At 60.9% G+C, this 55,573-nt stretch carries 58 protein-coding genes (2 of these 58 running past the window's edge); 30 read left to right on the top strand and 28 right to left on the bottom strand.

The window, feature by feature from the left end; all coding sequences use genetic code 11:
- On the top strand, nt 1-565 hold the 3' portion of the coding sequence (locus tag CFU_RS14170) for a cation:proton antiporter (protein WP_014006727.1). 734 nt of this gene lie to the left of the window's left edge; 565 of the gene's 1,299 nt are visible here — the last part of the coding sequence; its start codon lies off the left edge, out of view; its stop codon occupies nt 563-565.
- A gap of 1 nt (nt 566) precedes the next feature.
- Here the strand turns inward: CFU_RS14170 and CFU_RS14175 are convergent, their stop codons facing one another.
- From CFU_RS14175 to CFU_RS14195, 5 genes are all read right to left on the bottom strand, one after another.
- Nucleotides 567-1,940 (bottom strand): LLM class flavin-dependent oxidoreductase, encoded by a 1,374-nt coding sequence (locus tag CFU_RS14175; protein WP_014006728.1) that lies wholly within the window; start codon nt 1,938-1,940, stop codon nt 567-569.
- An 8-nt stretch (nt 1,941-1,948) separates the two neighbouring features.
- Complete coding sequence (locus CFU_RS14180; RefSeq protein WP_041742079.1) at nt 1,949-3,157, bottom strand: SfnB family sulfur acquisition oxidoreductase; 1,209 nt, start codon at nt 3,155-3,157, stop codon at nt 1,949-1,951.
- 4 nt (nt 3,158-3,161) lie between these two features.
- On the bottom strand, nt 3,162-4,406 hold the full coding sequence (locus CFU_RS14185; protein WP_014006730.1) for an SfnB family sulfur acquisition oxidoreductase: 1,245 nt from the start codon (nt 4,404-4,406) through the stop codon (nt 3,162-3,164).
- Nucleotides 4,407-4,710: 304 nt separating this feature from the next.
- Complete coding sequence (locus tag CFU_RS14190; protein WP_038487829.1) at nt 4,711-5,049, bottom strand: P-II family nitrogen regulator; 339 nt, start codon at nt 5,047-5,049, stop codon at nt 4,711-4,713.
- A gap of 195 nt (nt 5,050-5,244) precedes the next feature.
- Nucleotides 5,245-7,302 (bottom strand): NAD(+) synthase, encoded by a 2,058-nt coding sequence (locus CFU_RS14195; protein ID WP_041742080.1) that lies wholly within the window; start codon nt 7,300-7,302, stop codon nt 5,245-5,247.
- Between CFU_RS14195 and CFU_RS14200 the strand changes: the two genes are divergently transcribed.
- Nucleotides 7,289-8,641: a GNAT family N-acetyltransferase gene (locus CFU_RS14200; RefSeq protein WP_014006733.1), complete on the top strand. Its 1,353-nt coding sequence runs from the start codon at nt 7,289-7,291 to the stop codon at nt 8,639-8,641. The genes CFU_RS14195 and CFU_RS14200 overlap by 14 nt on opposite strands.
- 26 nt (nt 8,642-8,667) lie before the next feature.
- Here the strand turns inward: CFU_RS14200 and CFU_RS14205 are convergent, their stop codons facing one another.
- On the bottom strand, nt 8,668-9,924 hold the full coding sequence (locus tag CFU_RS14205) for an MFS transporter (protein ID WP_238531470.1): 1,257 nt from the start codon (nt 9,922-9,924) through the stop codon (nt 8,668-8,670).
- A 478-nt stretch (nt 9,925-10,402) separates the two neighbouring features.
- Here CFU_RS14205 and CFU_RS14210 point away from each other — a divergent pair, with 478 nt between their 5' ends.
- Nucleotides 10,403-11,284, top strand: a complete 882-nt coding sequence (locus CFU_RS14210; RefSeq protein ID WP_014006735.1) for an O-acetylserine/cysteine exporter — start codon at nt 10,403-10,405, stop codon at nt 11,282-11,284.
- A gap of 6 nt (nt 11,285-11,290) precedes the next feature.
- On the opposite strand, the gene CFU_RS14215 is transcribed toward CFU_RS14210, so the two are convergent.
- Nucleotides 11,291-12,196 (bottom strand): LysR family transcriptional regulator, encoded by a 906-nt coding sequence (locus CFU_RS14215; RefSeq protein ID WP_014006736.1) that lies wholly within the window; start codon nt 12,194-12,196, stop codon nt 11,291-11,293.
- Between the two features lie 97 nt (nt 12,197-12,293).
- Here CFU_RS14215 and CFU_RS14220 point away from each other — a divergent pair, with 97 nt between their 5' ends.
- The 3 genes from CFU_RS14220 to CFU_RS14230 all read left to right on the top strand — a co-directional run bounded on the left by CFU_RS14220 (nt 12,294) and on the right by CFU_RS14230 (nt 15,133).
- On the top strand, nt 12,294-13,178 hold the full coding sequence (locus tag CFU_RS14220) for an EamA family transporter (protein ID WP_041742081.1): 885 nt from the start codon (nt 12,294-12,296) through the stop codon (nt 13,176-13,178).
- Nucleotides 13,179-13,370: 192 nt separating this feature from the next.
- A complete protein-coding gene (locus tag CFU_RS14225) occupies nt 13,371-14,078 on the top strand; it encodes a DUF6088 family protein (protein ID WP_041742082.1) in 708 nt (235 codons plus the stop codon).
- Entirely contained in the window at nt 14,075-15,133 is a 1,059-nt protein-coding gene (locus CFU_RS14230; RefSeq protein WP_014006738.1) for a nucleotidyl transferase AbiEii/AbiGii toxin family protein, read from the top strand. The genes CFU_RS14225 and CFU_RS14230 overlap by 4 nt, the downstream gene beginning before the upstream one ends.
- Before the next feature lie 93 nt (nt 15,134-15,226).
- Here CFU_RS14230 and ppa read toward each other — a convergent pair whose 3' ends face one another.
- Nucleotides 15,227-15,766 carry an inorganic diphosphatase gene (gene ppa, locus CFU_RS14235; protein WP_014006739.1) on the bottom strand — a complete coding sequence of 180 codons (540 nt, stop codon included), beginning with the start codon at nt 15,764-15,766 and terminating at the stop codon, nt 15,227-15,229.
- Between the two features lie 221 nt (nt 15,767-15,987).
- Between ppa and CFU_RS14240 the strand changes: the two genes are divergently transcribed.
- From CFU_RS14240 to CFU_RS14265, 6 genes are read left to right on the top strand one after another with little or no spacing between them, the layout of a single operon-like run.
- Nucleotides 15,988-16,635 carry a GbsR/MarR family transcriptional regulator gene (locus CFU_RS14240; RefSeq protein WP_014006740.1) on the top strand — a complete coding sequence of 216 codons (648 nt, stop codon included), beginning with the start codon at nt 15,988-15,990 and terminating at the stop codon, nt 16,633-16,635.
- A gap of 4 nt (nt 16,636-16,639) precedes the next feature.
- Entirely contained in the window at nt 16,640-16,882 is a 243-nt protein-coding gene (gene cydP / locus CFU_RS14245) for a cytochrome oxidase putative small subunit CydP (RefSeq protein WP_014006741.1), read from the top strand.
- Nucleotides 16,879-18,465, top strand: coding sequence for a cytochrome ubiquinol oxidase subunit I (locus CFU_RS14250; RefSeq protein WP_014006742.1), 1,587 nt, complete (start codon nt 16,879-16,881; stop codon nt 18,463-18,465). The genes cydP and CFU_RS14250 overlap by 4 nt, the downstream gene beginning before the upstream one ends.
- A 12-nt stretch (nt 18,466-18,477) precedes the next feature.
- Nucleotides 18,478-19,617, top strand: coding sequence for a cytochrome d ubiquinol oxidase subunit II (cydB, locus tag CFU_RS14255; RefSeq protein WP_014006743.1), 1,140 nt, complete (start codon nt 18,478-18,480; stop codon nt 19,615-19,617).
- Nucleotides 19,618-19,636: 19 nt separating this feature from the next.
- On the top strand, nt 19,637-19,807 hold the full coding sequence (gene cydX, locus CFU_RS23925; protein WP_041742083.1) for a cytochrome bd-I oxidase subunit CydX: 171 nt from the start codon (nt 19,637-19,639) through the stop codon (nt 19,805-19,807).
- Nucleotides 19,804-20,301, top strand: a complete 498-nt coding sequence (locus CFU_RS14265) for a DUF2867 domain-containing protein (RefSeq protein WP_041742084.1) — start codon at nt 19,804-19,806, stop codon at nt 20,299-20,301. Before cydX ends, CFU_RS14265 begins: the two co-directional genes overlap by 4 nt.
- Here the strand turns inward: CFU_RS14265 and CFU_RS14270 are convergent.
- Complete coding sequence (locus CFU_RS14270; RefSeq protein ID WP_014006745.1) at nt 20,294-20,530, bottom strand: hypothetical protein; 237 nt, start codon at nt 20,528-20,530, stop codon at nt 20,294-20,296. The genes CFU_RS14265 and CFU_RS14270 overlap by 8 nt on opposite strands.
- Nucleotides 20,531-20,644: 114 nt before the next feature.
- Between CFU_RS14270 and earP the strand changes: the two genes are divergently transcribed.
- Both earP and CFU_RS14280 read left to right on the top strand, forming a co-directional pair.
- Nucleotides 20,645-21,799 carry an elongation factor P maturation arginine rhamnosyltransferase EarP gene (gene earP / locus CFU_RS14275; RefSeq protein WP_014006746.1) on the top strand — a complete coding sequence of 385 codons (1,155 nt, stop codon included), beginning with the start codon at nt 20,645-20,647 and terminating at the stop codon, nt 21,797-21,799.
- Nucleotides 21,800-21,938: 139 nt separating this feature from the next.
- Nucleotides 21,939-22,508 (top strand): elongation factor P, encoded by a 570-nt coding sequence (locus CFU_RS14280; RefSeq protein WP_014006747.1) that lies wholly within the window; start codon nt 21,939-21,941, stop codon nt 22,506-22,508.
- 80 nt (nt 22,509-22,588) lie between these two features.
- Here the strand turns inward: CFU_RS14280 and CFU_RS14285 are convergent, their stop codons facing one another.
- The 5 genes from CFU_RS14285 to CFU_RS14305 form a co-directional block, all read right to left on the bottom strand.
- Complete coding sequence (locus CFU_RS14285; protein ID WP_050808597.1) at nt 22,589-23,839, bottom strand: MFS transporter; 1,251 nt, start codon at nt 23,837-23,839, stop codon at nt 22,589-22,591.
- Between the two features lie 257 nt (nt 23,840-24,096).
- Nucleotides 24,097-24,531, bottom strand: coding sequence for an Rrf2 family transcriptional regulator (locus CFU_RS14290; RefSeq protein ID WP_014006749.1), 435 nt, complete (start codon nt 24,529-24,531; stop codon nt 24,097-24,099).
- A 146-nt stretch (nt 24,532-24,677) separates the two neighbouring features.
- A complete protein-coding gene (mmsB, locus tag CFU_RS14295) occupies nt 24,678-25,571 on the bottom strand; it encodes a 3-hydroxyisobutyrate dehydrogenase (RefSeq protein WP_041742086.1) in 894 nt (297 codons plus the stop codon).
- Between the two features lie 36 nt (nt 25,572-25,607).
- Entirely contained in the window at nt 25,608-27,113 is a 1,506-nt protein-coding gene (locus CFU_RS14300) for a CoA-acylating methylmalonate-semialdehyde dehydrogenase (RefSeq protein WP_041743518.1), read from the bottom strand.
- A 67-nt stretch (nt 27,114-27,180) separates the two neighbouring features.
- On the bottom strand, nt 27,181-28,395 hold the full coding sequence (locus CFU_RS14305) for an ABC transporter substrate-binding protein (RefSeq protein ID WP_041742087.1): 1,215 nt from the start codon (nt 28,393-28,395) through the stop codon (nt 27,181-27,183).
- Nucleotides 28,396-28,604: 209 nt separating this feature from the next.
- On the opposite strand from CFU_RS14305, the gene CFU_RS14310 reads away from it, so the two are divergent.
- Together CFU_RS14310 and CFU_RS14315 are read left to right on the top strand one after the other, a co-directional pair.
- On the top strand, nt 28,605-29,537 hold the full coding sequence (locus CFU_RS14310; protein WP_041743519.1) for a LysR family transcriptional regulator: 933 nt from the start codon (nt 28,605-28,607) through the stop codon (nt 29,535-29,537).
- Between the two features lie 32 nt (nt 29,538-29,569).
- Nucleotides 29,570-30,403, top strand: a complete 834-nt coding sequence (locus CFU_RS14315) for a GNAT family N-acetyltransferase (RefSeq protein ID WP_014006754.1) — start codon at nt 29,570-29,572, stop codon at nt 30,401-30,403.
- 2 nt (nt 30,404-30,405) lie between these two features.
- Here the strand turns inward: CFU_RS14315 and CFU_RS14320 are convergent, their stop codons facing one another.
- The 4 genes from CFU_RS14320 to CFU_RS14335 form a co-directional block, all read right to left on the bottom strand.
- On the bottom strand, nt 30,406-30,975 hold the full coding sequence (locus CFU_RS14320; RefSeq protein ID WP_050808599.1) for a DUF1439 domain-containing protein: 570 nt from the start codon (nt 30,973-30,975) through the stop codon (nt 30,406-30,408).
- 34 nt (nt 30,976-31,009) lie between these two features.
- Nucleotides 31,010-31,225 (bottom strand): hypothetical protein, encoded by a 216-nt coding sequence (locus tag CFU_RS25550; RefSeq protein ID WP_014006756.1) that lies wholly within the window; start codon nt 31,223-31,225, stop codon nt 31,010-31,012.
- A 67-nt stretch (nt 31,226-31,292) separates the two neighbouring features.
- Nucleotides 31,293-31,673: a VOC family protein gene (locus tag CFU_RS14330; protein ID WP_041743520.1), complete on the bottom strand. Its 381-nt coding sequence runs from the start codon at nt 31,671-31,673 to the stop codon at nt 31,293-31,295.
- 8 nt (nt 31,674-31,681) lie between these two features.
- On the bottom strand, nt 31,682-32,575 hold the full coding sequence (locus CFU_RS14335) for an alpha/beta hydrolase (RefSeq protein WP_041742090.1): 894 nt from the start codon (nt 32,573-32,575) through the stop codon (nt 31,682-31,684).
- A 475-nt stretch (nt 32,576-33,050) separates the two neighbouring features.
- On the opposite strand from CFU_RS14335, the gene CFU_RS14340 reads away from it, so the two are divergent.
- From CFU_RS14340 to CFU_RS14365, 7 genes are all read left to right on the top strand, one after another.
- Nucleotides 33,051-34,490: a DHA2 family efflux MFS transporter permease subunit gene (locus CFU_RS14340; RefSeq protein WP_014006759.1), complete on the top strand. Its 1,440-nt coding sequence runs from the start codon at nt 33,051-33,053 to the stop codon at nt 34,488-34,490.
- 72 nt (nt 34,491-34,562) lie between these two features.
- On the top strand, nt 34,563-34,733 hold the full coding sequence (locus CFU_RS24900; RefSeq protein ID WP_190275160.1) for a hypothetical protein: 171 nt from the start codon (nt 34,563-34,565) through the stop codon (nt 34,731-34,733).
- Nucleotides 34,734-34,796: 63 nt separating this feature from the next.
- Nucleotides 34,797-35,723: an ABC transporter ATP-binding protein gene (locus CFU_RS14345; RefSeq protein WP_014006761.1), complete on the top strand. Its 927-nt coding sequence runs from the start codon at nt 34,797-34,799 to the stop codon at nt 35,721-35,723.
- Entirely contained in the window at nt 35,720-36,481 is a 762-nt protein-coding gene (locus tag CFU_RS14350; RefSeq protein WP_014006762.1) for an ABC transporter permease, read from the top strand. The genes CFU_RS14345 and CFU_RS14350 overlap by 4 nt, the downstream gene beginning before the upstream one ends.
- Nucleotides 36,482-36,496: 15 nt before the next feature.
- Complete coding sequence (locus CFU_RS14355) at nt 36,497-37,063, top strand: GNAT family N-acetyltransferase (protein WP_014006763.1); 567 nt, start codon at nt 36,497-36,499, stop codon at nt 37,061-37,063.
- Nucleotides 37,064-37,417 (top strand): hypothetical protein, encoded by a 354-nt coding sequence (locus tag CFU_RS14360; protein ID WP_014006764.1) that lies wholly within the window; start codon nt 37,064-37,066, stop codon nt 37,415-37,417. It abuts the gene before it with no gap.
- 195 nt (nt 37,418-37,612) lie between these two features.
- Nucleotides 37,613-38,671, top strand: a complete 1,059-nt coding sequence (locus CFU_RS14365) for a permease (RefSeq protein ID WP_041742091.1) — start codon at nt 37,613-37,615, stop codon at nt 38,669-38,671.
- A 1-nt stretch (nt 38,672) separates the two neighbouring features.
- On the opposite strand, the gene CFU_RS14370 is transcribed toward CFU_RS14365, so the two are convergent.
- Nucleotides 38,673-39,119, bottom strand: coding sequence for a GlcG/HbpS family heme-binding protein (locus CFU_RS14370; RefSeq protein WP_014006766.1), 447 nt, complete (start codon nt 39,117-39,119; stop codon nt 38,673-38,675).
- Nucleotides 39,120-39,204: 85 nt separating this feature from the next.
- Between CFU_RS14370 and CFU_RS14375 the strand changes: the two genes are divergently transcribed.
- Nucleotides 39,205-40,089, top strand: coding sequence for a LysR family transcriptional regulator (locus tag CFU_RS14375; protein ID WP_041742092.1), 885 nt, complete (start codon nt 39,205-39,207; stop codon nt 40,087-40,089).
- Nucleotides 40,090-40,092: 3 nt separating this feature from the next.
- Here the strand turns inward: CFU_RS14375 and CFU_RS14380 are convergent, their stop codons facing one another.
- Nucleotides 40,093-41,196, bottom strand: coding sequence for an alpha/beta fold hydrolase (locus CFU_RS14380; RefSeq protein WP_014006768.1), 1,104 nt, complete (start codon nt 41,194-41,196; stop codon nt 40,093-40,095).
- Nucleotides 41,197-41,336: 140 nt separating this feature from the next.
- Here CFU_RS14380 and CFU_RS14385 point away from each other — a divergent pair, with 140 nt between their 5' ends.
- From CFU_RS14385 to CFU_RS14395, 3 genes are all read left to right on the top strand, one after another.
- Nucleotides 41,337-42,245, top strand: a complete 909-nt coding sequence (locus tag CFU_RS14385) for a LysR family transcriptional regulator (protein ID WP_041742093.1) — start codon at nt 41,337-41,339, stop codon at nt 42,243-42,245.
- A 68-nt stretch (nt 42,246-42,313) separates the two neighbouring features.
- Nucleotides 42,314-42,658: a zinc ribbon domain-containing protein YjdM gene (locus CFU_RS14390; protein ID WP_014006770.1), complete on the top strand. Its 345-nt coding sequence runs from the start codon at nt 42,314-42,316 to the stop codon at nt 42,656-42,658.
- Between the two features lie 121 nt (nt 42,659-42,779).
- On the top strand, nt 42,780-44,078 hold the full coding sequence (locus CFU_RS14395; RefSeq protein WP_041742094.1) for a TAXI family TRAP transporter solute-binding subunit: 1,299 nt from the start codon (nt 42,780-42,782) through the stop codon (nt 44,076-44,078).
- A 130-nt stretch (nt 44,079-44,208) separates the two neighbouring features.
- On the opposite strand, the gene katG is transcribed toward CFU_RS14395, so the two are convergent.
- The 3 genes from katG to CFU_RS14410 form a co-directional block, all read right to left on the bottom strand.
- Nucleotides 44,209-46,353, bottom strand: coding sequence for a catalase/peroxidase HPI (gene katG, locus CFU_RS14400; protein WP_014006772.1), 2,145 nt, complete (start codon nt 46,351-46,353; stop codon nt 44,209-44,211).
- A gap of 530 nt (nt 46,354-46,883) precedes the next feature.
- Complete coding sequence (locus CFU_RS14405) at nt 46,884-47,396, bottom strand: GNAT family N-acetyltransferase (protein WP_041742095.1); 513 nt, start codon at nt 47,394-47,396, stop codon at nt 46,884-46,886.
- 21 nt (nt 47,397-47,417) lie between these two features.
- Complete coding sequence (locus CFU_RS14410) at nt 47,418-47,969, bottom strand: TetR/AcrR family transcriptional regulator (RefSeq protein ID WP_041742096.1); 552 nt, start codon at nt 47,967-47,969, stop codon at nt 47,418-47,420.
- Between the two features lie 158 nt (nt 47,970-48,127).
- On the opposite strand from CFU_RS14410, the gene CFU_RS14415 reads away from it, so the two are divergent.
- The 3 genes from CFU_RS14415 (at nt 48,128) to CFU_RS14425 (ending at nt 50,691) form a co-directional block, all read left to right on the top strand.
- Entirely contained in the window at nt 48,128-48,880 is a 753-nt protein-coding gene (locus CFU_RS14415) for an SDR family NAD(P)-dependent oxidoreductase (protein WP_014006773.1), read from the top strand.
- Nucleotides 48,881-49,052: 172 nt separating this feature from the next.
- A complete protein-coding gene (locus CFU_RS14420; RefSeq protein WP_041742097.1) occupies nt 49,053-49,685 on the top strand; it encodes a class I SAM-dependent methyltransferase in 633 nt (210 codons plus the stop codon).
- A gap of 145 nt (nt 49,686-49,830) precedes the next feature.
- Entirely contained in the window at nt 49,831-50,691 is an 861-nt protein-coding gene (locus tag CFU_RS14425; RefSeq protein WP_041742098.1) for a class I SAM-dependent methyltransferase, read from the top strand.
- Nucleotides 50,692-50,754: 63 nt separating this feature from the next.
- Here CFU_RS14425 and CFU_RS14430 read toward each other — a convergent pair whose 3' ends face one another.
- The 5 genes from CFU_RS14430 to CFU_RS14450 form a co-directional block, all read right to left on the bottom strand.
- Complete coding sequence (locus CFU_RS14430; RefSeq protein ID WP_014006776.1) at nt 50,755-51,084, bottom strand: DHCW motif cupin fold protein; 330 nt, start codon at nt 51,082-51,084, stop codon at nt 50,755-50,757.
- A 19-nt stretch (nt 51,085-51,103) separates the two neighbouring features.
- The gene (locus tag CFU_RS14435) at nt 51,104-52,105 is read right to left on the bottom strand and encodes an XdhC family protein (RefSeq protein WP_014006777.1); all 1,002 of its coding nucleotides are present in this window, start codon (nt 52,103-52,105) and stop codon (nt 51,104-51,106) included.
- A 91-nt stretch (nt 52,106-52,196) separates the two neighbouring features.
- Nucleotides 52,197-53,474, bottom strand: coding sequence for a cytochrome c (locus tag CFU_RS14440; protein ID WP_041742099.1), 1,278 nt, complete (start codon nt 53,472-53,474; stop codon nt 52,197-52,199).
- Complete coding sequence (locus tag CFU_RS14445; RefSeq protein WP_014006779.1) at nt 53,474-54,025, bottom strand: (2Fe-2S)-binding protein; 552 nt, start codon at nt 54,023-54,025, stop codon at nt 53,474-53,476. The genes CFU_RS14440 and CFU_RS14445 overlap by 1 nt, the downstream gene beginning before the upstream one ends.
- Nucleotides 54,022-55,573 carry the 3' portion of a xanthine dehydrogenase family protein molybdopterin-binding subunit gene (locus CFU_RS14450; RefSeq protein ID WP_041742100.1) on the bottom strand. 1,277 nt of this gene lie beyond the right edge of the window, so only the last 1,552 of its 2,829 coding nucleotides appear in the window; the start codon falls outside the window, past its right edge; it ends in the stop codon at nt 54,022-54,024. Before CFU_RS14450 ends, CFU_RS14445 begins: the two co-directional genes overlap by 4 nt.

Raw genomic sequence — 55,573 nt, forward strand, 5'->3', positions numbered from 1 at the left:
CGCCGCCGGCGTGGCGATGCGCCGCATCGAATCGACCAACAGCGGCCAGCAAGGGGTCGATCCTAATCAACCCCCGACCGTGTCGCACATGCCCCAGGCGGCCGACAAGGAAGAAGTGGCGACTCATCCGGCCAAGGCCTCCGCCTACATGACGGAAACGGTGCTCGGCTTTAACATGCAGCTGGAACAGTTTGCCGAATTCCTGATGGTGACCCTGACCGGCATCCTGCTGTCGCATATCGGCTTTTCGGCGGCAGGGGCGCTGCTTGCCCTGCTGCTGTTTTTCGTGATCCGGCCGCTTTCGGTGGCGCTGGCCCTGGTGGGCGCCGATGTCACGCCTCTGCAGCGGCGCCTGATGGCATGGTTCGGCATCAAGGGCATAGGCTCCCTGTATTACCTGGTGTTCGCACTGCAATACCACTGGACCGCGCCCGACGGCTACCGCTCTGCCGCGCTGGCGCCGCACATCAGCTCGATGGTGTTGACGGTGGTGGCGATGTCGATCGTCATGCATGGCATTTCGTCGACGCCGCTGATGGACATGTACCAGCGCCGCCGGCGCTGAATCAGGCTTGGCCGGCTTGGCGGTAGTTTGCGGCCGGATGCCTGGCGGGCAAGGTCGGCTGTCCGGCCTCGAACAGTTTCTCGCGCAGCGTGCCTTCTTCGTACTCCAGCTTGTAACAGCCGCGCGCCTGCAACTCGGGGATCACCAGGTTGACGAAATCTTCGAAACTCTCCGGCGCCACCGTGCGCGTCAGGTTGAAACCGTCGATATCGGTATCCCTGACCCATGCCTCCAGCTGGTCCGCCACCTGCTGCGGCGAACCTACAATGGTGACATAACGGCCGCCCAGCGCCAGCTGGTCCAACAGCTTGCGCACCGTCCAGCCGGCGTCGGCCGCCGTCACCGCCTTGGCGGAAGACTGGATGGCGTTGCTGCTGGCCGGCTTGATGGCTTCGTCGATGCCGTAAGCCGAAAAATCAAAGCCGGTGCCGCTGGCAAAATGCGCCAGGCCCGCTTCCGGGTTGGCATGGCGGCAGTATTCGGCATATTTCTCGCGCGCCTCGGCAGCGGTCGGCGCAACGACCACGGAGATGCCCATGAAGATTTTCAGGTCTTCCCGGCGGCGGCCCGCCAGCTGCGCCTGGTCGCGCAAATCGCTGACCAGCTTGCGCGCCGCTTCCGGCTTCTGGCTAGAGATGAATACGCATTCGGCATGGGCCGCCGCGAACTGCTGGCCGCGATCCGAAGCGCCGGCCTGGTACAGCACCGGCGTACGCTGCGGCGACGGCTCGCTCAGATGATAGCCGTCCACCTGGTAATGCTCTCCGCGATGACTGATGCGGTGTACCTTGGCAGGATCGGCATATACCCGGCGCTGACGGTCGCGCAACACGGCGCCGTCTTCCCAGCTGCCTTCCCACAATTTGTACAGCACTTGCATGAATTCTTCGGCGCGCTCGTAACGCGCATCGTGCTCCGGCTGCTGGCTCAGGCCCATGGCGCGCGCTGCGCTGTCGAGGTAGCCGGTGACGATATTCCAGCCTATCCTGCCGCGCGTCAGGTGATCCAGGGTCGACATGCGGCGCGCGAACAGGTACGGCGCTTCGTAGGTCAGGTTGACGGTGACGCCGAAACCGAGGTGTTTGGTGACTGCGGCCATCGCCGACACCAGCAGCAGCGGATCGTTGACCGGCAGCTGTATCGATTCGCGCAAGGTGAGGTCGGCCGAGCCCTGATAGACGTCGTAGACGCCGACGATGTCGGCCAGGAACAGGCCGTCGAACTTGCCGCGCTCCAGCAGCCTGGCCTGTTCGGTCCAGTATTCGATGCTGGTGTAGTCGCTCGAGCGGTCGCGCGGATGGGTCCACAGGCCATGGTTGATATGCCCCACGCAGTTCATGTTGAAGGCGTTGAGGCGGATTTGTTTCTTCGGCATGCTAGGACCTAGATGGCGCCGTGACGCGGCGGATTTTTATTGTTCAGGTAATAGTTGCCGACAGCGTGATATTTCCAGCGCACCGGATCGTGCAAGGTGTGAGTGCGCGCATTGCGCCAGTGACGGTCGAGGTTATGCTCGGACAAGGTCGCCTGCGTGCCGGCCAGTTCGAACAGCTTGCTGCCCGCCGCCAGCGATATTTCGGTGGTCAGCACGCGCGCTTCGGCCACCGCGATCGAGGCGGCGGCGACGCTGTCAATATCGGGCGCCGCTGCGGCACGGTCCACCGCTTCCCCCGCCAGTTCAAGCAAAGCTTCGGCGCCGGCCAGGCGCACCGCCAAGTCGCCGAATTCCCGCACGGTCAACGGATCGTCTATCGCACGCTCGACCTTGCTGTCGATCCATGCGCGCGAACGCGTGCGCACGAATATCGCCGCATCATGCAACGCAGCGCGGGCGATGCCGACATCGATTGCCGCATGCAGCAATTGCGCCACGGGCCCCAGCGACGTCGGACGTTCAAAGGCGCTCTGGAACGGCAGCACCTCCTCCGCCTCAACCCACACGTTGTCCAGCACCACCGAACCGCTGCCGGTAGTGCGCTGGCCGAAACCGGACCAGTCGTCAATCACGTTGACGCCGGCCGCATCGCGTTTGACGATCGCCAGCTGCTGCACGCCGTCGTCGTCGATCACCGACACCGGGATGCGATGCGCATACAGCGCGCCGGTCGCATAAAATTTGCGGCCGTTGATGCGGAAACCGTCGCCTTCCTTGCTAAGGCGGGTGCGCCGTTCCTGCGAAGTACGGGTGCCGAGTTCCGCCAGCGCATTGCCGAAACGCTCGCCGGCCAGGATCCGCTCGAAATAAAAACGCTTTTGCGTTTCACTGCCGTTGACGCGCAGGATCTCGACGGCATAAAAATGATTCTGCGGAATCTGTCCCAGCGAACCGTCGGCTGCGGCAATAGTGGCGATCACTTCAGCCAGCGTGGCAAACGAGACGCCGGCGCCGCCGTAGGCGCGCGGTACGGAAATGCCCCACAGGCCGGAGCGGGAAAACTGTTCCAGTTCATTCAGCGGCAGCTGCCGTTGGCGGTCGCGCAGGCTGGCTTCCTTGCTGAACGAGGCTGCCAGCGCGCGGGCCGCGGCCAGCGCCTGGATATCGTCGAGGATACGCACCACCGGGCCTTCGGCGGCTTTGATAGGGTTGGTCATGATGTCAGTTCCAGGAGTGGCGTGCCGGCGCAATGCCGTTCAGCACATAGTTGCCGATGGCGTGCAGCTTCCAGCGCACCGGATCGTGCAAGGTATGGGTGCGCGCGTTGCGCCAGTGGCGATCCAGGTTATGTTCAGCCAGGGTGGCGGCGGAACCGGCCAGTTCAAACAGTTTTTCGCTGGCGTGCAAGGCGATCTCGGTGGTCAGCACCTTGGCCTTGGCGACGGCAATCGAAGCGCGCGCCGAGGCTTCGGCGTCGATCGTCACGGCGGAGATCTGGTCGAGCACGCCGGCGGCCTTGGCCAGCAGCGCGTTAGCCGCATGCAGCCGGATCTTCAGGTCGCCGATATCGCGGATGATGTAAGGATCGTCGCTGGCGCGCTCCACCCCGCTGTCGGCCCAGGGGCGGGACCGGGTGCGCACAAAGCTGATGGCGTCGTCCACCGCGGCTTCGGCAATGCCGGCGTCGATTGCCGCCTGGATCAGTTGCGACACCGGGCCCTGGATGCTGGCCTGCTCGGCCAGCTTGTGCAGCGATATGACATTTTCCGCCGCCACCGGCAGGTTATCCAGCAGCACTGTGCCGCTGGCGGTGGTGCGCTGGCCGAAACCGGACCAGTCGTCGACGACGGTCAGGCCTTGCGTACCGCGCTTGACGAACACCAGCACCACGCGCCCCTGTTCATCGAGCGCCTTGACCGGCACCCAATGCGCAAACAAGGCGCCGGTGGAATAGAATTTCTTGCCGTTGAGGCGATAGCCGCTGGGCGTTTCCAGCAAGCGCGCTTTCATCTCGAGAATGTTCTTGGTGCCGCGTTCCGGGCCGGCGTTGCCGATCCGCTGGCCGGCCAGCACGTCGGCGTAGATGCGCGCCTTCTGCGCGGCGTCGGCGTTCTGCGCGACTACGCCGAGGATGCCGAAATGGTTTTGCGGGATCTGTCCCAGTGCAGGATCGGCCGAGCACAGCACGCGAAATACTTCGGCCAGCGTGCGATAGGAAACCTCGGCGCCGCCGAATGCGCGCGGCACGCTGATGCCGCCCAGGCCGCTGGCCGAGAATTTTTCGATTTCCGCCCACGGCAGGCGCCGTTCGCGGTCGCGCTCGCTGGCGCCGGTGCGGAATTCGGCGGCCAGCGCACGTGCTATGTCCAATGCCTCGTGGTCGCTGCCGATGCGGTGCGCCGGAACGACCCGGGGTAACAGGTCGGCCTGGTTTTCTTCAATTGCGATTGTCGCGGTAGACGACATGAATCACCTCTTCTGTGGCGCGCTTAAGCACAACTCGTGATTGCGCTTTATTGCGGAAGAGGAAACGATAGCTTGCGGGCGCAACTTGCGTCCAATAAGAAAAACGCAGGAGGGTATGCGAAAAACGTTTTACCGGTTTTTCACGCGATGCAGTTCAGATCAGGTAGATACAACAAGGAATACAGCAAGGCAGGCCTGGAGCCGCGGTCAATCATCCATTACATCGAAGGACCGCGGCCAAGATAGAGAATGGCAGGAAGGGAAGGCAGCAACGATCAGTGCATTAAAAAACCAAACTGCGGAATCAGACTGCGTCCGGACCGGTTTCGCCGGTGCGGATGCGGATCACCTGCTCGATATTGCGCACGAAGATCTTGCCGTCACCGATCTTGCCGGTGCGCGCAGCCTTGATGATGGCGTCCACTGCGCGCTCGGTCAGCGCATCGTCGATCACCAGTTCGACTTTCACCTTGGGCAGGAAATCGACCACGTATTCGGCGCCGCGGTACAGCTCGGTATGGCCTTTCTGGCGGCCGAAGCCTTTGACTTCCGTCACGGTCAGGCCGGTGACGCCAACTTCGGCGAGGGCTTCGCGCACCTCGTCCAGCTTGAAGGGTTTGATAACGGCGGTAATTTGCTTCATGACAACTCCTTTAGGCATTAAAACATAAATCTTTGCAGCGAACGCAGCCCGGACGGCGCTCAGCTCAGTTCAGCTCAAGTGCGGGCGCAAGCTAGAAGAGTATATGAAAAACCCGGTTTGTCTATACGCTCAAATCAATAAGTGTATTTAAAAGACAGTCCATCGGGTCCTTCACCGTTCCAGGCAGACCTGCCGTCAGCCGGGAATATTGTCGAGGTCGTCCAGCCAGACCGTCGCTTCCGAATCGCTCGGGGCACGCCAGTCGCCGCGCGGCGACAGCGAACCGCCGCTGCCCACTTTAGGTGCATTCGGCACGCAGGAGCGCTTGAACTGGCTGGTCCGGAAAAAGCGATCGAGGAAAATCGCCAGGTTGCGCTTGATCGCCGCCAGGTCGTACTGGTTGCGCACCACTTTGGCGTCGTTGGGCCAGTTGCCGGCGGTCTTGTCGTGCCAGGCCGAGAGCGCCAGGAACGCGACTTTCGATGGCGCGAAGCCATACCGCAGGATGTAGTACAGGTTAAAGTCCTGCAATTCATACGGGCCGATGACGTTTTCCGTGATCTGTTCCGGCTTGCTGCCGGCCCCGGCCTTGCCGGGCACCAGTTCCGGGCTGATCTCGGTGCTCAGCACATTGAGCAGCACGTCGGAACCCTGGCCGCCGATGGCGCCGGTCTCGGCCACCCAGCGCACCAGGTGGCTGATCAGGGTCTTCGGTACGCTGGCGTTGACGTTGTAATGCGACATGTGGTCGCCCACGCCATACGTGCACCAGCCCAGCGCCAGCTCGCTCAGGTCGCCGGTGCCGATGACGATGGCGTTGTTGAAATTGGCCAGCCGGAACAGATGGTTGGTGCGTTCGCCTGCCTGCACGTTTTCGAAAGTGATGTCGAACTGGTCCTGCCCCGCGGCGTAAGGATGACCCAGGTCTTTCAGCATCTGCAGGCAGCTCGGGCGGATATCGATTTCCGCCGCAGTGGCGCCGACCACCTGCATCAGTTGCCGGGCCTGCAGCAGGGTGCGGTCGCTGGTGGCGAAACCCGGCATGGTGTAAGCCAGGATATTGGCGCGCGGCAGGTTCAGGCGGTCCATCGCCTTGGCGCAGACCAGCAAGGCGTGGGTCGAATCGAGCCCGCCCGAAACGCCGATCACCACCTTGGATATCTTGCTGGCGGACAGGCGCTGCACCAGCGCCTGCACCTGGATGTTGTAGACCTCGGTGCAGCGTTCGTCGCGGCGTTTCGGATCGGCCGGGACATAAGGGAAACGCTCGACGCTGCGCGCCAGCGGCAAGGCCTGGTCCAGAGGCAGCGCCAGCTCGAAGCGGATCGTCTCGAACCTGGCGACTTCGCCGGCATGGCGCCGCACCGACTGGCCGAAGGTGGTCTGGCGCATCCGCTCGCGCGACAAGCGTTCCAGGTCGACATCGGCAAAGATGATGTGCGAATCGTCCAGGAAACGTTCGGACTCGGCCAGCAGTTCGCCGTTTTCGTAAATCAGGCCTTGGCCGTCCCAGGCCAGGTCGGTGGACGATTCGCCCTTGCCCGCCGAGGTATACAGATACGCCGACAGGCAGCGCGCAGACTGCTGCGCCACCAGCTGGTGGCGATACCCCGCCTTGCCCACCACCACGTTGGAGGCGGACAGGTTGACCAGCACGCTAGCGCCGGCCAGCGCCGCGAAGGACGACGGCGGAATCGGCACCCATACGTCTTCGCAAATCTCGACGTGGAATTTCAGCAGCGGCAGGTTGCTGACCTCGAACAGCAGCCCGGTGCCGAACGGGATGCTAACGCCGAACAATTCAACCTGGCTGGCCGCGGCGTTTTCAGCGGGGCTGAACTGGCGCATTTCGTAGAACTCGCCGTAGTTCGGCAGGTAGCTTTTCGGGACGATGCCCTGGATCCGGCCGCCGGCGATCACTACCGCGCAGTTGAACAGCTGGTGGCCGACGCGCAAAGGCAGGCCGACGATCATCGCCAGCGACAGCGTGGCTGAAGCTTCCACCACCGTCGCCAGAGCCGCTTCGCAGGCATCCAGCAAAGCGCGCTGGTGGAACAGGTCGTCGCAGGTGTAGGCGGACAAACCCAGCTCCGGGAACGCCACCAACACAGCGCCCTGCTGCTCGGCCTGCCGGGCCAGCACGATGGTTTCGGCGGCGTTGAACGCCGGGTCGGCTATCCTGCACTTCGGGATGGCGACGGCGACGCGCGCGAAATCATGGGAGTAAAGGTTCAGAAATTTGTTGGTTGTCATTATTCTTCCTGCGCTCTGCTTGATGGGCAAGCTTGATGAGCAATTATCGCACGCTAATGGCCTGCCCTTGGGCGCAGGCGGCAGAACCCCGGCGGCGGTGCTAAACTCGGCGTTTTCGCCACCCACATTCCACCCACATTCACAGCTCGCCAAGTCCTTGATTAACAAGACAACAACCAAGACCTCCACGCGCATTGTTTCATCCCTGAGCGAAGTCGGCCAGGCGGCATGGGACGGACTGCTGGCCCTGCAGGCCGAGGCCAATCCTTTTCTCTCGTTTGCCTTCCTGCACGCCTTGCATGAAAGCGGCAGCGCCTCGGAAAAATCAGGCTGGCAGCCGCAATACCTGACCCTTTGGGAAGAAAGCTGCAACCCGCCGCAACTGATCGCGGCCCTGCCCCTGTACGTCAAATTCCATTCCTACGGCGAATACGTGTTCGACTGGGCCTGGGCCGACGCCTACCAGCGCAACGGCCTGGAATACTATCCGAAGCTGCTGTCGGCGATCCCGTTCACGCCGGTCACCGGCGGCCGCCTGCTGGCGCGCGACGAGCAGGCGCGGGCGGCGCTGATCGAAGTGCTGCGATCGTTGCGCAAAGATACGCAAACCTCGTCCACCCATATCCTTTACCCGCCTGCCGCACAAGCCGCAGCCCTGCAACAGGCCGGCTTCATGCTGCGCAGCGGCGTCCAGTTCCACTGGCTGAATCCGGGTTACCGGGATTTCACGGCGTTCCTCGATACGCTGGAACGCAAGAAGCGCAAGAACATCCTGGCCGAACGGCGCAAGGTGGCCGATGCCGGCGTGCGCCTGCGCCAGGTGCGCGGGACAGATGCGACCGAGGCCGACTGGATCTTCTTCCACCGCTGTTATGCGCAAACCTATGCCGAGCACCACTCTACGCCTTACCTGAACCTGGATTTTTTCCTTCGGATAGCGGCCAGCATGCCGCAGAATATCCTGCTGATCGTCGCCGAGCGCGAGGATGACAGGCGCCGGCCGATTGCCTCGTCGCTGCTGATCCATACCGACCAGACCTTGTACGGCCGCTACTGGGGTGCGCTCGAGTTCGTGCCCTGCCTGCATTTTGAAACCGCCTATTACCAGCCGCTGGAATTCTGCATCGAGCAAAAGATCACCTGCTTTGAAGGCGGCGCCCAAGGCGAACACAAGATGGCGCGCGGCTTCCTGCCGCAAAAAACCTGGTCGGCGCACTGGCTGGCCCACCCCGCTTTCGCCGATGCGGTAGCGAATTTCCTGGAACGCGAAGCGGACGGCATCGACAACTATATGGATGAACTGAACGACCGCAATCCGTTTCGATCGCTGTCGTCCTAGCACGTCCTAGCAAGACAGCCGGCAGTTTACCGCCGCCGTTTTTTTGTCAGGAACACCAACGCTGCCGCAACTACCGATGCCGCGGCCAGGCCATACAGCCCGCCCTGGATCGACCCGGTCTTTTGCTCCAGATAGCCAAAGGTTGCCGGCGCAACGAAACCGCCCAGATTCCCCAATGAATTGATCAGTGCGATAACGCCAGCCGCGATCCGGGCGTCCAGGTAACCTTGGGGAATAGGCCAAAAAAGTGAAGAAGCCGCCTTGAATCCTATCGCCGCGAAGCAGATCGCCACAAACGCAAATACGGGCCCGCTCGTGGTTGACATGAACATCCCGCAAGCCGCGACCACCAGCGCTATCGCCACCCACATCTGCTGATGCTTGAAGCGTGCCGCCAGGGAAGCGAAAATGTACATTGCAACGATGGAGATCAGCCAGGGTATGGAGTTGAACAGGCCGATCTGGAAATCGCTGAAATGCCCCATCTTCTTGATGATGCTTGGGAGCCAGAACGTCGCTCCATAGATGGTCAGCTGGATCGCAAAATAGACGAAACAGAAAAGTGCGATGCGGCCATCTTTCAGCAATGCAAGTGAACTCACATGTTTTGGCCGGTTGGCTTCACGCTCTTTTTGTTCGGCGTCGATGACCTCCGCCAAGGCCTTGCGCTCGGAATCGGTCAGCCATTTTGCGTCGCGCGGATGGGAGTCGAGCCTGAACCAGACTACCAGGCACAGGACAATCGATGCGGCGCCTTCGATAATGAACATCCATTGCCACCCGTGAAATCCGCCGCCTTCGATCTGCAGCAGTGCACCGGACAACGGGCCGGAAATCACGGAAGCCAAAGCCGAGCCGCTGAGAAAAATCGCCATGGCTTTCCCGCGTTCGCTGTTCGGCAGCCACTGGGTAAAGTAATACACCACGCCTGGAAAGAAGCCGGCTTCCGCAACGCCCAGCAGCAGCCGCATTACATAGAACGAAGTTTCACCGGTAATGAATGCCATTCCGGTAGCCACGACTCCCCATGTGAACATGATGCGCGTCAGCCAGGCCTTGGCCCCGAAACGCTGCTGCAGGATGTTCGAAGGCACCTCGAATACCGCATAGGCCACGAAAAACAGGCCGGCTCCAAGCCCGAACGCTGCCGCGCCTATGCCAAGGTCCGTCTGCAAATGAGAACGGACGAAGCCGATATTGACGCGATCTATATAGTTTGCGATAAACATGACGACGAACAGGGGCAATATCCGCCATTTCACTTTACTGACCGCAATGTCCAGTTCGCTCCGGACATTGCTGCCAGTTGCATCGCCGCCCTTGGCGCCCGCAGATAGAAGTGCACTCACCTTACTGTCTCCTCGAATTCGATTTGCCGGACCTGTTATATTTTTAGCGGGCCAGCATTTTGTTACTGAAATAGATGTCTGTCATCGTACAAGTAAAAATATCGATCGACAAGATTCTTTTTAAGGCATCACCCAAGAAAATAAAGCAGCGCCGAGTCAATTTGCTAACATTTGTATCGGATCAGGTTGCTATGTGCCGGTTTTCAGCCCATCCGACTGCCAAGAGCAATTCATTATGTTGTCTGTTGTCATACAATATGGTTATTTGAACGCATATTGATCGCGGCGAGGCTGGCGCTTGCTGTATCAGTCTCATCCCAATACTATTGTCGGCCACGGCATCCCGGCCATGCGCAAACATCCGTTCCGATCAGCTTCCTTTTAGCGGCCCGGCTTTACACAAAGAACCGCCATGCAACCCACCCATATCCTGCTAGCCTTGTTGACCGTCACGATCTGGGGCATGAATTTTGTCGTGATCAAGATCGGCCTGGCAGGCTTGCCGCCGCTGCTGTTTTCGGCGCTGCGTTTCGTGTTTGCCGCGCTGCCGCTGGTGTTCTTCATCAAGCGGCCGGCAATTCCCTGGCGCTACCTAGCCGGTTTCGGCCTGTTCCAGTTCGCCCTGCAGTTTTCCTTGCTGTTCTCGGGCATGCAGCTGGGCATAGGCGCCGGCCTGGCGTCGCTGGTGATCCAGCTGCAGGCGTTTTTCACGATCGGCCTGGCGGTGCTGCTGCTGGGCGAGCGGCCGCTGCTGACGCAGTTGCTGGGCGCGCTGGTGGCGCTGGCCGGCATCGTGCTGGTGGCGACGCACCTGGAAGCGCAGGCCACCGTGATCGGCTTCCTGCTGGTGATCGGCGCCGGCCTGAGCTGGGCCAGCGCCAATATCGTCACCAAGAAAATCGGCAAGGTCAATCCGCTGGCGCTGATGGCCTGGGGTTCGCTGATGGCGGCGCCGCCTTTGCTGCTGGCTTCGGCCGTGCTTGAAGGGCCTGCCGCCTGGCACGTTGCCTTTGCCCATTTCGGCTGGACTTCGGCGGCGGCGGTGTTCTACCAGTCCTATCCGAACACCATCATCGGCTACGGCATCTGGACCATCCTCATGCGCAAATACCCGGCCGCCACGGTAGCGCCGTTCTCGCTGCTGGTGCCGCTGGTGGGCATGCTGAGCGCCGCCGTTTTGCTGGGTGAATCGCTGCAGTGGTGGAAAATCGTCGCTGGCGTGCTGGTGCTGGGCGGCCTTGCCTTGAATCTGTTCGGCGGGCGCCTGATGCTGGCGCTGAAGGCCAGGGCGTGAAGCGTTTCAGGCCGGACGCTGCAAGCCCTGTTCGACCGCTTCCAGGAACAGCCTGACCTTGGACGACAGGTAGCGGTTCGGCAGGTAGATGCCGTACAGCCGGCGGCGCGGCAACGGCGCATATTGCGGCAGCAGCTTGACCAGCTTCTTTTGCGCCAGGTCGGCGCCGATCATGTAGTCCGGCAGCAAGCCTATGCCCATTCCGCGCAGCACACACTCGCGCAGCCACACGCTGTTATTGCAGTTGATGCGCGGATCGATGCCGATTTCATGGCGCTGCCCCGGCTTGCCGCCGAGCTCCTCGAACTGCCACACGTCCTTGGCTGACATCACGTTATCGGCCAGGCAGTCGTAGGCCGGCAGTTCGGCCAGCGCCTGCGGCTGGCGGCGCGTGGCAAAATATCCGGCGCTGCCGACCACGCTCCAGTCGATCTGGTGCAGCAGGCGCGCATGCACATTCTCCGGCGGCGTGGTGGCGATGCGCAAGGCGACATCGATGCCGCGCTCGGCCAGGTCGAAGAACAGGTCGGACAGCGTCAGCTCCAGTTCGATCTCCGGGTGCTGCCGCATGAAATCGCAGATGATGTCCGGCAGGCAGGCATTGGCGAAATTGGCCGGCGCCGTCACCCGCAAGATCCCCTGCGGCGAATCCTGGCGGCGCAACACCTCCTGCTCCGCTTCCGCCACATCCGACAGGATGGTCTTGCAGCGCCGGTAAAACAGTTCGCCGGCTTCGGTCAGGCTGAGGCTGCGCGTGGTCCGCTGCAGCAGGCGCACCCGCAGCTCGCGCTCCAGCGCGCTGACCTGTTTGCTGATGTGCGAATTGGACACTTCCAGCCGTGCCGCCGCAATCGAAAAGCTGCCGTGGTCCGCCACGGCGGCGAACGCCACCATTCTTTGCAAATCGATCATATTTTTTATGTGGAAATAATGATTTTATAAAAACCGATTTAATCATCATACAGAAACAATAGACTTGCTTCATCCTTCCCTTACGGAGCAATTCGACATGCAACCTACCGATATCCTGCTTGCTGTACTGACCGTCTCCATCTGGGGCTTCAATTTCGTCGCGATCAAGATCGGCCTGCAGGGTTTGCCGCCTATCCTGTTCTGCGCAATGCGCTTTATCTTCGCGGCGCTGCCCCTAGTGTTTTTCATCAAACGGCCGGCGATTCCCTGGCGTTTGCTGATCGCCTACGGCGGCTTGCAGTTCGCCGGCCAGTTTTCCTTGCTGTTCTATGGGATGAAGCTGGGATTTGCACCGGGCCTGGCGTCGCTGGTGATGCAGTTGCAGGTTTTCTTCACGGTCGGACTGGCGGTTCTCGTCCTCGGCGAGCGTCCGCGCGCGGCGCAGGTTGCAGGCGCCCTGATCGCCTTTGCCGGCATGGGCCTGGTAGCCGCGCACCTGGACGGCGCCGCTACCGTCACCGGCTTCCTGCTGGTGGTGGGCGCCGGCCTCAGCTGGGCCGCCGCCAATATCGTCACCAAGCAGATCGGCAAGGTCAATCCGCTGGCGCTGGTGGCGTGGGGTTCGCTGCTGGCGGCGCCCGGCCTGCTGCTGGCCTCGCTGGCGATCGAAGGGCCGGCAGCCTGGCAGGATGCCGCCGCCCGCTTCAGCTGGATCTCGGCCGGCGCCGTGCTGTTCCAGTCTTATCCGACCACCATTCTCGGTTTCGCCATCTGGTCGACCCTGATGCGCAAATACCCGGCCGCCACGGTCGCCCCGTTTTCGCTGCTGGTGCCGGTGGCCGGCATGCTGAGCGCGAGCCTGGTGCTGGGCGAAGCGCTGCAGCCATGGAAAATCATGGCCGGGCTGCTGGTGCTGTGCGGTTTGCTGCTGAACCAGTTCGGCGGGCGCCTGATGCTGCTGGTGAAAGCGGCTAGGCAATAAGGACAATGCTCCTTCAGGTTGCAACAATCCGCGCACCATAAAATCCCCGCCTGAGGAGCCAAGACCATGACAGCGCATAGACCGCCACAAATGTGAGGCGACTCTCAGATAGTCCGAAATAAAACTACATTTTTCGGACAAATTCTTGAAAAATGTCCGAAAAAGATATATAAATATCGGACAGGAGAAATAATGTCTGCTCTTAAACCCCACATTTCGGCACTGATCGAAGCAGCTGGCCCTGGGCAAGTCTGGGTACCAACCGATTTTGCACAACTGGGCAGCCGTGATGCCATCGACAAGACCCTGCAGCGCATGGTGCGGGCAGGAGAGTTGCGTCGCATCGACAGAGGCCTATATGACCGGCCCAAGCTGAACAGCCTGACCCAGCGCCCCACGTCTCCCGACTACCGTGCGGTAGTGGAAGCTATTGCCCGCCGGGATCAATTGCGCCTGCTGGTCGACGGCATGACCGCCGCCAATGACCTTGGCCTGACCGATGCGGTACCGGCTCGCGTCACCATCCATACCGACACCCGCCGTCGCACAGTGCAACTAGACAAGCTAGTCGTTGAGTTCAAGCAGACGGCGCCCAGCCGCCTTTACTGGGCGGGACGTCCAGCCATGCGCATCGTACAGGCGTTGTACTGGTTGAAAGACACATTGACTGCGGAGCGTTCTCTTGTCCTGAACAAATTGTCCAAGGTTCTGGACGATCCTGTACACGGCGCTGCGATCCGCCGCGATCTGCGCGAGGGCTTCAGCTTGTTGCCGGCGTGGATGCAAAGCCTGGTCCGCGAACTCCCCGGGTGCGCCTCGCAGGCGACACGTCAATCTCCCGGCGCTGAAAAGCCGTCATCAGTGCGTCGCCGCACTGTCAAACAGGTGGACGCGCATTGAATCCGGCATTCCATACCGTCATCACCGCCAGTGATGACGAGCGCCGAGATTTGTTTCTCGGCGCTGCAGCCCGTCTTGGCACAGCGGTCCAGAATGTCGAAAAGGATTTCTGGGTCTGCTGGGTGCTGGACGCACTGTTCAACGGCCTGGAGAACGACGGGCCCCGACTGCTGTTCAAAGGCGGCACCTCGCTTTCCAAGGCTTTCGGCCTCATCTCGCGCTTTTCCGAAGACATCGATATCACCGTGTTCCGTGATGATTTGGGACAAGGTGCAGAGGCTGCCGATCTGGATGCGCTGAGCGGGAGGAAGCGCCGCGCACGTCTCGCAACCATCCGCGATGCATGTCAGGGCTATATCGCCGGGCCGTTGACCGCGCAATTCGTCCAGCTCGCATCATCTGTCATTCCCGCAAACCGTTTTCGGCTGGAACCCGACCCCGACGACAAAGATGGTCAAAGTCTGCTGTTCTGGTATCCCGCGGTCACGGTTACTGCCGGCGATTACATCCGTTCAGCCGTGAAGATTGAGGCCGGCGCCAAATCTGCCCTCGATCCGCATGCCGCAGCCACCGTCACGCCGTATGTCACGCAAGATCTTCCCGACCTGGACCTGACCGTGACGAACGTTACCACCGTGAATCCCGAACGTACTTTTTGGGACAAGGTCATGATCTTGCACGGCCTCCGCCAGTGGCACGACCGTCGAGGCGAGTTACGACACGGCGGGCAACGCGTTTCTCGTCACTACTATGACGTGCATCAACTAATGCAGGCGCCGCTGGCGGCCGCATGGCAATCCGATCACGCGCTGGCGATCGATTGCGCCCGCCATGCACGACTGTTCTTCGGCAGTGCCGATTTGGGACTCGATATTGCCGCACCAGGCACGTTCACGCTGGCGCCGAGCCTCATGATGCGAGATGCAATTGAAAGAGATTACGAAGCAATGACTGGCATGATCTTCGGCCACATCCCACAACTTGATGCGATACTGGACAGCGCAGAACGCTTCGAGCAGATCGTCAACGGCGCAGGCCCACTCAACCCGCTGTAGCGTAGCTCGTACAGATCAGCCAAATTTGGAACTGATATTCCATGAAATAAAAAAACGCACCGGAGTGCGTTTTTTTATTAAACCCGGGACAAATTACGCCGCGACGGATTTCTTGTAAGACTCAACGCCAGACAAGATTTCCTTGCGCGCCTCATCCGGACCGAACCAGCCGTCGATCTTGACCCATTTGCCCTTTTCCAGGTCTTTGTAGTGCTCGAAGAAATGCTGGATCTGCTTCAGGCGCAGTTCATTCATGTCTTCCGGCTTTTGCCAGTGCGTGTAGATGCTCAGCACCTTGTCTACCGGCACCGCCAGCAGCTTGGCGTCCTGGCCGGCTTCGTCCGACATCTTCAGGACGCCGATCGGGCGGCAGCGCACTACCACGCCTGGGAACAGCGGGAACGGAGTGATCACCAGCACGTCGACCGGATCGCCGTCGTCCGATAAGGTTTGCGGGATATAGCCGTAGTTGCAAGGGTAATGCATGGCAGTACCCATGAAACGGTCGACAAAAATCGCGCCGGATTCCTTGTCGACTTCGTATTTGATCGGATCGGCATTCATCGGGATCTCGATGATGACGTTGAAATCGTTTGGCAAATCGCGCCCGGCCGATACTTGATTCAGACTCATGGTGTGCTCTCGTCAATAATTAAAAATGCGCTACAAAAACCTTCTCAGCCCGAAATTATAACGGCTCAAAGCCCTATCGTGCGATGCAACATCGACTTAGTTGCCGCCTTGGTTGCCACAACGACAGCTATTTTTCCCTAATGAATAACCGCAAGGCAAGAATCTTGCAAATATTCCGGCTTTGACTTATATTTCAGTAATTACTGAAAATTCAAAACATCATGAACCCTCCCAACGCCGCCCCACCCCCAAGCAACCCGCTTACCCCCCTGACGCCTTTGACCCAGCGCTTCATCTCGCATTTCGGCGAAATGGGCAGCCGCTGGGGCATCAACCGCACCGTCGGCCAGATCTATGCGCTGCTGTACGTGCTGGGCCAGCCGCTGAACGCCGACCAGATCGCCGACTACCTGACTTTTTCGCGCTCCAATGTCAGCATGGGCCTGAAAGAACTGCAGTCCTGGCGCCTGGTCAAGCTGCTGCACCAGCCGGGCGACCGCCGCGAATACTTCGAGCCGCCCAAGGATATCTGGGACATTTTCAAGACCCTGCTGGAAGAGCGGCGCCGGCGCGAGATCGAACCGACCCTGTCGATGCTGCGCGACGCCTTGCTGGAAAACCCGGCCAACGACACCGACAAACAGGCGCAACAGCGAATGCGCGAGATGTACAATCTGATCGAACTGTCCAGTTCCTGGTTCGACGATGTGCAACGCTTGTCGCCGGAAACCCTGGCGTCGCTGATGAAGATGGGTTCCAAGGTCAAGAAACTGCTGGATGTGCGCGACAAGTTCCGCGTCGGCTCCGGCGGCAGCAAGAGCCACCACGATCACCCCGATGTGCAGCTGACGGTTCAGCTAAAGGAATAGACGCATGCAGTCTTTCTCCGCAAAAAAAAGATTCACCCGGCTGCCGCTGGCAGTCGAAATCACCCTGATCCTGATCGTCAAGATCGCCCTGCTGACGCTGCTCTGGAAAGCCTTCTTCTCTGAGCCGCAAACCAAGAAAATGCGCATGCCGACCGACCTCGTCGAGCAGCATTTCCTGAGCCGGCCGCCGGCCGTATCCTCATCTCCCTCTTCTTCCCACCCTTCCCCTCCGGAGACCCGCCAATGATCCCTATTGATGAAGTCGTCGCTCTGTCCCGCCTGCAGTTTGCGGCGACCGCGATGTTCCATTTCCTGTTCGTGCCTCTCACGCTAGGGCTGGCCTGGATCCTGGTCATCATGGAGTCGGTGTATGTGATGACCGGCAGTCCCATCTATAAAGACATGACGCGTTTCTGGGGCAAGCTGTTCGGCATCAACTTCGCCATGGGGATCGCCACCGGCATCACGCTGGAATTCCAGTTCGGCACCAACTGGTCCTACTACTCGCACTATGTCGGCGACATCTTCGGCACGCCGCTGGCGATCGAGGGCATGATGGCCTTTTTCCTCGAATCGACCTTCGTCGGCCTGTTCTTCTTCGGCTGGGACCGCCTGTCGCGGGTCCAGCATCTGTTGATCACTTTCCTGGTGGCGCTGGGCTCGAGCCTGTCGGCGCTGTGGATCCTGATCGCCAACGGCTGGATGAACAACCCGGTCGGCGCCGAGTTCAACTACGAAACCATGCGCATGGAGCTGACCAGCATCGTCGACGTCATCTTCAATCCGGTGGCCCAGGTCAAGTTCGTCCATACGCTATCGGCCGGTTATGTCGCGGCGTCGATGTTCGTGCTTGGCATCTCCGCCTACTACCTGCTGAAAGGGCGCGACACCGCGTTTGCGCTGCGTTCGTTCGCGATTGCCGCCGGTTTCGGCCTGGCTTCGACCTTGTCGGTGATCGTGCTCGGCGACGAATCCGGTTATACCGCTGGCGAAGTCAACAAGGTCAAGATGGCGGCGATGGAAGCCGAATGGCATACCGAACCGGCGCCGGCCGGCATCACCGTGTTCGGCTGGCCCAACGAGAAGGAGCAGCGCACCGATTTCGCGTTCAAGATTCCTTACGTGCTGGGCCTGATCGGCACCCGTTCGGTGGACAAGCAGATCACCGGCATCCACGACCTGAAAAAAGAACATGAAGTGCGCATCCGCAACGGCATGCTGGCGTATGCCGCCCTGACCCGCCTGAAAGGCGGCGACAAGTCGCCGGAAGCGGTAGCCGCCTTCGACAAGCTGAAAGACGATCTCGGCTACGGCTTGCTGCTGAAGAAATACACGCCGAAGGTGGTCGACGCCACGCCTGAGCAGATCGCCATGGCGGTCAACGACACCTTTCCCAAAATCGCGCCGATGTTCTGGTCGTTCCGGCTGATGGTCGGCCTCGGCATTCTGTTCCTGTTCATCTTCTCTTGCTCGTTCTACTTCCTGATCCGCAAGAAACTGGCGAAACAGCGCTGGCTGCTGCGCCTGGCGGTGTACAGCATCCCGCTGCCGTGGGTGGCGATCGAACTGGGCTGGCTGCTGGCCGAATACGGCCGCCAGCCGTGGACCATCTCCGGCGTGCTGCCGACCCATCTGTCGGCTTCGACCCTGCAACCCGGCAGCCTCTACTTCAGCCTGGCAGGTTTCCTCGGCTTCTATGGTTTCCTGTTCATCATTGAAATGATACTGATGGTGAAATACGCCCGCCGCGGCCCGAGCAGCCTGCATACCGGCAAGTACCACTGGGAACGCCTGGAAACATCAACTACCGGCTCCACCGCCAAGGCATAAGGAGAAACCGCCATGTTCGATTATGAAACCTTAAAGATCATCTGGTGGGGCTTTGTCGGCGTGCTGCTGATCGGCTTCGCCCTCACCGACGGCTTCGACTTCGGGGTCGGCATGATGCTGCCCTTCATCGGCAAGACCGACGGCGAACGACGGGTCGTCATCAATTCCATAGGCAGCACCTGGGAAGGCAACCAGACCTGGTTCATCACCGCCGGCGGCGCCATTTTCGCGGCCTGGCCGCTGGTGTACGGCGCGGCCTTCTCCGGTTTCTACGTCGCCCTAATGCTGCTGCTGTTCTCGCTGTTCTTCCGCCCGGTCGGCTTCGACTACCGCAGCAAGGTGGCCGATACGCGCTGGCGCAATGCCTGGGACTGGGGCCTGTTCGCCGGCGGCTTCGTGCCGCCGCTGATCTTCGGCGTGGCCTTTGGCAACCTGTTCCTCGGCGTGCCTTTCCATTACGACGACACCATGCGGGTGGAATATACCGGCAACTTCTTCCAGCTGCTCAATCCGTTCGGCCTGCTGGCCGGATTGCTGAGCGTAGCCATGCTGCTGATGCACGGCGCGGCCTACCTGCAAGTGAAGACCGACGATGTGATCGCACAGCGCGCCCGCAACGTCGCCAAGATCGCCGGCCTGGTTACCGCCGCGCTGTTCGTCGCCGGCGGCTTCTGGGTCGCCTACGGCATCGACGGCTATCGCATCAGCGCCATGCCGGACATGAACACTGCCTTCATGCCGACCGCCAAAACCGTGACCACGGTCGCCGGCGCCTGGTTCGACAACTATGCGCACTGGCCGGCAATCTGGGCCCTGCCGGTGGTGGCGGTGGCGGCAGCATTGCTGTGCACGGCGTTCAGCAGCGCCAACAAGGCCATGGCGGCATTCCTTTCCAGCGGGATCAGCGTCACCGCGGTGATCCTCACCGCCGGCGCATCGCTGTTCCCGTTCATCATGCCGTCCTCGCTCGATCCCAACAGCAGCCTCACCATCTGGGATGCGGTATCGAGCCACAAGACGCTGGGCATCATGTTCTGGGTGGTGGTCATCATGCTGCCGATCATCATGCTCTACACCACCTGGGTGTACCGGGTCATGCGCGGCAAGGTCACCCTCAAGCATATCGAAGACAACGAACACACCGCTTACTGACAGGACAAGGGAGAAACTTATGTGGTATTTCGCATGGATATTGGGAGTCGGCCTGGCGCTGGCGTTCGGCATCATCAACGTCATGTGGCTGGAAGCCAACTATGCCTTCGGCAGCCGCGATGAAGAAACCACGCGCGAGCGTTTTGAAAGCGCTGCCGCCGAGCACGAAGCCAAGGCGCGGAAAAAATGAACGGGCCAGCCTGCATCGTGGCGCTGAGCGCCAGCGCCCGCTCGCTATTGCCGGGCCATGATTTTGCAGATGCTTACCAGGTCGACGCTGCGGTTTCCGGCCTGACTGCGCGCCAGGCGACGCAAGCCATCGTTACGCATCCGCCGGCCTGGGTCAGGCATCTGGTGAAGACGCGCAACTGCATCGTCAGCCTGTTCCAGCTGAGGACAGTGGAGATCGGCGTCGACCAGCCGCTGCAGCCGACCATAGGCGGCTTCCCGGTCGTCGCCCAGTCGGCCGAGGAAGTTGTGCTGGGATTCGACGACAAGCATCTCGACTTCAGGATCAGCGTGACGGTCAATGCCGGTTCCGACACCGGCACCCTGGTGACCGTCGCCACCGTGGTCAAGACCAATAATTTCTTCGGCCGCGCCTACCTGGCGACAATCATGCCCTTCCACCGGCTGATTGTGCGGCACTTGCTGGAACACGCCAGGTTCGGCCAGGTCAGCTAGCGGCCTCGGCTACACATCCGGTTTCAGCTGCCGTTGCCGCCTCGTCCGCGCCGTCGCCGGCGCTGATGGCCAGCGCCACCTGCTCCAGCTTGGTCACCGCCACATTCAGCGAATCGTTGATCTGCGCCTTGGCGTGCTCGGGCATGGTTTCCGCTATCTGCGCCAAGGCCCCTGCCAGGTCGATTACCGCCAGCGTCAGGTCGGCAATCAGGTCGCGCTCGTTTATCATCGGTCAAGGTCCAGTATCATACGGGGACGGCATTATTACATTACGCGGCCGAATGCAAAACCGCCGTGGAATAAAAACGTCATAAAAAACTCCATTCCTGCTGGAACCTGAATCTTGAATCATCGAACAACACAAACATCGCTGGCCTTGTTTTGCAAGGTGGTCGACAACTACGGCGACATCGGCATCTGCTGGCGCCTGGCGCGGCAGCTGGAGCAGGAACATGGCATCGCCGTCACCTTATGGGTAGACGACCTGGCCAGTTTCCAGCGGATCTGCCCGCAAGTCGCCGTCGATCGCGAACTACAGCAAGTTGGCGCGGTAACAATACGCCACTGGTCCGGCCAGGATGGCGTGTTTGCGGCCGCCGACGTGGCCGACATCGTGATCGAATTTTTCGCCTGCGACATACCGCCCGGTTATATTGCGGCGATGGCGGAGCGCGTACCGCATCCGGTGTGGCTCAACCTGGAAGGACTGAGCGCCGAAGCCTGGGTGGAAGGCTGCCATGCGCTGCCCTCGCCGCAATCGCGGTCCTTGACCAAATATTTTTTCTTCCCCGGCTTCACCAACAAGACCGGCGGCCTGCTGCTCGAATCCGGCCTGCTGCAGCAGCGCCAGGCATTTCAACAGGATCCAGCTGTGATGGCGGCCTTTCTCCGGCAGTTTGGCGTAACACCTGCAGAGACGGCATCCCTGAAAGTTTCGCTGTTCTGCTATCCGCAAGCGCCGGCGCCGGCTTTGTTCGAGGCATGGCAAAACGGCGGCGCGGCGATGACTTGCCTGGTGCCGGAAGGCGTCGCCGTCGACGCCGTCGAAACATTTCTCGGGCGAGCCGCGTTAGCCGGGGCCAGCGCAACCCGCGGCGCACTGACCGTGCGGGTGCTGCCCTTCATTCCGCAGCAAGATTACGACAAGCTGCTGTGGGCCTGCGACCTCAATTTCGTGCGGGGCGAGGATTCCTTCGTGCGCGCCCAGTGGGCCGGCAAGCCCTTCGTCTGGCACATCTACCCGCAAGACGAAGACTTGCATCATGTCAAATTGAACGCATTTTTGCAGTCCTATACGGCCACAACCGAGAACCTGGCCGAATTTTCCCTGAACTGGAACGAAGCCGCCAAAAAAACCGCGGACTGGGCCGCGCTATGGGCGTCGCTGGCAGCCGACATGCCGAAAATTGCCATCATGGCCATGGATTGGCAGCGGCAAATGTTGGCAAATGGCGACTTGGCCTGCAATTTACTGAAGTTTGCCAAAACAGTTAGGTAAGAGGCATGGAAAAATAGGTTAAAATATACGGCTAATTTTTGACGCATTTTAAAAATTCAATCATACGTGGGCTTGCGGCGTTTTTTGCCAGTAGGCTACAGATGATTCTTAAGTAACCTACTTTTTACGTATATTCGCTATGAAACCTGCAAAAGAAATTCGTGTTGGCAACATCATCATGGTCGACAGCAAGCCTATGATCGTCTTGCGCTCTGACGTCAACGGTTCGAGCCGCACGGGCTTCACCTACAAGTGGAAACTGAAGAACCTGCTGACCAACGCCCCGATGGAAAACGTTTTCCGCGGCGACGACAAGTTCGACGTGGTCGTGCTCGACAAGAAACCAGTGACTTATTCGTACTTCGCCGATCCGTTGTTCGTGTTCATGGACGCCGACTACGAACAGTATGAAATCGAAGCAGAAAACCTGGGCGACGCCCTGCACTACCTGAAAGACGGCATGGAATGCGAAGCCGTGTTTTACGACGGCAAGGCAATCTCGGTCGAACTGCCGACCACAATCCAGCGCCAGGTTGTCTACTCGGAGCCGGCAGTCAAGGGCAACACTTCGGGCAACGTCCTGAAAGAAGCCAAGATCGAAAACGCTATCGAAGCCAACCAGCACATCGTCATGGTGCCGCTGTTCGTCAGCTCCGACGACATGATCGAAATCGACACACGCACCAACGAGTTCAAGAAGCGCGCTTAATACTCCCGCCTTCAAAAAAAACGCTGCGGATTCTTCCGCAGCGTTTTTTTTCGCCCGCCCGATATCGAGCGGGGCGCCGCTTATTCGCTCAGGGTCTCGGCCAGGTTCTTGTTGTTGAAACCGAAACTGGCGATCACCGCCAGGCTTGCCAGCGCCAGTCCGCCGCCCAGCCACAGGGTAGACGAGATGCCGAGCGAATCGACCACCACGCCGCCGGTGGACGAACCTACCGCAATCGCTACCTGCACAATGCTGACGAATAACGCGGAACCGGCTTCCGGCAAGTCAGGGGACGACAATTGCAGCCAGATGCTGGCGCACAACGGGATGGCGCCGAACGCCACGCCCCAGGCCAGCACCATCGTCACCACGCCCGCTTGCGATGCATGCAGCAGCGGCAACGCCAGCAAAGCCACCATCAGGATCGCCACCATGGAAAACAGCGAAAGCTGCAGGTTGCGGGAGACGGTGGTCGAGATCGCAAAATTCGAAACGAAGCCGACGAAACCGAAGCCCAGCAGTACCGAAGTAATCGCCGGCAGGCTGAATCCTGCGCTTTGCACCAGGAACGGCGTGACATAGGTGTAGGCGGAAAAGTGCGCGCCAAACACCAGCGCCACCATCAGCAAGCTTTTGCGGATAGTCGCCCGGCCCAGCAATGCGCCCAGGTCGCTGAAGCGAATCGCCGCTTTCGACGGCAGCGAAGGCAGCAGCAGCGCTTGCGCAGCCAGCGCCACGGCGGCCAGCACGCCGGTGGCGATGAACGATGCGCGCCAGGAAGCCAGGGTGCTGATGAAGGTGCCGAGCGGCACCCCGATCACCGTGGCGAAGGTGACGCCGGTCAGTATCATGGCGGTCGCCTTGGCGGCGTGCTCTTCCCGCACCAGCCGCGCCGAAGTCGCCAGCGCCAGCGTCCAGAATCCGCCCAGCGCCGCGCCCAGCAGGGCCCGTCCTAGCAGCATCGTGCCAAAGCCGGGAGCCATCGCCGATATCAGGTTGGACGCCAGCAGCAGCACCGACAGCATCAGCAAGATCAGGCGGCGGTTAATGCGCCCTGCTCCCAGCATCAGCCCCGGCGCCGAGATGGCCGCGATCACTCCCGGCGTGGTCACCATCAAACCGGCGGTGCCGGGCGAAACGCCAAGGTCGTGCGCGATTTGCGGCAGCAGCCCGACCGGCAGGAATTCCGTGGTGACAAACGCAAACGCGCCTATCGCCACCGCCACCACCGACAGCCACGAACGCAAAGGCGATGCCGTGCTGCTGACATGCACGGGCAGGTCGAGAAGGCTGTCGTTTTGCGCGCTGATCGCCGCCATATTTTTTTCCATGTGAAACTCCTGTTCTTTACGCCTGATAGAAATAACCAAAATCGATAAAAATGCAGCCGGCACTGACCAGCCGTGCCGGCTGCCTTGCATCTGGTTTGCGGCAACCCGCCTCGCCGCGACTAAACTGTAATATTTTTTAATACAGTTTAGAATGTAAAAATAGGATCAAAATCGATCCCTTACTCAATCAACCATACCAATTAACTGCGCCAATTAACTGTATATGATTTTTATACAGTTAATTATAAAAAAAACCACTATGCCTCAGTCTTGTCGGCGATCTTGTTGACCAGCTCGGACAATTTTCTTTCCCGCAGGATCTCCAGCAAAGCGCCCTCGACTTCCGACACCACCGGATCCAGCACCATATCCATGCCGCAGCTGACCGGACAACAGAGGTCTTTCGAACGCGTATTGTGCTTCAGCACCGGCCCTTCCTCCACCGCCTGGTAGATCTCCGCCAGGTTGATGTCCGACGCCGGCCGCGCCAGCTGCACGCCGCCGCCCTTGCCTTCCTTGGTCAACACCAGCTTGGCCTTGCTCAGCTTGCGCAGCAGTTCACGCACAAAAACGGGATTGGTATTGACGCTCGTGGCAATGGCGGTGGAAGGCAAAAACACTTCCCCGCCCCTGGTCGCGTACTCGACGCTGACTAAAATGTGTGCCGCCACGGCAAATCGACTCGACTTCATACTGTAATCTTATTCGATACAGATACCCTCAGTCAAGTAACTTTGTAGCATAAGCTTATTCGGATGCGTATTGCCCATCGAGGCCACAGCGCCGACGTCTTCCGCGACGGTGCGCGGACAGGACGCCGGCTGCCGAGATGGGCGATTTACCCGGCCTTGGCCAACATATTGAAAATACTGGAAAAATCCAGCCCGCCGGCGCCGCTCTTGCTGTGGATGTCGTACAGGTTGCGCGCCAGCGCGCCGAGCGGCACGCTGCTGCCAGTGGACAGCGAATTTTCCACCGCCAGCCCGAGGTCCTTGAGCATCAGGTCGACGCCGAAGCCGCCGGCATAGCCCTTGGACGCCGGCGCATTTTCCATCACTCCCGGACACGGGTTGTAGACTTCCAGCGCCCAGTTGCGGCCCGAACTTTTCGCCATGATTTCCGACAGCACCTTGGGATCCATGCCGTTCGCCATGCCGAGCCGGATCGCCTCGCAGCTGCCGATCATCAGGATCCCCAGCAGCATGTTGTTGCACACCTTGACGGTCTGGCCGCTGCCGTTGTCGCCGGCGTGGAAAATTGCCTTGCCCATTTTTTCCAGGTATGGCTTGGCCAGGGCAAAGCCTTCGGCGGAACCGCCGACCATGAAAGTCAGGGTACCGGCGGCAGCACCGCCGGTGCCGCCCGAAACCGGCGCATCGAGCATGGTGAAGCCTTTGTCGCGCGCCGCCGTCGCCACCTTGCGCGCAGCGTCGGGAGCGATGGTCGAGCAGTCGATCAGCAACGTGCCCGGCGCCGCCTGCGCCAGGATGCCGTTGGGGCCGAGGTAGGCGCCCTCAACGTGGCGGCTGGCCGGCAGCATCGTGATGACGATCCTGGCTGCCGCCACCGCGGCCGGCAAATCGCTGCCGGTGCTGCCGCCGCCGGCGACAAACTTGTCGACGCTGGCCGCCAGCAGGTCATGGCCGCTGACCTTGCAGCCGGCCTTCACCAGGTTCAGCGCCATCGGCAAACCCATATTGCCGAGGCCGATAAAAACGATGTCGCTACTCATGTCAAACTCTCCTGTGACTTGTTAGGCTGCGTGCGATCACTTCATGGAAATCGTCGTATTGATCTCGCCGCCGTCCGCATCCGGCGCAAACCAGCGCGCGGTCACGGTCTTGGTCTGGGTCCAGAACTGCACCGCCTGCTTGCCGTTGGGGCCGAGGTCGCCCAGCTTGGAAGCGCGCGAACCGGTAAAGCTGAAATAAGCCACCGGCACCGGGATCGGCACATTGATGCCGACCTGGCCGACATCGATCTCGTTCTGGAACTTGCGCGCGGACCAGCCCGAGGAGGTAAAGATCGACGTGCCGTTGCCGTTCGGGTTGGCGTTGATGAAGGCAATCGCTTCGTCCAGCGTCTCCAGTTCGACCACACACATGGCCGGGCCGAAGATCTCTTGCGTATAGATATCCATCTCGGCGGTCACGCCGGAAAAAATGGTCGGACCGACAAAATTGCCGTCGGGGTAACCGGCCACCTGGCAGTTGCGGCCATCCAGCAGCAGCCGCGCGCCCTGCTCCACGCCCGATCCGATCAGGCGTTCGGTGCGCGCCTTGGCGGCTTTCGACACCATCGGCCCGAGGTCGGCCTTGCGGTCGCTGCCCGGCCCGATCTTCAGGCCGCGCGAACGCTCAACGATTTCCGGCAGCCAGGAACGCGCCTTGCCCACCAGCAGCACCATCGAATTCGCCATGCAGCGCTGGCCGGCGGCGCCGAATGCCGCGCCCAGCAGGTTGTTGATGGCCTGGTCCTTGTTGGCGTCGGGCAGCACGATGCAGTGGTTCTTGGCGCCCATCATGCATTGCGCGCGCTTGCCGGCTTCGCTGGCACGGCGATAGATATGGGTGCCGACAGTGGTCGAGCCGATGAAGGAAATCGCCTTGATGTCGGGATGGTCGCACAGCATGTTGGCCACCTCCGGGCCGCCATGCACCACGTTCAACACGCCCGGCGGCAAACCGGCCTGCTGCGCCAGTTCGACCAGGAACAGCGAAGAAGAAGGGTCCTGTTCGGACGGCTTCAGGATGAAGGTATTGCCGCAGGCGACCGCTACCGGGAACATGAAGCAAGGCAGCATCACCGGGAAGTTGAACGCCGTGATGCCGGCGCCGACGCCGAGCGGCTGGTTGATGGTGTAGACATCGACGCCGGTGGCGGCATTTTCGGCCAGTTCGCCCAGCTGCAGCGAAGTGATGGAGCAGGCGTGCTCGACCACTTCCAGGCCGCGCATCACTTCGCCTTCGGCATCCGGCAGGGTCTTGCCGTGCTCGCGCGTAATCAGCTCGGCCAGCGGCGCGATGTTTTCGCGCAGCAGCTGCTGGAACTTGAGCATGATGCGCATGCGCTGCGCCAGCGAAGTGTTGCGCCAGCTGGCGAAGGCCTGCTTGGCGTCGGCTACCGCGTGGTCGACTTCAGCTTTGGTGGCGAACGGCACGCGCGCCACTACTTCCTGGGTCGCCGGATTGAGGACATCGCGCCATTCGGTGCTGGCCGACTGCACGGTCTTGCCGCCGACATATAGAGGGATGTTAGGGATATTGGTAGACATGATGGCTTCCTCGAACAATTAAAAAATGAACGGTGCCGGCGCCGCGGCGCTGAGCACCCAGTGTGTATTACTTGACCAAGGGACAGGACGCGTCCATCGGTTTGAAAGCCTGCTGTGCCGGGATGGTCGACAGCAGCTTGAGATAATCCCAAGGCGCTTTCGATTCGGCCGGCGTTTTTACCTGGTACAGATACATGTCATGGATCACGCGGCCATCGGGGCGGATGGAAGCATTGCGCATGACGGCGTCATGGATAGGGATCTCGCGCATTTTCTGGGTCACGATTTTCCAGTCGTGCGACTTGGTTGCGGCCGCCGCCTTCAGGTAGTGATAGACGCTGGAATAGACGCCAGCATGCACCATGGTCGGCTTGTTGCCTTTATAGAGCGTTTCGAAACGCTTGGAGAATGCGCGCGTATCGCTGTCGAAATCCCAGTAGAAACCGTCGGTGTAGACCAGGCCCTGGGCGTCGTTCAGGCCCAGCGCATGCACATCCGACAAGAACACCAGCAAAGCCGCCAGGCGCTGGTTCTTGGCGCCGATGCCGAACGAGCGCGCCTGCTTGATCGCATTGACCGTATCCTGGCCGCCGTTGGCCAGGCCGATCACCTGCGCCTTCGAGCTTTGCGCCTGCAGCAGGAACGACGACAGGTCGCTGGCGTTGAGCGGATGGCGGATCGATCCGACCACGGTGCCGCCGAGGCGCTTGACGACATCGCCGGCATCTTTTTCCAGCGACTGGCCGAAAGCGTAGTCGACGGTGACGAAGTACCAGGACTTCTGTCCCATCTTGGTCAATGCCGCGGCGGCGCCGGCTGCCTGCGAGTAGGTATCGAACATCCAGTGGAAACCATTGGGCGCGCATTCGGCATTGGTCAGCACGCCGGTCGCCGGGCCGCTGTACATGGCGATGCCGCCCTTGTCGCGGATCAGGCGCTGCACCGCCAGCGCCACCGAGGAATTGGTCAGATCGGCGATGGCGTCGACCTTGTCGCGGTCTATCCATTCACGCGCCTTGGAAGCGCCGATGTCGGCCTTGTTCTGGTGATCCGCGGTCAGCAGTTCGATTTTCATGCCCTTGCATTCGGCCTTCAGGCAATCCTCGATCGCCATCTTGGCCGCCGCCACCGAGCCCGGTCCGCCCATCGCCGAATACGGCCCGGACATGTCGGTCAGGATGCCGACCTTGTAGACCTCGCCTTCCTGGGCCAGGGCCTGGCTCCCGGCCAGCAAACCCAAAAAAATCACGGCCGAACTACGTAGCAGCAGCTTGTTGCGCATGAGGTCTCCTGTTTTGTAGGGTGGGCATGCAATGCCCACGCAGTTGCACGGGCATCCTTCTGCGTGGGCGCCTTGTGCCCCATCCTATTTTTTATGAATTTCTATATAGACATTCTGCATGTGCATTATTATTGGAACAATAGACAATAATTCACAATGGCTTTGCATTTATGCAAAACAAGGAGAAACAGGTGAAATCGACGAAAGCCATGCTGGATTGGGATAACCTGCGCGTGTTCCTGGAGCTGACGCGCAGCCAGGGCCTGGTGGAAACGGCAAAGAAACTCGGCATAGACCACTCGACCGTGTCGCGCCGCATGCACCGTTTCGAGGAACAGGTCGGCAGCCAGCTGTTCGAGCGCAACAACCAGGGTTACACGCTGACCGCGGAAGGCCACCGGCTGATCGAATATGCGGAGCGGGTCGAGAGCACGGTGTATGCCGCCGCGGAAGAACTGAGCGGCCACAACCGGCTGCTGTCGGGCCAGGTCCGGCTCGGCGCCACCGAAGGTTTCGGTACCTTCGTGCTGGCGCCGCACCTGGCGCATTTCTGCGCGCGGCATCCGCACATCACGGTCGACCTGTTGCCGGTGCCGCGCTTCGTCAATCTGTCCAAGCGCGAAGCCGACATCGGCGTCACCATCGAACGCCCGCAAAGCGGCAATTATGTGGTCACCAAGCTGACCGACTACCTGCTCAAGCTGTACGCCACCCGCTCCTACCTGGAGACGCATGCACCGATCAAGACCTTGCAGGACTTAAATCATCACGCTTTCATCGGCTACGTCGACGACCTGGTGTTCAGCGAAGAGTTGCGCTACAAGGACAATGTGGCGCCGGCCGCCTTCCGCGCCTTCCGCAGCACCAGCGTGATTGCCCAGTACACGGCGGCGCGCAGCGGCCAGGGGCTGGCGATCCTGCCCTGCTTCCTGGCGCAGCAAAGCGACGACCTGGTGCCGGTGCTGGACGGCCAGGCCGATATCCAGCGCGCGTTCTGGCTGGTAGCCGCCACCGAAACCCGCAATGTGGCGCGGGTAGCCGCGCTATGGCGCTACCTGCGTGAAGTGATCGAACCTAACCGGCCGTTCCTGATGGGGGAATCACGCCACATGACTTACTCGGATACAATTGTCTCAGCCTGAATTATTCCATCAACTCGCATCCCGACTCCCCCATGATTTTGACTGGCCCCGAACTCGCCCGCGCACTTGAGCAGGCCGAGGCGACACATTTGAGCCGGCAGGTTGCAGCCTGCCGCCAGCTCGGACACAAGGACGCGCGCGCCATCGCCATCTCCGGCGGCGTCGCGGCGCTCACCGATCCGGCTTTCGGACGCAAACTCAACCATGTCACAGGACTGGGCATGGGAGCGCCGCTGGACTCCGGCGAGCTGGCGCTGCTGGAAGCCGCATACGCCGTCCATGGACTGGAGACGCAGGTGGATGTCTGTCCTCACGCCGACAGCAGCACGCTGGCGGTCCTGGCCGAGCGCGGCTATGCGGCCAATGCTTTCAGCAACACCTACGTGCGCCGCTTGGCGCCGGCGGATGCTTATGCCGCGGCCGGCAGCGGCATAGAGGTAATCGCCGACAGGGTTCTGGTGGAAGCCACATTTGCCGGCGACTCGGTGGCCGGATTTTCGGTGCAGGCGGTAAGTCGCCCCGTCATCTTGCTGGAGACGCTGGCGCGGATTGCCTTGCAGCGGAGCGATACGCTACTGTTCGCCGCGGCGATAGACGGTAAGGTAGCCGGCACTGCCGGCATGAGCCTGATCGAGACGTCGGCGGGACTACTGGCGCATTTGTATATCGCCAGCACGCTGCCGGCATACAGAGGACGCGGGATCCAGCTAGCGCTGCTGCACGCGCGGCTAGCGGCGGCCCGCAGCGCCGGCTGCACATTGGCCAGCGTTACTGCACGGCCGGCGAATACCAGCGCACGCAACACCGAGCGCGTCGGCTTTAGCCTGGCTTACACTAAAACGACTTTCGCCAAGCGCCCGGCTTAAGCTCAGGACTCGTTGATTTCCACCGCGATGCCATCCTGCTGCACCGTGATCGCACCGGGTTCGAAGGTCTTGCCGTTCAGGCGCAATTCTTCGCTGCGGAAGGTATAGATAGGATAATTGTTCAGCACCTGCTGCGCCACCACCGCGCCGATCTGGCTCAGCTGCGGCTTGTATTGGGCGGGCACGTTGCTGAAGTCGATATTGTCGACAGTAGGATTGTCGAGCTGGACGGCGCGCGTCGCGCGGTCGTACTTCAAGCCGCTGCTGAGGGTGATGGCGCCATTCAGCGTCCCTGCCAGCAGCAGAGGACTGACCACGCTGACATTCACCTGCGTCAGCACGCGGTTTTGCGCCGGGTTGAGCGTCAGGTGCGGATTCTTCAGGCCGACATTGAACACTTCCGCATAACGCAGCTGCTGCGGGAACTTGCTTTCGATGGCGGTCTGCAGCTGCTGTTGCGAAAACGTGTATTCGTTGGACCAGATGTTGTAGCCGGCCCAGGCGCCGGCCGCAACCGCCGTCGCGCTCAGGCCCAGCATAGTCTTCACCAGTGTGCGTCGTATTGTATGCATTGTTTCCCGTGGCTTGCGGCCTGCCGCAACTACGTTATAGTTGCCGCAAGCCATCAGCTTTTGTATGGTTCAAGCACACAGTATAGATGGATATCTTCAGGTTCAAGCGATACAGCTCAGGATCCGGTTTATCGAGCAGCTTGCAGCCAAGCCGCACATAGAAATCGACGGTGTTGCGCGAGTTCGTGGCGGAGATATGGATTTGTTCCGCGCCCATTTCCCTGGCGCGCTTGCAGGCTGTACGAAACAATCCGCTGGCCAGCCCGCGGCCGCGATAGTGGGCAAAACTATATTCAATAAACGCATCGCGGACAAGTTCAATCCGAAGGACCTTTGCTCACCGCTTCAATCCTGTGCCCATCCGGGTCGATCAAAAAAGCGGCATAGTAATTTTCCTCGTACTCAGGACGCAGGCCGGGCGCGCCGTTGTCGCTGCCGCCCACACGCAATGCGGCGCGATGGAAAGCATCGACGGCAGCGCGGGACGGCGCCGCAAACGCCAGGTGAAAGCCTGGTCCGGGCGGCGCTGCGTCTGGACGCAGTTTCAGGCAAAGCAAGTCTTCGCCATCCGTCAGCCCATACCCGACCGCGGTTGCATCCTCGAACACCCGGCGCAGGCCAAGCGCGCCAAGCGCCGCATCGTAAAACGCGCCTGACAGGGAAAGATCGCGGACGCCGAGGGAGACATGATGAATCATGGATGCTGTCATTTTGCCGGCAATGCCCATAACAAGCCACGCGTGATCAAGGGAGGAAATACCGTCAGATGGTCTTCATCCTGGATCACCTCGGAACGCACTTTCAGGCCGGGATAACGATGTGAATTCATTTGTTTCTCGAAGTCCTTCATGTCCTGCACCATATCGCTTTCCTTGTTATAGCGTGGATTGTGATCGCCCGGCTTGACCGTTTCGAACGAGCCGATCAGCATCAGTACCTTGGCCGGCATGTCTTTATGCGCCGCAGCATAAAGACGCTCCTGGCTGAACATGACCTTCTTGTCGTACCACAGCGAGGGGCTGCCTAGAATGTACTGGTCGAACATCTGCGGCTCCGTCAGCAGGACATGCAAGCCGAGCAACGATCCATAGGAGTGGCCGGCATAGATTTTACGGCTCATGTCGGCACGGTAGTTTGCGGCGACAAACGGAAATACTTCCCGTTCGATGAACTGCCGATACTGCTCGGCCTGCCCCGACAATTCCTTGCCTTTGCCGCTGGTGGTGTCGGTCGGCGTGTAATCCCGGTTGCGGCTGAAGACCGGGTCGTCGCCTTTGGAATAGGACAGCCCGACCAGGATGAATTCCTGGATTTTATTGCCATGGACGACCAGCCGGTTGCCAATGCTGCGCACCAGCGGGAAGCCGTAGTTGGCATCGGTGATGAACAGCACCGGATAACGCTTCTGCGATGTCGCATAGGAGGCCGGCAAGCTCACGAACAGCTCGTAGTCACGGTGCAGTATCTTCGATGAAATGCTCTGCACCTCGGTCCCTTCCAGTTCATATGGACGGGGCGCGGCGTTTGCCGGGGCCGGCGGGACTGAAAAAACCAGGGTAAACAATAAGGCAGGAAGGAGCTTGCGAAGTTTTTGCGGCATGTTTATACTTTCTCGTTCGTTTGCGATGGAGCGATGCTTCTGCCAGGCGATAATGTGTGCCGCAACGCCGGTTTCGTCAACCCTGCTTCGGGTGAAAAAGACGAACGGCGATAACCTGGCCGATGGTGATATCGTGCGTAAAATCATTTCCTGAAATCTCCCGCTACCTGCGGATCCGGTTCGAATACCAACCCGGCCATCGCTGCTTCCTCTTCGCGATGGCAACAACTGCTGGCGCATCAGCCTTATACACTTTGCCTGACGCCGGCTTGCACCGGATCCCGTTATAGTTTTTGCAGCACGGGCGCGCCGAGCGCCTGGATTTGAGCAGCCAAGTTATTCAACCGACAATCCGGCCAGGCAATCTTTGCCCGCCTGTCGATTTCGACGATTTCCGTTCGACTAGGTATCGAGAGCCGTTAAATCTCGCGGCTTGATCGCTTCTTCGTACAAAGTCCTCTTTGGAAAGACCGACATGACTGAAAATTCCATCCCTACCGCAACCCGCGACCGCCGCGGCCTGGCCCTGATCGTGCTGTGCCTGGGCGTGCTGATGATCGTGCTCGACACCACCATCGTCAACGTCGCGCTGCCGTCCATCAAGACTGACCTGAAGTTCTCCGACACCTCGCTGGCCTGGGTGGTGAACGCCTACATGCTGACTTTCGGCGGCTTCCTGCTGCTCGGCGGCCGGCTCGGCGACCTGTACGGCCACCGGCGGCTGTTCCTGATCGGTATCGCATTATTCACCGTGGCCTCACTGGCCTGCGGCCTGTCCACTACCCAGGGCTTCCTGCTGGCGGCGCGCGCCGTGCAAGGGCTGGCCGGCGCCGTGGTGACCTCGGTGGCGCTATCGCTGATCATGGACCTGTTCACCGAACCGGCCGAACGCGCCAAGGCGATGGGGGTCTACGGTTTCGTCTGCGCCGGCGGCGGCAGCCTCGGCGCCATGCTGGGCGGCCTGCTGACCGACACCCTGAGCTGGCACTGGATTTTCCTGGTCAACCTGCCGATCGGCATCGCCGTCATCGCCCTTTCATTGCGGCTGCTGCCGGCGCTGCACAGCCAGGCGCAGTCCAGGCACCTCGACGTATTCGGCGCGATTACCGTCACCGCTGCGCTGATGCTCGCCGTGTATGCCATCGTCAACGGCAACGAAGCGGGCTGGGTGTCGTCTCGGACCTTGGGCCAGCTGGCCGTTGCGGCGGCGTTGCTGGCAACTTTCCTGGTGATCGAAACGCGGGTGCGGGTGCCGCTGATGCCGCTGCGGCTGTTCCAGCTGCGTAACGTGGCGGTCGCCAATGTCGTCGGCGTGCTGTGGGCGGCGGCGATGTTCGCCTGGTTTTTCCTGTCCGCGCTCTACCTGCAGCTGGTGTTGGGCTACAAGCCGCTGCAGGTCGGGCTGGCGTTCCTGCCGGCCAACCTGATCATGGCCGTCTTTTCCCTCGGGATCTCGGCCAAGCTGGTGATGCGCTTCGGCATCCGGCGGCCGCTGGCGGTGGGCCTGCTGCTGGCAACCTGCGGCCTGCTGCTGTTTGCGCGCGCCCCGGTCGACGGCCACTTCATCGCCGACGTATTGCCGGGCATGGTCCTGCTCGGCCTGGGCGCCGGGATTGCCTTCAATCCGGTGCTGCTGGCGGCCATGAGCGATGTCGCACCGTCCGAATCCGGGCTGGCCTCGGGCGTGGTCAACACCTCGTTCATGATGGGCGGCGCGCTCGGCCTGGCGGTGCTGGCCAGCCTGGCGGCCTTGCATACCGAGAACCTGCTGGCGGCCGGCAATGAACCGCTGGGGGCGCTCAACAGCGGCTACCAGGCAGCTTTCCTGGTAGGCGCCTGCTTCGCCGGCCTGGGCGCCGCGCTTGGCGCCCTGCTGTTGCGCACCAAAACCATGGAGAGCGCCGTGCCTGCATAAGTTACCAGAGCTCCGCCGCACCAATCAGCGAAACGCCGTGCCCCGGTGTTTCCTACTTGCCGGGATAAACCTATGTTTGAGAAAGAAACAGACGCAGCACTTGTCAGCGAAACCGAGTACCGCCTGCTGGTGGCGGAATTCGACCTCCTGTGGAATCGCGCGACGACGATGCAGGAGCAATCGCGCATGGAGAGCCTGATCAAGCTGATCGACGCCTTCGAGAACGGCCTCCGCCAAAATTAATTTCCCATTCAGGATTAGAATGCACGGCAAGGCACACCTGCACTTATTACGATCGAACGGCTCATGCAAAATATCATTACTGTAGCAAACGTCTCGAAAACCTACGCTTCCGGCCACCGCGCCCTCAACAACGTCAACCTGGAGATCCGCCGCGGCGAGATCCTGGCGCTGCTGGGTCCGAACGGCGCCGGCAAGACCACACTGATCAGCTGCATCTGCGGCATCCTCAACATCTCCGAGGGCTCGGTGCGGGTCGACGGCCACGACATCGGCGCCGATTTCCGCGCGGCCCGCTCCATGATCGGCCTGGTGCCGCAGGAACTGACCACCGACGCCTTCGAAACGGTGTGGGCGACGGTGTCCTTCAGCCGCGGCCTGTTCGGCAAGCCGGCCAACCCTGCCCATATCGAAAAGGTGCTCAAGGACCTGTCCTTGTGGGACAAGAAGGACAACAAGATCATGACCCTGTCCGGCGGCATGAAACGCCGGGTGCTGATCGCCAAGGCCTTGTCGCACGAGCCGCAGATCCTGTTCCTCGACGAGCCGACCGCCGGCGTCGACGTCAACCTGCGCCACGACATGTGGCAGCTGGTGCGTTCGCTGCGGGAAAGCGGCGTCACCATCATCCTGACCACCCACTACATCGAGGAAGCCGAAGACATGGCCGACCGCATCGGGGTGATCAACAAGGGCGAGATCATCCTGATCGAGGACAAGAAAGAACTGATGCACAAACTTGGCAAGAAACTGCTGACGCTGCAGCTGGAGCAGCCGCTGCAGCAGGTTCCGCCCGAACTTGCGGCCTACCAGCTGAGCTTGTCCAGCGACGGCAGCCAGCTGGTCTATACCTATGAAAGCGACGGCGAACGCGTGACCATCATTTCGCTGCTCAACGCCCTCAGCGCACAAGGCATCCAGTTCAAGGATATCCAGACCACGCAAAGTTCCCTCGAGAATATTTTCGTCAACCTGATCAAGGACGGACAATGAATTTCCATGCAATCCGCGCCATCTACAACTTCGAAATGGCGCGCACCTGGCGTACCCTGCTGCAAAGCATCATCGCCCCGGTGATTTCGACTTCGCTGTATTTCGTCGTGTTCGGCGCCGCCATCGGCTCGCGCATCGCCCAGGTCGACGGCGTCAGCTACGGCGCCTTCATCGTGCCGGGGCTGGTGATGCTGTCGCTGCTCACGCAAAGCATCTCGAACGCCTCGTTCGGCATCTACTTCCCTAAATTCACCGGCACCATCTACGAGCTGCTGTCGGCGCCGGTGTCATACCGCGAAATCGTGATCAGCTACGTCGGCGCCGCCGCCAGCAAATCGATACTGCTCGGCCTGATCATCCTGGCCACGGCCGGACTGTTCGTGCCGCTGCACATCGAACATCCGCTCTGGATGATCCTGTTCCTGGTGCTGACCGCCGTCACCTTCAGCCTGTTCGGCTTCATCATCGGCATCTGGGCCGACAATTTCGAGAAGCTGCAGCTGGTGCCGCTGCTGATCATCACGCCGCTGACTTTCCTCGGCGGCAGCTTTTACTCGATCAAGATGCTGCCGCCGGTATGGCACACGATCAGCCTGTTCAACCCGGTGGTGTACCTGATCAGCGGCTTCCGCTGGAGCTTCTACGGCACTGCCGATGTGCACATCACGGTCAGCCTGGCGATGACGCTGGCATTCCTGGCAGTGTTCCTGGGAATCGTGGCCTGGATCTTCAAGACCGGCTACCGGCTCAAGTCCTAGAGGCCGGAGCCAGCCATGCAGCCTGAGACTTTCAGCTTGCGTCCGGCGCGGATGGCCGACGTCCCGGTTTTGGAAGCGCTGATTGCCCGTTCCGGCGTCGGCCTGAGCACCGGTTTCTATTCGGACCAGCAGGCTGCGGCGGTCACCCGCCATGTGTTTGGCGTCGACACCCAGCTGGTCGCCGACCAGACTTATTTTATTATCGAAGACGGCGCCAAGGCCCTGGCTTGCGGCGGCTGGAGCAAGCGCCGCACGCTGTTCGGCGGCGACCGCGCGAAGAGCGGCCCCGATCCCCTGCTCGATCCGTTGCAGGAAGCTGCCCGCATACGCGCGTTCTTTGTCGATCCTGGCATGGAACGGCGCGGCCTCGGCAGCCAGCTGATGCGGCATTGCACTCGCGAAGCAGCCCTTAACGGCTTCGGCACGCTGGAGCTGGTCGCCACGCTTCCCGGCGAGCCGCTGTACCTGGCTTTCGGCTTTGCCGTCATCGAAAGGTTCGAGCTCGACCTGCCCGGCGGCATCCAGGTGCCGGTGACGCGGATGAGGAAAAACATCGGACCGGCAGAAACCACGGCGGCATAAATGAATGGCAGGCACACTCATCTCCAGCTATCCCTGTACCTGATCGCCGCGGCGGTGTTCCTGGTGGGATTATTGTCCGCCGGCCTGATCTACCGCGCCGCTGCCGAACGGGAGAGCGCCGCCCTCAGCTACCAGGTGGTGGGCGGCAGCGTCTATGCAGTCGACCCGGCCGATTCCAAGGCCTACCGGCGCGACGTCGAACTGTATGGCGGCACCTCGGGGCGGCTGATCGCCGACTTCAACCGCTGGCTGTCCAGCCTGTGGCATGGGAAACGGCTGGCGTACGTGCTCGCCATCTTTTCGGTTGGAATAGCCTACATCTGCTTCTCCGTCGCCCGCGGACAGGAGCCGTAGGGTGGGCACCTGTGCCCACGCGTGACCGCGATAGCCGGAGTACATGACTGCGCGGCACCGGAATGGCATGTACGTGGCGTGAGTTCACGCGTGGGCAGAAAGGCCTGCCCACCCTACGCGAATATCCTGGCCAACGGCATTAGCAGGCTGCGCCGGGTTATGATGCGATGTTATTTCCTACAGGGTGAATCTTCCATGCACAGTCTATCTTCCCCATCCAGCGCCAGGGGCTGGTCGTTCTGGTGGAAACCGGCGCTGTTCGTACTGGTAGCCGTGGTTGGCCTGTATTACGTCAAATGGTCGCCTTATTACCTCAAATCCTTCCTGGCCGCCGACAAGCACAGCATCGGCGCTTCCATTCTCGACGACCAGCAAGGCGCGCCCATCGCCGCCGCGCTGGCCTACGCCAAGGTGTATTTCCTGGCGATCTGGAAAGCCGCGGTGCTGGCGGTGATCCTGGGTTCGCTGCTGCAGGTGCTGATCCCGCGCGACTGGCTGCTACGCCTGTTCGGCCGCGCCGGCTTCGGCTCGGTGCTGCGCGGCGGCCTGTTCGCCCTGCCTGGCATGATGTGTTCCTGCTGCGCCGCCCCGGTCGTGGCTGGCATGCGTCGCCAAAAAGTTTCGGTGGGCGCGGCGCTGGCGTTCTGGATCGCCAATCCGGTGCTCAATCCGGCGACGCTGGTGTTCATGGGTTTCGTGCTGGGCTGGGGGTTTACCGCCCTGCGCCTGGTGGCGGGCCTGGTGCTGGTGCTGGGCGTATCGATGATCGCTCAGCGCATTTCCCGTCCCGAGGAAATCCCGGCGGCGGCGGCGGCAGAAGCGGTAGTCGCAGCCAGCGCGCCTGCCCGCACCGACTTCCTGGGGCGCTGGGCGCGCACCATATGGCAGCTGTTCTGGAGCACGATCCCGGTGTATGTGCTGGCAGTGCTGGTGCTGGGCGCAGCCCGGGTCTGGCTGTTCCCGCATGTCGACGGTGCCATGGGCAACAGCCTGCTGTGGCTGGTGCCGCTGGCCATCGCCGGCACCTTGTTCGTGATCCCGACAGCGGCTGAAATCCCTATCGTGCAAACCATGATGGCGCTGGGCCTAGGCACCGCGCCGGCGGTGGCGCTGCTGATGACTTTGCCGAGCATCAGCCTGCCGTCGCTGCTGATGCTGCGCAAGGATTTCGACGCCAGGGTGCTGGTGGCGGTAGCCGTGCTGACCATGCTGGTCGGCGTGGTCAGCGGGCTGGTTGGAGCTGCGCTGCTGTAACCTAACGGTCCCTTAGCGCCGCGGCGCCGGCCATGGCGACCTGCGCATCCTGGTCGGACTGCATGCCGGATACGCCTATGCCGCCGATGACGGCGCCGTTGCGCAGCAGAGGCAGGCCGCCTTCAAGCGGCATCAGATTGTCCATCGCCAGCAGCCGCAGATGGCTGCCACCCTGCCCTAGCGCGTCCTGGAACACCGCCGTAGGCCGGCGGAAAGCCACCGCGGTTTCGGCTTTCTGCCGGCTGACGCCGATGCTTCCCAGCTGGGCCTGATCCATCCGCTGCAAAAGCTGCAGGTGGCAGGCGCTATCCACCACGGCGATTACCATTGGCCAGCCGCGCTCCCGGGCAAATTCCTCCGCCGCCTGCATCACCGCCTTGGCGTCCGCCAATGACAGCGGCGAACCATACTCGACAACAAAACTGGCGCGATCAATTGTCACTTCCATCTCCTCTAAAAATGATGGAATAAGTATAGTTTCTCCCGATTTGATTGATAATAGCCAGAATCAACCAATCACTTTCACGCTCTTAATGAAAATCACCTCGATCCAGGATTACGCTGCTTTCGTCGCCGTGGTTGACGAAGGCAGCCTGACAGCCGCCGCCCGCAAGCTCGGGCGATCGGTGCAGGCGGTCAGCATCTCCCTGAAAAACCTGGAGGACGAACTGGCACTGACGCTGGTGACGCGCAGCACGCGCCGCTGCAGTCCGACGCCGGCCGGCCTGAAATTTGCGGCCCGCCTGCGCACCGTGCTGGCCGACATAAACGATGCCCATGCCGAAGTGCTGGATGACGCCGCACAATTGAGCGGGCCGATCAGGATCGGCGCATCCACCCTGTTCGGCCCCGATTTCCTGATGCCGATACTGGCAGGTTTTATCGAACGACAGCCCGGGATCGCCATCGAACTGGCGCTATCGGACCGCCATGTCGATCTCGCAAAGGAAGGGCTGGACCTGGCGATCCGCATCGGCCACCTGAAGCAGCCTGACCTCAAAGCCAGGAAACTCGGCGTGCTGCGCCGGGTGGTGGTCGGCGCCCCCGGTTATCTGGCACGCCGCGGCCGCCCCGGCGAACCCGGCGACCTGCAGCAGCATGACTGCATCCTGCGGCGCAATGCCAGGCAGCAGGAAAGCTGGAGTTTCAGCTCCGGCAATATCGTGGTGTCCGGCCGCTTCAGTTCCGACAGCGCCCTGGCCCGGCAGCGTGCGGCGACTCTCGGGCTGGGCTTGTGCATGGCCCCGCTGTGGCAAGTCAGCAGCCTGGTTGACGCCGGCCAGCTGGAAGTGGTGCTCGATGACTTCGCAATGCCCGGCTTGCCGATCCATATCGTATGGCCGGAAGGCCGCACGCCGCGCCGGGTGCGCGCGGTAATCGACCTGCTTGCAGCGCGCCTCTCCGTGGCCGGGTTTTGATCCCTATTTTTTGGCCGACTCTTTCAGCAGATCGGCCAGGTAGGATTGCCACACCGCTGCCCGCGTATGCGTGCCATGGCCATAGGTCTGATCGCTGATCGGGATCAATACGTAACGGCCATTCTTGATTTTTTTCACCTGGACTTCGGCGATGCCGGTTTCCGGCGGATTGATGAAATCGTCGGCAGAATTGACCCACATGAGCGGCGCGGTGATCTTATCCAGGTTGGCGGACGGGTCGTAATTGCGCGATGCGCTGACCTGGTACAGCAAGTCGTTGGCGTCGAGCGTGGCCAGGTCTTTGGTCACATGCTCGGTGACATAGGCGTCCGCGGCGTCGCGCGTCGGATACTCTTTTTGCTGCTGGTGCGGCGCGCTGCCGGCGATCAGCAGCAGGTCCGCCGCGGTGCGCAAACCTTGCTGTGGCTGGGACTTGTAATCGCCGCCCTGCCACGCCGGATCGCTGGTGATGCCATCGATCAGCATCTTGCGCCAGGCACGGTTGCGGCCAGCGATCGGCACCGGCTGGCAAGCCAGCGGCATCAGCGCATCCATGAACGAGGGGTAGGTTTCGCCCCAGACAAAAGAATGCATGCAACCCATCGAAGTTCCCATTACCAGCCGCAAATGATCCACGCCCAGGCCCTGGGTGACCAAGGCATATTGTGCGGCGACCATGTCGTCATAGTCGTATTTGGGAAAACGCGCATGCAGGCCGTCGCTGGGTTTCGAGGATTTGCCGTGGCCGATGCCGTCGGGCAGGATGACGTACATCTTGGCCGGGTCCAGCAAGCCGCCCGGCGCAAACAGGATATTGGCGAATTGCGGCCGCAAGAACTGATGGCCGTCGCCGCCGGTGCCGTGCATGACGATCACTGCGTTGTTCACATGTCCGTCCGCATCGCGTTTTGGCGTGCCGAGCGTGGTGTAGTGCAGCTTCAGCGCGGGCAGCGTTTCACCGGAACGGAACTTGAAATCATGGACGACAAATTCTCCTTCCTTGGTGGTCAACGCCGGCGCGGACTGCGCCAGCGCTGCGCAGCCGGTAGCGCTGATGACGGCGGCGAAAGCAGCAACGGCAACATATCTAGGAAGGAAACGGTTCATTGTCGGTCTCGATGTTCTGGTTGTTGGATTACTGTTACGTTAATCAAGCGCTGCCTATATGTCAAACGGCGGGTTGGACAGAATTAGGCAAATGGGTAAGAATCGTCGATACAATTCAACCCAGGACAACAATTGCCGCTATGGACAGACTTGAAGCATTGCGCCTCTTCACCCATATCGTCGACCTGGGCAGTTTTACCAAGGCCGCCGGTGTGCTGGAAATCCCTCGCGCCACCGCCACCCACGCCATGAAGGAGCTGGAACTGCGGCTGGGAACGCGGCTGCTGGAGCGAACCACGCGCAACGTCAAGCCGACCCTGGACGGCCGCGCCTTCTATGAGCGCTGCTGCCGCATCCTGGCCGACGTCGAAGATGCAGAAACCTCGCTCGACACCAGCGCCGCCAATCCCGGCGGCGTGCTGCGCCTGGGCCTGCACGGCACCCACGCTACCTGGATCATCCTGCCGCGGCTGGCCGAATTCCGCGAACGCTATCCGCGCCTGAACATCGCGATCAGCAGCGGTGACCGCCTGGTCGACCTGGTGGGCGAAGGGATAGACTGCGTGGTGCGGGTCGGCATACCCAAGGATTCCTCGCTGATCGCCAGGCGGCTGGCTTCGCTGCCGGAGGTCATCTGCGCCAGTCCAGAATACCTGGAGCGCTGCGGCACGCCGCTGGTCCCGGAGGATCTGGCGGCACACCAGGCAGTCGGCTTTTTCACGCGCAACCACAACATCCAATATCCGTTCACTTTGCTGCGCAACGGCCAGGCAGAAGAATACAAGGCCGGCAGCTGGATAGCAGTCGACAGCGCCGACAGCTACACCCAATGCGCGCTGCAGGGTTTCGGCCTGATCCAGGTGCCGCGCTTCCGGGTTGAACAATACCTGCAGAGCGGCCGGCTGGTGGCGGTGCTAGGCGACTGGGCCTGCCCCGAACTGCCAGTGCTGGCGCTGTATCCTTCCCACCATCAGCTGTCGCCCAGGGTCAAGGTATTTGTCGACTGGGTGGTACAGGTGTATGCCGAATATTTTGCCGGCCAGGCTTAGGGCCGGATGACGGACAGGCAGTATACTGTCTCACTTTTGCAATTCTGCCTTACCTGAAAGACAACACCATGAGCACCTTGCCCGCATGCCCGGAATGCAGTTCCGAATTCACCTACGAAGACGGCGGCCTCTACATCTGCCCGGAATGCGCCCATGAATGGTCGGCGCAGGCTGCGGCGGATTCGGGCGCAGACGGCGCCAAGGTATATCGCGATGCGGTCGGCAATGTCTTGCAGGACGGCGACACGGTGACCGTGATCAAGGACCTGAAACTGAAAGGTTCGGGCGGCGTGGTCAAGGTCGGCACCAAGGTGAAGAATATCCGCCTGGTCGACAGCGACCACGACATCGACTGCAAGATCGACGGCTTCGGCGCCATGAGCCTGAAATCGGAATTCGTCAAGAAGGTGTAATGTGGGCGGGAGTGCGAGCTCCTGAAAAAAAAATGCGGTTTCCGAGTTGCCTGACCAAGCGTGCCCTATAGACACCATGCCGAGACACAATCCAGCACTGCACCGCATACAAAAAGCGCCGATGACCACGCAACGGCTGCGGCTCCTGATCACCGGCGCGGTCGTGGCGATCGCCGTGGTTGGCTGGGCCCTGGTGACCATCCTCAAGCCGGCCACCCAGCGCACCATCGTCATCACCGCCGGCGCCGACAAAGGCATCTACAACGGCTTCGCCGAGCGCTATGCGCCTCTACTGAAGCGCGAAGGCATCACCCTCGATATCCGCAACTCTTCCGGCTCGGTGGAAAACTACCAGCGGCTGAAGGATCCCGAGAGCGAATACGAAGTCGGCTTCATCCAGTCCGGCACCACCACCCCGTCCGAAAACGACCAGCTGCAAACCATCGCCGCCATCTCGTATGAGCCGATCTGGGTGTTCTACCGCGGCGACACCGTCATCAACCGCCTGGCGCAACTGAAAGGCAAGCGGATTTCCATCGGCGTCCCCGGCAGCGGCCTGCTGAAAGTCTCACGCACCCTGCTCGGCCACAGCGGCATCAACGCCGACAATGCCAAGCTGCTGGAAATGGATGCCTACAAGGCTTACCAGAACCTCGAGAACGGCCAGCTGGACGCCGCTTTCTTTATCGGCAGGCCGGACGCAGCGATGCAGCAGATGCTGCTCAACAGCGACCTCAAGCTGATGAGTTTTGCCCAGGCCGACGCGCTGGTGCTGAAATTCCCGTCGCTCTCCAAGATCATCTTCCCGCGCGCCTCGACCAGCGTCGCCAATGACCTGCCGCAAGCCGACGTCACCTTGCTGGCCGCCACCGCGCTGCTGGTGTCCAAGGACACCCTGCATCCGGCGCTGGTCTACCTGCTGCTGGAAGCCGCCAACACCGCCCACGCCCGCGAAGACTATTTCACGCCGCGCGGCACCTTCCCCAACCTGAACACGGACGATTTCCCGATCTCGGACGAAAGCACGCGCTACTTCAAATCCGGCCGCCCCTTCCTTCAGCGCTACTTGCCGTTCTGGCTGGCCAGCTTCATCGAACGCCGCCTGCTGATCCTGCTGCCGTTCATGGCGCTGCTGTTCGGCCTGCTGCAGGCATTGCCGCGCATGGTGGAATCGCGCATGAAAAACCGGCTGGTGGTCTGGTACCGCGAGATCAAGTCGCTGGAAGATGAAATATGGAGCACCAAGCAACCCAGCAAGGAGCAGATCGCCCAATGGCGCGACGACATCGAAAACATCGACGCCAACGCCAGCCAGATACGCATTCCGCAGCGTTATTTCCAGGATGTGTATGCGCTCAAGCAGGCTATCAGGGTGGTGCGGGAAAGGATTGTTCAAGTGGCTCAGAAAGTTGAGCAATGAAAATATCGGATCGCGGTCTGAAACAGATTGGCCGCATTATTTGTTGAAAGACCAGCGTCGCACATATTGGCGACGCTGGCTCAGCAGGCCCTGTCTGTCTTGAACCAGACAAGGCCCCTGGCAGTCGGCATTACGCGAGATCGAAGCGGTCCGCGTTCATGACCTTGACCCAAGCCGCGACGAAGTCCTTGGCGAACTTCTCCTTGGCATCCCCACCCGCATAGACCTCGGCATAAGCCCGCAGCACCGAGTTGGAACCGAAGATCAGATCGTTGCGCGTGCCGGTGTACTTGACCGCGCCGGTCTTGCGATCGCGTCCTTCGAACAATTCGGCCTCGCTGTCGACGGCTTTCCACTCCAGGCCCATGTCCAGAAGATTGACGAAGAAGTCGTTGCTGAGTACGCCGACCTTGTCGGTGAACACACCGTGCTTGCTACCATCAAAGTTGGCGCCGAGTACCCGCAGGCCACCGACCAGCGCGGTGAGCTCCGGTGCCGTCAGCGTCAGCAACTGGGCCCGGTCGACCAGCAACACTTCGGTCGCAGCACTGGATTTGCTCTTATTGTAGTTGCGGAAACCGTCGGCGACTGGCTCCAGCACGGCAAAGGCCTCGACATCCGTCTGTTCCTGTTTGGCGTCGGTGCGGCCCGGTGCAAAGGGCACTTCGATCGAGATCCCGCCCGCCTTGGCCGCCTGTTCAACACCAACCACGCCGGCGAGCACAATCACGTCAGCCAGCGAGGCTTTGCCCGAAGCCTTCTGAATCTCGACCAGCTTTGGCAAAACACGCACTGCCGCCGCGTTGACTTCCCAGTCCTTCTGAGGGGCCAGAGCCAAGCGTGCGCCATTGGCGCCGCCGCGTTTGTCGCCGCCACGGAAGGTGGAGGCGGAAGCCCAGGCCACCGACACCAGCTCGGCTACCGATAGACCAGAGGCTGCGATCCTGGCCTTGATATCGGCAATGTCGGCCGCTGATGGCTGGTGCGTCGCAACCGGCAACGGGTCTTGCCAGATCAGATCTTCCTTCGGCACTTCGGGGCCGAGGTAACGTGCCTTTGGACCCATGTCACGGTGGGTCAGCTTGAACCAGGCGCGCGCAAAAGCTTCTGCAAAGGCTTGCGGGTCCTCATGGAAGCGCTTGGATATCTTGCCGAACTCCGGGTCGAAGCGCATGGTCAGGTCGGTGGTCAGCATGGTGGGTTTGTGGAACTTGCCTTGCACATGCGCGTCGGGAATGATGTCCTCGGCATCCTTGGCTACCCACTGTTTGGCGCCAGCCGGCGAATGGGTAAGCTCCCAGTCGTACTTGAACAGGTTTTCGAAGAAGTTGTTGCTCCACAACGTCGGGGTTTTGGTCCAGGTCACTTCCAGGCCACTGGACACGGTGTCTTTGCCGTGACCGCCGCCAAAGTTGCTGTTCCAGCCCAGGCCTTGGGCTTCGATGCCCGCGCCTTCTGGTTCGAAGCCCTTGTGCGATTCGGGCGCGGCGCCGTGCGCTTTGCCGAAGGTGTGGCCGCCGGCGATCAAGGCAACGATCTCCTCGTCGTCCATGGCCATGCGGCTGAAGGTGGCGCGGATGTCCTTGGCTGCAGCCATGTAGTCGCCGCTGGCGTTCGGGCCTTCCGGATTCACATAGATCAGCCCCATGTGGGTGGCGGCCAGATTGCTGTCCAGTTCACGGTCGCCCTGGAAACGCTTGTCATCGCCCAGCCATTTGGTTTCAGCGCCCCAGCCCACGTCCATGTCCGGTTCCCACACATCTTCACGCCCGCCGGCGAAACCGAAGGTGCGGAAGCCCATGGACTCCAGCGCCACATTACCGGTCAGGATGAAAAGGTCGGCCCAGGAGATTTTCTGGCCATATTTTTGCTTGATCGGCCACAACAGGCGGCGCGATTTATCAATATTGACGTTGTCCGGCCACGAATTGAGCGGTGCGAAACGCTGTTGTCCACGACCGCCGCCGCCTCGACCGTCAAAGGTGCGATAGGTGCCGGCCGAATGCCAGGCCATGCGGATGAACTGCGGACCATAGTGGCCAAAATCGGCCGGCCACCAGCTCTGGCTGTCGGTCATGAGTTTGATCAGGTCTGCCTTGAGCGCCTTGTAGTCAAGTTTCTTGAACTCTTCAGCGTAATCAAACTTCTCGCCCAGCGGATTAGACTTGTTGGAATGCTGGTTCAACAAATCGATGCGTAGCTGATTCGGCCACCAGTCTTTGTTCGTTGTGCCGCCGCCGGCGTGGTGGAAAGGACATTTGGCTTCAGTTGACATGGGATCTCCTTTGTCGTGGGTAGGTTGGGTGACTACAACATTTCTTTAACCAGGTCGTTCGGGCCAATAGTTTGCAGACTTTGATTATCGCCTATTGCCGCGGGCAATGAGCGCCACCGCGGTGGTCGCTAGACACAAAGCCGGCAGCCCGATATGGCGCCCGGGAAGTGCAGTATTTTTCATGAGGCATCTCTTGATTACCAAATGGCCTACTCATAGTAATTTTAATTCGATAATAAATGAAATTAATTATCACCATCGAATCAATAGCTATACGCAATCACTCGCAACGAGGTTGTCCTAGCCGGTAGCGATTTGATGGAATTGCTTCAGTTGAGCAAAAGATCGCTCAACAACACTAGCCGTGGCTCGAATGTCCGCTTTGGAGAAAAAGCCTGGTTACGTCAAAACCGGGCTCTGCCCAAGTCTTTTCAGCACGAACTCGCCGCGATCAGCCACTGACGACACGTCTCACCAACTCACAGAACGACCGTAATCAGACACTCGGCCGGGAGCTGAAAGTTAAGACGTTATTCGGATATAACTTGAACATAACGGATTTTCTGCGCCTGTGCGCCACCAAGCGTGGAGTCCTTTTGAGTCTTTGGCTGAACCCGAAATCCTGCCGCAGTATAAAATTTTATAGCTCGCTGATTAGCTATGAAAACCCAAAGGCTGACAGATCTGTAACCCTGTTTGATCATCCGCTGATTTGCTGCAAGCCATAAAGCGCGACCAATGCCTTTGGATAAAGCAGTCGGTCGCAGATAAATAGCCCAGATTTCAGCTGACTCGGGTGTTCGATCTTCATCGCGAGATGGACCAAATGCGATAAATCCGGCAACCTGGTCTTCGGTTCTTGCTACCAGCAACTCTGGCACTCCTTTCGCAATTGAATCTGCCCACATTGCCTCGCGCTGTTGCACCGACAATTGTGCAAGGACCTCAGCAGGAAGAATGTCGCGATAGGTGTGCTGCCAAGCAATCACATGTATCTCTGCTATGGCAAAGGCATCGTCAACGGATGCAGGTTCAATGTACATAGTAGTTAATGCTTTCGAATATCAGAGATGATCTGACAGGATGGCGCTAGTGACAATGTGAACGAGATGATCGGCCCGTGGCGCGAATGACGGCAGGTCGACGAGCCAGCCGAGCGCCGCCATCAGGCCGAACAGGTCGTCCCCATTCATATCGGTACGCGCCGTTCCTTCGGCCTGAGCACGGAGCAGTAGTCGCGCGCTCGCTGAGTGCACTGCTGCGCATGAAGCATAAAGAGCGGAGTCCGGGTTGGTGTGGGCGGCCGCCATCAGGGCGACGACGCCCCTATAGCTTTGGGCGAATGCCATCCATTCGCTAAACCAAGACACGAGCGCTTCGTCAGCTGGATTCGACGCTTCGAGTTCGTCTGCCTTCCGCTTCAGTTCGTCCAGATTCGTACACAACAACGCTTCAAACAAGGCTTCTCGCGTCGGGAAATGACGCAGCAGTGTAGCCAACCCGACGTCAGCCCGGCGGGCGATATCTCGCATGGACGCGTCGACACCGTGCTGGGCGATAACGTCGTGCGCGACTGCAAGTAGATGGCTGTAATTTTTTTTGGCGTCGGCTCGCATGGGGGTTCCTTGACAATCGGATCACTGATCCATATAATTGGATCACTGGTTCGAATATTGCGAATCAGGATCCGGATCTGTGATCCAAATAATACAGCGCCTTTGCACCAATGGGAACAGCGGCGCTGCCTTACAGCACAAACGAAAGGTGAAAGATTATGAAAAAATTAGAAGGCAAGGTTGCAATTATCACGGGCGGAAGCAGCGGGATTGGCTTGGCCACAGCCAAGCGCTTCGTGGAAGAAGGTGCGCACGTCGTGATCACTGGGCGACGAGAGAAAGAGCTGAAGGAGGCCGCTGCCTCCTTCAAGAGAAACGTTACGACTGTCGTGGGCGATGTGTCGCGCCTGGAAGATCTGGACCGGCTCTATGCCGTCGTGAAAGAGAAACACGGCCACATCGACGTTCTCTTCGCGAACGCCGGCGCAGGAACAATCGCACCGCTCGCGGTAGCTACCGAGGCCCATTTTGACCAGACCTTCGACGTGAACGTGAAGGGAATGTTCTTTACGGTACAGAAGGCCCTTCCCCTCTTCAAAGACGGCGGTTCGATTATCCTGAACTCTTCGGTCTCAAACGTCCTCGGACTGCCAGGGTTTACTGCTTACGCCGCGAGTAAGGCGGCTGTGCGCAACTTCGCGCGCGGCTGGGCTTTGGAATTGAAAGACCGCAAGATCCGCGTAAATAGTATGAGCCCCGGAGCAATCGACACCCCGGCCTTGGCGACGACGACGGGTCTTACCGCTGAACAGGCCGAGCAAGCAGTTGCACAGTTCACCACGCAGATCCCAATGGGCCGCAGAGGCATGCCCGAGGAAATCGCGGCAGCAGTCGCGTTCCTCGCCTCCGATGAAAGTTCTTACATCACCGGTGTGGATCTGGCCGTCGATGGAGGCATGGCGCAGGTCTGACCCCGGCGCGCTCCCGTGGCTGGCCCATAAGCTCTGCCAGTCGTGGGACCACGTTTCTCACACTTTAGTTTTAACATAAGGTCGGAGAAACATTGTGAGCTATGCAAGACTGATGGATCGCGATCGCAGATGTCGCCGCAGTTACCTATACTCAACCGTAAGGAGATTCCAGATGTACGAACAATCCAAACTATCCGAGTTGATCCAGTTCGCAGGAGTTGTTGCGGGCTCTACCGTTATCGATGTTTACCCAGGCGACGGCGGCTGGACCCGTCTCTTCTCCGACATCGTGGGACCTGGAGGACGGGTCTACAGCTTCGTGCCGGCCGAAGTCGCCAACTTCAAGAACGATCCGCTAGGGCGCATGCGGACGCTCGCGAAGGAGCCGGGCCGGGAGAACGTCGAAGCCGTCTCCGCGGATCTCGTGGCGATGCCGGGGGCCACGCAAGCAGCAGACGTCCTGTGGTTGCACCTGTTCTACCACGATCTCCATACCGAGCTGATGCAGGCTAGGGGCGCAACGGCGGCCCACTTCAATCGAGCCGTCTACGAGCGGCTGAAGCCCGGTGGGTCCTACGTCATCGTAGACCACGCCGCCGCCATCGGGGCGGGCACGAGCGAGGCCCAGTCGCTGCATCGGATTGAGCCTGCATCCGTTCGCGAGGAAGTGGAGGCGGCCGGTTTCGTACTGGACGCGGAGAGCACCATGCTCGCGAACAATGGCGATCTGCACTCGATCAAGGTGTTCGATCCGTCGATCAAGGGCGAGACCGATCGCTTCGCTTATCGGTTCGTGAAGCCCTGACAGGTCCCGGCGCATTTCTGCACATCCCGTGTAAAATATTCCCGGGCAATCGCCAAGGGAGCGAAGCAGCGACTCTTCCCTGCATAGCGTGGCACAGTACTATCAGGACAACTTCAGGCGAAGACGAACAGATAGGATTGATATCATGAACGACAAACCAGATGCAGCGCCAGACAGCACGGCAGCGCGCGTCGCCTTGTGGCGCGCCTTGCATGTCGAGGCCGACCCTCCACCGCATGTGCTGGAAGACAAAATCGGCCTCCAGCTGCTGGCCCCGGACCAGGATTGGCGCAGCCGCGGGGACATGGACCCGCAGTTCACGCGCCCCTTCCGCGCCTCGATCGTGGCGCGCGCCCGCTTCATTGAGGACCTGGTCGTGGCACAGGCCGGCCTCGGGCTTGACCAGTATGTCATCCTCGGCGCCGGCCTCGACAGCTTCGCGCAACGCAGGCCGGAGATCGCATCCCGCCTCAAGGTGTTCGAGATCGACCAGCCGGGTCCTCAGGCATGGAAGCGCCGGCGCCTGATCGAGCTCGGTTTCGGCGTCCCGGACTGGCTGCGTTTCGTGCCGGTCGATTTCGAGGCGGGCGGATCCTGGCGCGATGGCCTCGCGGCCGCCGGCTTCGATGACAGCAAACCGGCGATCGTGGTATCCACCGGCGTCAGCATGTATCTCACCAGGGAGGCCAATGCGGCCACGCTGCAGCAAGTGGCCGCCCTTGCCCCTGGATCGACGCTCGCCATGACGTTCCTGCTGCCGCTGGAACTGGCGGACCCCGAAATACGTCCCGGGCTTGAGATGGCGGAGAAAGGGGCGCGCGCAAGCGGGACGCCTTTCCTCAGCTTCTTCACCCCGCCGCAGATCCAGGCGCTGGCCCGCGAATCGGGCTTTGGAGAAGCGCGGCACGTCTCGGCGGCCGATCTTACCCGGCGCTACTTCGCAGGCAGGACCGATGGCCTGCGTCCACCAGACAATGCGGAGGAACTGATGGTGGCGAATACATAGCTGCCCGCAGCTTGGCGGCAACCGGAAAGAACTCTGGTCAGAATTTCGCGGCCAACGCGGTGTTCAGTCGACGATGAACAGCTTCGCTCCGACCGCGGTAAACGACTTGTGCGGCTCCGCGCCGTCGGCCACCTGGTAGCTCATGCCGGCTTTCAGCAAGAACCTGCGGCCGTCTTCGAGTTCGGTGTGCAGTTCGCCTTCCAGGCAAAACAGGATGTGCCCTTTGCTGCACCAATGGTCGGCAAGATAGCCCGGCGTGTATTCGACCATACGCACGCGAATGGCGCCGAACTGGCGCGTGCGCCAATAGGCGATTCCGACTTCGCCCTTGTGTTCGGTACGCTCGACGCTTTCCCAGTCGGTCGTGCCAAACGTAATATCCGTCATCTTCATGTGTTTGCCTTTAAGCGTTTCACGGCCGCTCGACCATCCGCAGATCGTCCGTATTGACGGCGCAGCTGGATGGCGACACCGTCACCCTGCCTCGATTGCGCAGCATCACCAGCTCGGCCAGCACCGATACCGCGATCTCGGCCGGCGAACGGCTCAGGATGGACAAGCCGATCGGCGCATGCAAGTCGCTGACTTGCTGCGGGCTCAGGTCCAGCGTCAGCAATCGTTCCTTGCGCGCCTCGGTGCTCGCCATCGAGCCGATGGCGCCGACGTAGAAAGCATCGGTCTTGAGCGCTTCCATCAGCGCCATGTCGTCGATTTTCGGGTCGTGGCTGAGGGTGACGATCACGGTGCGGCGGTCCGGCTTGAAGGCCAGCACAGCGTCGTCCGGCATGCCGTCCAGCCAGACTACGTCATCGACCTGCCAGTTGCGGCGCTGCTCTTCGCGCGGGTCGTTCAGGTACACCGAAAAATCCAGTGCCGGCGCCATCTGCGCCAGGTATTCCGAAACCTGGCCGCAGCCGATGATCAGCAGGCGCCAACGCGGGCCGAATACCTGCAGCAGTTCCTGCTCGTCGAAATGCAGGGCGAAATCGGCGTCGCTGGCTTCGATGCTGGCTTTGCCGCTGCGCATGTCCAGCCGGCGCTGCACCAGCTTGCGGCCGGCGACAGCGTCCAGCAGAGGCGTCAGCGCGGCGGCGTCGGACAAAGGTTCGATCACCAGCTCCAGGGTGCCGCCGCAAGGCAGGCCGAAGCGCTGCATCTGCTCGGCGCTGATGCCGTAGCGCACCAGCTCTATGCGTTCTGGAAAGGCCGCTGCAAAACGCTGCATCAGATCGTCCTCGATACAGCCGCCCGAGACCGAACCGGTGAAATCGCCGTCGTCGGTAATCGCAAACAGCGAGCCCAGCGGGCGCGGCGCGGAACCCCAGTTGCGCACCACCGTGACCATGGCTACCCGCTTGCCCTGCTGGAGCCAGCTGACGGCGCTTTTCAATACTTGATAATCGACTGCATTCATGGCTTGCCTGATATTTTCTTAGGTTTTTACCAGTGTAATGAAAAACAGGACCGGCCGCTTGCGCGGCCGATCCTGCTCCTGAGGCCGGGTTTTAGTGCGCCGTCGTCAACCGCATGCTCTTGATGCGGTCCGGGGTAACCTCGGCTGCCTGGCCGCCCCAGGTCGCGCGCAGGAAGTTGGACAGTTGCGCCAGTTCCTTGTCGCTCAGCTGGCCGGCAAAACCGGGCATGTCCTGCAGGCTTTCGGTGCCAGGGAATTTCTGCGCTTCGATGCCGTCCAGCATCGCCACGATCAGGTTATGCGGATCGGTATTGCGCACCGTCGAATTGCCCTTCATCGCCACCGCCACATGCGGCTTGCCTTCGCCCTGGAACCCGTGGCAGCCGGCGCAGACTGCCGTATACAGACGCTTGCCGGCATCCAGTTCGACCGCATCGGCGCTGATGGCCTTGACCGGTTCTGGCGGCAATGGCTTGTCGCCCAGCAGATAGGTGGTGATGGCGGCGAGGTCGTCCTTGCTCAGGTATTGCGTGCTCAAGTGCACCACCGGGAACATCTCGCCGTAGGCCGAACCTTGAGGAGCGATGCCGGTGGCGAAGAAGGTCTGCAGGTCCGCCGCCGTCCAGCCCACCGCGGCCAGGCCGGCGGGCGTGATGTTGGGTGCGGCGACGCGGCCCAGCGCAGCGCCGGCCAGCGGTTTCGACAAGTCGAGCTGGCCGAACACGCCGCGCGGCGAATGGCATTCCGCGCAATGGCCGAGCGCATTGCTCAGATACTGGCCGCGCAGCCAGGCAGGAGACTGGCCAGCCGAAGCATCGCTCAGCGAATTTTTCAGGAACGGCACATTCCAGAACATCATGCCGAAGCGCATGTTGTAGGGGAATTTCAGGTCCGCTTGCTTGCTCGGCACCGCGACCGGTTTCTGCTGCATCAGGTAGGCATAGATGGCGTCGCTATCGGCGCGCGTCATCGAGCGGTACGAGGTGTACGGCATGGCCGGGTACAGGTGCCTGTCCGGCGTTACACCGTCATGCAGGGCCTTGTAGAACTGGTCGGCGTTCCATTTGCCGATGCCGTGCTGCTTGTCCGGCGTGATGTTGGAACCGTAGAACTTGCCGAACGGCGAAGCCAGTTCGACGCCGCCGGCAAACGGCGCGCCGGTGGCGGTTGTATGGCAGGCGGCGCAGTCGGCGGCCTTGGTCAGGTAACGGCCGAGGGCCAGCTGGTCGGCGCTGCCCGGTTTGACCGTGCTGCCGGCGGCTGGGGTGGACGAGCTGCTGCCGCTGTCGCATGCGGCCAGCAAGGTTGCCGCCAGCGCCGGCGCGGCAGCCATGCGCAACGCCTTGCCGAGGTATCGGAGCTTAGTCATCACTTGCCATCCTTTACCAGTCCCGGCGTCGCCAGCGCCACTTCCTTGACCGCTTCGAAGTAGCGCACATAACCGGTGCAGCGGCAGATGTGATCGTTCAAGCCGTCGGTGATGGCCTGGTCGAGCCGGTCCTTGGCGACCGGCTGGCGCTTCAGTTTTTCCAGCAATACCGTCGCCGCATTGACGAAACCCGGGGTGCAGTAGCCGCACTGGAAGCTGTAATGCTCGAGGAATTTCTGCTGGATCGGCGACAGCGCCACTACTTCGCCCTTTTCATTGAGCTGGGCGTGGCCTTCCACGGTGCGCACTTTCTTGCCTTCAAAAAAATGGGCGCCGGTGATGCAGGAACGTACTTCTTCGCTAGTGCCGTCGGGCTTGTCGAGAATCACCACGCAGGCGCGGCAGACGCCCTGGCCGCAACCCAGGCGCGAGCCGGTCAGGTCCAGATATTCATGCAGGAAATCGATCATCATGATGCCTTCCGGCACCGGCACCGGGCCGACCGGCTTGCCGTTGATATGCATGGTGATGGGGTGGATAGTCATGCTCATGCCAGAGCCTCCTGGATATTTTGTGGGGTTACCGGCAGATCGGTGAAACGATGGCCGATGGCGTGGGCGATGCCGTTGACGATGGCGCCGACCACCGGAATCATCACCACTTCGGCGATGCCCTTGGGCGGATCGGTCTCGGTCAGCGGCGGCAGCACTTCGCTGGTCTGGCTCCATACCGCGACATCCTTGGCGCGCGGCAGCTGGTAGCGGTTGAAGTTCCAGCTGCCGTTGCCGGGGCCGTCTTCGTACAGCGGCAGATATTCGTGCAAGGCGTGGCCGATGCCCATCGCCAGGCCGCCCTGCAGCTGGCCGGAAACCAGCTGCGGCGAGATCTGGTTGCCGCATTCCATGATCGAGTGATGGGTCAGCAGTTCGACCTTGCCGCTGGCTTCGTGCACCGCCAGTTCGACCAGCGTGCCGACTGCGCTGTAGTAAGTCACGGCAGCGTTGTTGCGCTGGGTCGGCGGGATGAAGACCTTCTTGCGGTTGAGTACTTCGTAACCGCCGCCGGTGCTCATCCTGGCCTTGCGCGCCTGGTCGGCGCCGTCGCCGTAACGCAGCGACAAGCCGTCGAGCGGGATCCTGGTGAGGTTGCCGAGAATCTCGAACTCGGCTTCGGTCCATTGCCAGCGGTTGAAGACGTGCACGGTGGCGCCGGTGACCAGTCCCAGTTCGTGGGCTTTCGTCACCAGCTGTTGGTAGGGCAGCGCTTCCAGGCCGGCAGCCGACAGCTTGCCGTCGACCCAGCGCGCATCTTCCACCCGCACCACCAGCGGCGCCGCCTGGCCGCCGCCTATGCCCTGGCTCCAGATCGCCATCGCCGCCGGCCACAGGCCGTGCATGAAGATCACGCGGGCAGCTTCGCGCGTGCTGTGGGTAAAGTAGAAGGCCGAATTGGTGGCGCTGGATGGCGAGGAGTAGCCTGGCGACCAGCGCGGATTGGCCGCCAGCTTGTCTTGCTCGGCCTGGCTCATGATGTAGGGATCGCCGCTGGTGACCACCGGCAGGTCGCTCCAGTCGGTGACCGAGGTGCGCACTTCATGCGCCGGCTTGCCCAGCCACTTGGCGCAGGCGATCGCTTGCGAAGTCGACATGCCGGTGCCGATTTCGGCGGCGCTGTGCGACAGGTGGATCTGGCCGTCAGCGCTGATTTCGACCTTGGCGAACGAAGTCTCGGCGCCGGTGCCGAAGTCTTTCTGCACACAGGCAAATCCCACGCCATAACGATAGCCCGGATGGCCGGCTTCGTACTCGGTTTTTTTCTTGCCGCGGTTGATCCACAGCGGATGGTTCTTAGCCTTCTGCAGCACTTCGTCGACCCGGATCGCGCCGGCCGGAATCGCGCCCTGTGTGTTCTTCATGCCGGAGCGCAGCGCATTCTTCAGGCGGAAATCGATGGCGTCGAGGCCGAGTTTTTCCGCCATCTCGTCGATCATCATTTCAGTCGCCGCCATGCTCTGCAGCGTGCCGTAACCGCGCGCGGAACCGGCGTCGATCGCGCGGGTGGCGATGGCCACCGCGGCCAGGTCGTTTTTGGGGAAATAA

The organism is Collimonas fungivorans Ter331, assembly GCF_000221045.1.
Lineage (GTDB): Bacteria > Pseudomonadota > Gammaproteobacteria > Burkholderiales > Burkholderiaceae_D > Collimonas > Collimonas fungivorans_A.

Excerpts from the sequence above, each read along its gene's own strand:
- CFU_RS14335 (WP_041742090.1), bottom strand. The coding sequence starts at position 32,575 with ATGCCGCAAAAACTTCGCAAGCTCCTTCCTGCCTTATTGTTTACCCTG.
- CFU_RS14390 (WP_014006770.1), top strand. The coding sequence starts at position 42,314 with ATGAGCACCTTGCCCGCATGCCCGGAATGCAGTTCCGAATTCACCTAC.
- mmsB (WP_041742086.1), bottom strand. The coding sequence starts at position 25,571 with ATGAGTAGCGACATCGTTTTTATCGGCCTCGGCAATATGGGTTTGCCG.
- CFU_RS14365 (WP_041742091.1), top strand. The coding sequence starts at position 37,613 with ATGCACAGTCTATCTTCCCCATCCAGCGCCAGGGGCTGGTCGTTCTGG.
- CFU_RS14285 (WP_050808597.1), bottom strand. The coding sequence starts at position 23,839 with ATGGAAAAAAATATGGCGGCGATCAGCGCGCAAAACGACAGCCTTCTC.
- CFU_RS14375 (WP_041742092.1), top strand. The coding sequence starts at position 39,205 with ATGAAAATCACCTCGATCCAGGATTACGCTGCTTTCGTCGCCGTGGTT.
- CFU_RS14385 (WP_041742093.1), top strand. The coding sequence starts at position 41,337 with ATGGACAGACTTGAAGCATTGCGCCTCTTCACCCATATCGTCGACCTG.
- CFU_RS14320 (WP_050808599.1), bottom strand. The coding sequence starts at position 30,975 with ATGCATACAATACGACGCACACTGGTGAAGACTATGCTGGGCCTGAGC.
- cydP (WP_014006741.1), top strand. The coding sequence starts at position 16,640 with ATGCAGTCTTTCTCCGCAAAAAAAAGATTCACCCGGCTGCCGCTGGCA.
- CFU_RS14370 (WP_014006766.1), bottom strand. The coding sequence starts at position 39,119 with ATGGAAGTGACAATTGATCGCGCCAGTTTTGTTGTCGAGTATGGTTCG.
- CFU_RS14280 (WP_014006747.1), top strand. The coding sequence starts at position 21,939 with ATGAAACCTGCAAAAGAAATTCGTGTTGGCAACATCATCATGGTCGAC.
- katG (WP_014006772.1), bottom strand. The coding sequence starts at position 46,353 with ATGTCAACTGAAGCCAAATGTCCTTTCCACCACGCCGGCGGCGGCACA.
- CFU_RS14410 (WP_041742096.1), bottom strand. The coding sequence starts at position 47,969 with ATGCGAGCCGACGCCAAAAAAAATTACAGCCATCTACTTGCAGTCGCG.
- CFU_RS14270 (WP_014006745.1), bottom strand. The coding sequence starts at position 20,530 with ATGATAAACGAGCGCGACCTGATTGCCGACCTGACGCTGGCGGTAATC.
- CFU_RS14405 (WP_041742095.1), bottom strand. The coding sequence starts at position 47,396 with ATGTACATTGAACCTGCATCCGTTGACGATGCCTTTGCCATAGCAGAG.
- CFU_RS14185 (WP_014006730.1), bottom strand. The coding sequence starts at position 4,406 with ATGTCGTCTACCGCGACAATCGCAATTGAAGAAAACCAGGCCGACCTG.
- cydX (WP_041742083.1), top strand. The coding sequence starts at position 19,637 with ATGTGGTATTTCGCATGGATATTGGGAGTCGGCCTGGCGCTGGCGTTC.
- CFU_RS14420 (WP_041742097.1), top strand. The coding sequence starts at position 49,053 with ATGTACGAACAATCCAAACTATCCGAGTTGATCCAGTTCGCAGGAGTT.
- CFU_RS14425 (WP_041742098.1), top strand. The coding sequence starts at position 49,831 with ATGAACGACAAACCAGATGCAGCGCCAGACAGCACGGCAGCGCGCGTC.
- CFU_RS14440 (WP_041742099.1), bottom strand. The coding sequence starts at position 53,474 with ATGACTAAGCTCCGATACCTCGGCAAGGCGTTGCGCATGGCTGCCGCG.
- CFU_RS14430 (WP_014006776.1), bottom strand. The coding sequence starts at position 51,084 with ATGAAGATGACGGATATTACGTTTGGCACGACCGACTGGGAAAGCGTC.
- CFU_RS14315 (WP_014006754.1), top strand. The coding sequence starts at position 29,570 with ATGATTTTGACTGGCCCCGAACTCGCCCGCGCACTTGAGCAGGCCGAG.
- CFU_RS14290 (WP_014006749.1), bottom strand. The coding sequence starts at position 24,531 with ATGAAGTCGAGTCGATTTGCCGTGGCGGCACACATTTTAGTCAGCGTC.
- CFU_RS14195 (WP_041742080.1), bottom strand. The coding sequence starts at position 7,302 with ATGACAACCAACAAATTTCTGAACCTTTACTCCCATGATTTCGCGCGC.
- CFU_RS14300 (WP_041743518.1), bottom strand. The coding sequence starts at position 27,113 with ATGTCTACCAATATCCCTAACATCCCTCTATATGTCGGCGGCAAGACC.
- CFU_RS14355 (WP_014006763.1), top strand. The coding sequence starts at position 36,497 with ATGCAGCCTGAGACTTTCAGCTTGCGTCCGGCGCGGATGGCCGACGTC.
- CFU_RS14240 (WP_014006740.1), top strand. The coding sequence starts at position 15,988 with ATGAACCCTCCCAACGCCGCCCCACCCCCAAGCAACCCGCTTACCCCC.
- CFU_RS14265 (WP_041742084.1), top strand. The coding sequence starts at position 19,804 with ATGAACGGGCCAGCCTGCATCGTGGCGCTGAGCGCCAGCGCCCGCTCG.
- ppa (WP_014006739.1), bottom strand. The coding sequence starts at position 15,766 with ATGAGTCTGAATCAAGTATCGGCCGGGCGCGATTTGCCAAACGATTTC.
- CFU_RS14210 (WP_014006735.1), top strand. The coding sequence starts at position 10,403 with ATGCAACCCACCCATATCCTGCTAGCCTTGTTGACCGTCACGATCTGG.
- CFU_RS14220 (WP_041742081.1), top strand. The coding sequence starts at position 12,294 with ATGCAACCTACCGATATCCTGCTTGCTGTACTGACCGTCTCCATCTGG.
- CFU_RS14435 (WP_014006777.1), bottom strand. The coding sequence starts at position 52,105 with ATGAATGCAGTCGATTATCAAGTATTGAAAAGCGCCGTCAGCTGGCTC.
- CFU_RS14330 (WP_041743520.1), bottom strand. The coding sequence starts at position 31,673 with ATGATTCATCATGTCTCCCTCGGCGTCCGCGATCTTTCCCTGTCAGGC.
- CFU_RS14215 (WP_014006736.1), bottom strand. The coding sequence starts at position 12,196 with ATGATCGATTTGCAAAGAATGGTGGCGTTCGCCGCCGTGGCGGACCAC.
- CFU_RS14180 (WP_041742079.1), bottom strand. The coding sequence starts at position 3,157 with ATGACCAACCCTATCAAAGCCGCCGAAGGCCCGGTGGTGCGTATCCTC.
- CFU_RS14340 (WP_014006759.1), top strand. The coding sequence starts at position 33,051 with ATGACTGAAAATTCCATCCCTACCGCAACCCGCGACCGCCGCGGCCTG.
- CFU_RS14360 (WP_014006764.1), top strand. The coding sequence starts at position 37,064 with ATGAATGGCAGGCACACTCATCTCCAGCTATCCCTGTACCTGATCGCC.
- CFU_RS14175 (WP_014006728.1), bottom strand. The coding sequence starts at position 1,940 with ATGCCGAAGAAACAAATCCGCCTCAACGCCTTCAACATGAACTGCGTG.
- CFU_RS14310 (WP_041743519.1), top strand. The coding sequence starts at position 28,605 with ATGCTGGATTGGGATAACCTGCGCGTGTTCCTGGAGCTGACGCGCAGC.
- CFU_RS14380 (WP_014006768.1), bottom strand. The coding sequence starts at position 41,196 with ATGAACCGTTTCCTTCCTAGATATGTTGCCGTTGCTGCTTTCGCCGCC.
- CFU_RS14345 (WP_014006761.1), top strand. The coding sequence starts at position 34,797 with ATGCAAAATATCATTACTGTAGCAAACGTCTCGAAAACCTACGCTTCC.
- CFU_RS14415 (WP_014006773.1), top strand. The coding sequence starts at position 48,128 with ATGAAAAAATTAGAAGGCAAGGTTGCAATTATCACGGGCGGAAGCAGC.
- cydB (WP_014006743.1), top strand. The coding sequence starts at position 18,478 with ATGTTCGATTATGAAACCTTAAAGATCATCTGGTGGGGCTTTGTCGGC.
- CFU_RS14395 (WP_041742094.1), top strand. The coding sequence starts at position 42,780 with ATGACCACGCAACGGCTGCGGCTCCTGATCACCGGCGCGGTCGTGGCG.
- CFU_RS14445 (WP_014006779.1), bottom strand. The coding sequence starts at position 54,025 with ATGAGCATGACTATCCACCCCATCACCATGCATATCAACGGCAAGCCG.
- CFU_RS24900 (WP_190275160.1), top strand. The coding sequence starts at position 34,563 with ATGTTTGAGAAAGAAACAGACGCAGCACTTGTCAGCGAAACCGAGTAC.
- CFU_RS14305 (WP_041742087.1), bottom strand. The coding sequence starts at position 28,395 with ATGCGCAACAAGCTGCTGCTACGTAGTTCGGCCGTGATTTTTTTGGGT.
- CFU_RS14190 (WP_038487829.1), bottom strand. The coding sequence starts at position 5,049 with ATGAAGCAAATTACCGCCGTTATCAAACCCTTCAAGCTGGACGAGGTG.
- CFU_RS14250 (WP_014006742.1), top strand. The coding sequence starts at position 16,879 with ATGATCCCTATTGATGAAGTCGTCGCTCTGTCCCGCCTGCAGTTTGCG.
- CFU_RS14350 (WP_014006762.1), top strand. The coding sequence starts at position 35,720 with ATGAATTTCCATGCAATCCGCGCCATCTACAACTTCGAAATGGCGCGC.
- CFU_RS14225 (WP_041742082.1), top strand. The coding sequence starts at position 13,371 with ATGTCTGCTCTTAAACCCCACATTTCGGCACTGATCGAAGCAGCTGGC.